This is a genomic window from Aquimarina sp. 433 (genome assembly GCF_054054605.1).
The window spans coordinates 634,385-682,394 of sequence record NZ_JBSWZK010000001.1 but is presented as its reverse complement, the minus strand read 5'-3'; the positions used below and the strand labels follow the sequence as shown (position 1 = coordinate 682,394).

At 34.3% G+C, this 48,010-nt stretch carries 24 protein-coding genes (1 of these 24 only partly in view); 15 read left to right on the top strand and 9 right to left on the bottom strand.

The window, feature by feature from the left end; genetic code table 11:
• The 3 genes from ACWNT5_RS02860 to ACWNT5_RS02850 form a co-directional block, all read left to right on the top strand.
• On the top strand, positions 1-970 hold a 970-nt coding region (locus ACWNT5_RS02860), incomplete at its 5' end, for a gliding motility-associated C-terminal domain-containing protein (RefSeq protein ID WP_456516556.1).
• 5 nt (positions 971-975) lie between these two features.
• Complete coding sequence (locus tag ACWNT5_RS02855; RefSeq protein WP_456516555.1) at positions 976-1,887, top strand: PorP/SprF family type IX secretion system membrane protein; 912 nt, start codon at positions 976-978, stop codon at positions 1,885-1,887.
• Between the two features lie 258 nt (positions 1,888-2,145).
• On the top strand, positions 2,146-3,417 hold the full coding sequence (locus tag ACWNT5_RS02850) for an IPT/TIG domain-containing protein (RefSeq protein ID WP_456516554.1): 1,272 nt from the start codon (positions 2,146-2,148) through the stop codon (positions 3,415-3,417).
• 351 nt (positions 3,418-3,768) lie between these two features.
• On the opposite strand, the gene ACWNT5_RS02845 is transcribed toward ACWNT5_RS02850, so the two are convergent.
• Positions 3,769-4,002, bottom strand: coding sequence for a hypothetical protein (locus ACWNT5_RS02845; protein ID WP_456516553.1), 234 nt, complete (start codon positions 4,000-4,002; stop codon positions 3,769-3,771).
• A 13-nt stretch (positions 4,003-4,015) separates the two neighbouring features.
• Here ACWNT5_RS02845 and ACWNT5_RS02840 point away from each other — a divergent pair, with 13 nt between their 5' ends.
• From ACWNT5_RS02840 to ACWNT5_RS02785, 12 genes are all read left to right on the top strand, one after another.
• A complete protein-coding gene (locus ACWNT5_RS02840) occupies positions 4,016-7,345 on the top strand; it encodes a cellulase family glycosylhydrolase (RefSeq protein ID WP_456516552.1) in 3,330 nt (1,109 codons plus the stop codon).
• An 80-nt stretch (positions 7,346-7,425) separates the two neighbouring features.
• The gene (locus tag ACWNT5_RS02835) at positions 7,426-9,309 is read left to right on the top strand and encodes a polysaccharide lyase (protein WP_456516551.1); all 1,884 of its coding nucleotides are present in this window, start codon (positions 7,426-7,428) and stop codon (positions 9,307-9,309) included.
• A gap of 40 nt (positions 9,310-9,349) precedes the next feature.
• Positions 9,350-11,626, top strand: a complete 2,277-nt coding sequence (locus tag ACWNT5_RS02830; RefSeq protein ID WP_456516550.1) for a polysaccharide lyase — start codon at positions 9,350-9,352, stop codon at positions 11,624-11,626.
• A gap of 223 nt (positions 11,627-11,849) precedes the next feature.
• On the top strand, positions 11,850-17,261 hold the full coding sequence (locus tag ACWNT5_RS02825; RefSeq protein WP_456516549.1) for an Ig-like domain-containing protein: 5,412 nt from the start codon (positions 11,850-11,852) through the stop codon (positions 17,259-17,261).
• An 85-nt stretch (positions 17,262-17,346) separates the two neighbouring features.
• A complete protein-coding gene (locus ACWNT5_RS02820; protein ID WP_456516548.1) occupies positions 17,347-19,575 on the top strand; it encodes an Ig-like domain-containing protein in 2,229 nt (742 codons plus the stop codon).
• Between the two features lie 704 nt (positions 19,576-20,279).
• A complete protein-coding gene (locus ACWNT5_RS02815) occupies positions 20,280-22,718 on the top strand; it encodes a BNR-4 repeat-containing protein (RefSeq protein ID WP_456516547.1) in 2,439 nt (812 codons plus the stop codon).
• 524 nt (positions 22,719-23,242) lie between these two features.
• Positions 23,243-25,348 (top strand): T9SS type A sorting domain-containing protein, encoded by a 2,106-nt coding sequence (locus tag ACWNT5_RS02810; RefSeq protein ID WP_456516546.1) that lies wholly within the window; start codon positions 23,243-23,245, stop codon positions 25,346-25,348.
• A 95-nt stretch (positions 25,349-25,443) separates the two neighbouring features.
• Complete coding sequence (locus ACWNT5_RS02805) at positions 25,444-26,931, top strand: polysaccharide lyase (protein ID WP_456516545.1); 1,488 nt, start codon at positions 25,444-25,446, stop codon at positions 26,929-26,931.
• Between the two features lie 68 nt (positions 26,932-26,999).
• Positions 27,000-28,415, top strand: a complete 1,416-nt coding sequence (locus ACWNT5_RS02800; RefSeq protein ID WP_456516544.1) for a T9SS type A sorting domain-containing protein — start codon at positions 27,000-27,002, stop codon at positions 28,413-28,415.
• Between the two features lie 97 nt (positions 28,416-28,512).
• Positions 28,513-30,414, top strand: a complete 1,902-nt coding sequence (locus ACWNT5_RS02795; protein ID WP_456516543.1) for a BNR-4 repeat-containing protein — start codon at positions 28,513-28,515, stop codon at positions 30,412-30,414.
• A gap of 715 nt (positions 30,415-31,129) precedes the next feature.
• Positions 31,130-35,953, top strand: coding sequence for a carbohydrate-binding protein (locus ACWNT5_RS02790; RefSeq protein ID WP_456516542.1), 4,824 nt, complete (start codon positions 31,130-31,132; stop codon positions 35,951-35,953).
• Between the two features lie 659 nt (positions 35,954-36,612).
• On the top strand, positions 36,613-41,289 hold the full coding sequence (locus tag ACWNT5_RS02785) for an Ig-like domain-containing protein (protein WP_456516541.1): 4,677 nt from the start codon (positions 36,613-36,615) through the stop codon (positions 41,287-41,289).
• A gap of 156 nt (positions 41,290-41,445) precedes the next feature.
• On the opposite strand, the gene ACWNT5_RS02780 is transcribed toward ACWNT5_RS02785, so the two are convergent.
• The 8 genes from ACWNT5_RS02780 to kduI form a co-directional block, all read right to left on the bottom strand.
• Positions 41,446-42,741 (bottom strand): TRAP transporter large permease, encoded by a 1,296-nt coding sequence (locus ACWNT5_RS02780; RefSeq protein WP_456516540.1) that lies wholly within the window; start codon positions 42,739-42,741, stop codon positions 41,446-41,448.
• 3 nt (positions 42,742-42,744) lie between these two features.
• Positions 42,745-43,212 (bottom strand): TRAP transporter small permease, encoded by a 468-nt coding sequence (locus ACWNT5_RS02775; protein WP_456516539.1) that lies wholly within the window; start codon positions 43,210-43,212, stop codon positions 42,745-42,747.
• Positions 43,209-44,183 (bottom strand): TRAP transporter substrate-binding protein, encoded by a 975-nt coding sequence (locus ACWNT5_RS02770; RefSeq protein ID WP_456516538.1) that lies wholly within the window; start codon positions 44,181-44,183, stop codon positions 43,209-43,211. The genes ACWNT5_RS02775 and ACWNT5_RS02770 overlap by 4 nt, the downstream gene beginning before the upstream one ends.
• A complete protein-coding gene (locus ACWNT5_RS02765) occupies positions 44,180-44,857 on the bottom strand; it encodes a bifunctional 4-hydroxy-2-oxoglutarate aldolase/2-dehydro-3-deoxy-phosphogluconate aldolase (RefSeq protein WP_456516537.1) in 678 nt (225 codons plus the stop codon). The genes ACWNT5_RS02770 and ACWNT5_RS02765 overlap by 4 nt, the downstream gene beginning before the upstream one ends.
• Positions 44,858-45,853 (bottom strand): PfkB family carbohydrate kinase, encoded by a 996-nt coding sequence (locus ACWNT5_RS02760; RefSeq protein ID WP_456516536.1) that lies wholly within the window; start codon positions 45,851-45,853, stop codon positions 44,858-44,860. It abuts the gene before it with no gap.
• A 1-nt stretch (position 45,854) separates the two neighbouring features.
• Positions 45,855-47,093, bottom strand: a complete 1,239-nt coding sequence (locus ACWNT5_RS02755; RefSeq protein WP_456516535.1) for a DUF4861 domain-containing protein — start codon at positions 47,091-47,093, stop codon at positions 45,855-45,857.
• A gap of 87 nt (positions 47,094-47,180) precedes the next feature.
• The gene (locus ACWNT5_RS02750) at positions 47,181-47,975 is read right to left on the bottom strand and encodes a gluconate 5-dehydrogenase (RefSeq protein WP_456516534.1); all 795 of its coding nucleotides are present in this window, start codon (positions 47,973-47,975) and stop codon (positions 47,181-47,183) included.
• A 7-nt stretch (positions 47,976-47,982) separates the two neighbouring features.
• Positions 47,983-48,010, bottom strand: partial view of a 5-dehydro-4-deoxy-D-glucuronate isomerase gene (kduI, locus tag ACWNT5_RS02745; protein ID WP_456516533.1) — the 3' end only. Its footprint extends 812 nt past the window's final position; the window shows 28 of its 840 coding nt (coding positions 813-840); the start codon falls outside the window, past its right edge — the gene reads right to left on this strand; the stop codon is at positions 47,983-47,985.

Here is a 48,010-nt window from a genome sequence, read left to right as displayed (position 1 = left end):
CATTCCTTATAATGCTGTGGGAGATGCTACGGGCTGTACCGAAGAGAATTTTACTACCGAAACTTTAGCAACTATTCCAGGTTGTACCAGTTTATCTTCTCCATTAAATGGAGCTACTGATGTTTTTATTACTACAGACTTAAGTTGGAATGCTGTTCCAGATGCTACAGGTTATAGATTAGTTGTTGGAACTACATCGAATGGAAGTGATATTGTAAATAATTTGGATGTTGGTAATGTAACAACATATGATGCTCCAACTGATTTGCCCGAAAACACCCAGATATTTGTAACTATCATTCCTTATAATGCTGTGGGAGATGCTACGGGCTGTACCGAAGAGAATTTTACTACCGAAACTTTAGCAACTATTCCAGGTTGTACCAGTTTATCTTCTCCATTAAATGGAGCTACTGATGTTTCCATTGCTACAGACCTAAGTTGGAATACCGCGACTGATGCAACAGGGTATCTTATTTCTGTTGGAACTACTTCTGGAGGAGCTGATATTATAAATAATGAAGACGTTGGTAATGCAACAACATATGAATTGCCAGAAGATTTGCCAGAGGCTACAGAAATATTCGTAACCATCATTCCTTACAATACTGTAGGTGATGCTATAGGCTGTGCCGAGCAGAGTTTTATTACTGAGACACTCGTAGTAGCTATTGAAGACGATACTAAATATGGATTTTCGCCAGACGGTGATGGTATTAATGAGTTTTGGGAAATAGACGGGATAGAAAATTATCCTGAAAATGTTGTTTCTATATACAACCGTTGGGGAGATATGGTATTTGAAATTTCAGGATATAATAATACTTCAAGGGTTTTTAGAGGGACAGCAAACAGGTTAACAAATCTTGGAGGTGGCGAACTACCAGAAGGAACATATTTTTTCAACATTCGTATTGCTAACCCTAATTCACTTAAAAAACTAAAAGGATTTTTAGTTTTAAAACGATAGACTTTATGAGAAAATATATATACCTACTAATGGCGGTAATGCTATCGTCATACTATAATAACACGAGAGCTCAACAGACACCAGTTTTCTCCGATTATTACTACAATCAAGTTTTAATAAACCCCGCTCATTCAGGTTATTATTCAGATACAGAGGTAAGTTTGAGTAATTTTGGGTACCTGAGTGGGTTTGAGGGGAATCCTAGAACTTTTTCTGGAATTGTAAGTACCAACGCCTTTGAAAATAGTGTTGGAATTAGTGGAGGTTTTATAAGTGATCAGATAGGAGTAACCACAGCCACAACGATTTTCGCTTCATATGCCTATAAAATATTCTTTGATCATAATTATAACAGAGCTCGTTGGTGGAATTATAATCCAAATGTACTTTCCTTTGGGTTAACCACTGGTGTGCTTTTTTTTAATGAAGATTTATCAAGATTAAATATTCAAGGTGATCCGAACTTCCAAAACGATGTAAATGTGACAGTACCAACTTTTGGATTTGGAATATTATATAATCATAATAAACTGTACATTGGATTTTCTGCGCAGAATCTATTTTCTAATAGTATTGCTTCCGATCAAAATGTGAATATTCAAACACCATATTATTTATATGGTGGATATAGATTATACTTAAGTCGATTTGAAGAAATAAGAATACAACCAAGTGCATTAATAAAGTTTGAAGCAGATGCACCGGCACAATTTGATTTTAATGTTTCCGTTAATTATAAAAATAAAATTGAAATTGGAGCTGGGTATCGCAGTAGTTCATCCTTAAATGCGCTTGCAGGATTTTACTTCTTAAAGAATTGGCGTTTTGCGTATAGTTATACTGCATTTAATAGAGATACTCCCTTTAATAATACCAATGGATTTATCTTAACATACCGATCTGGAGAAGGGTTTTAGCGGCACCAAAAAATCACATAAGAATTCAAAAATTATAGAACTTTTTAAGAAAGATATTTTTGAATTTAGCAATCTTCATTAATATTTCATGATGGAATTCCAATAATAAAAGTAAGTTGTTTTCTGGTTTTTAAGTTTTTTAAAGGCGTTTTAAAAAATTGATTTTCAAGTATTTGTATTTATGTATCCCTAAATGTGAATTATTAAAGTCATATGAAGTAGTAATATTACCATGGCTTAATTTTAACTCTTTAAAAAATGATTCACGCAAACGATATAGTATGTAGATCTTCATCTATCGTCTTATGTATTCTAAGCGTTATTACACTTTGTGTGAGTTGTAGTAATGATGATTCCGCTAATGAAGGAATTAGAATTCCAGCCATTCTTGGTTTTTCTCCGGAATCTGGAGAACCTGGTGATGAAATAACAATAATTGGTACCGATTTGCTAAATGCGACGGAAGTTTCTTTTAATGGAGTTACATCAACCATAAGTGAAAATAAATTAAGATCACTTACGACAATAGTCCCAGAAGGAGGTACAACAGGGAAGCTCTCTGTTATTACCGAAGGAGGGATAGCGATTAGTGTAGAAAGTTTTGAAGTTGCAGTTATTGGTGCTGCTCAGGTAACAGATATTACACCAAAGTCTGCTCAGGTTGGACAAGAGATTACCTTAACAGGAACAGCTATGGCTACAGTAAATAAGGTTACTGTTGGAGGAATAGACGGAACCATTATAAGTACAACAGAAACAGAGGTAGTTTTTACCTTAGGTGCATCTCCGGTTGGTCTTAGTGCAATTGAATTAACTAGTGAAGGAGGTGTTTCTTCTACAGATGTTAATTCAAATGAATTCTATGTTGTCGAAGTTATGACTCCATATTTTGAAACTTTTGATGAAGCAACCGTTCTTTTTAGTTCTGGTGGCGATGCAGAGATTTCATATCTTGGTGTTAGTGATATGTTGCCATCAGATGCTACGTTGGTTCCTAACCCTATAGATAATAATTTTTATTACATCGGAGGAACTAGTGATACTGGAGATTCAGGATCCTACACAGGACAAATAGGCCATTCTAGAGAATCCTCTGGATTCTTCGCAGATTTTTTTAATGAAGATAGTAGAGAATTAACACAACTATATTTTAATATTCAAATTAATTTTCAAGGTATTCCAAATGATTATAGTGGTCCATTAGCTGGTTTTAGGTTACGATTCGATGAAGGTTACGATGCGGATGGTGATGGATCTACGACAGATGAATACGTAGAATTTAGACCAAGTTTACAAAACCTGGAAGATTTAGATTATATACCTAATGATGATGGCTGGTATACTTTATCGATAAGTTTTGATCAGTTTGTTAATTCTGGACCATCAGGAGGAACAGGAACTTGGTCGGTATATGCAGTCGAAACCTTAACAAGATTTGCAATTGCTTCAAGAAGAGAGCATGATGGCGAATACTCACTGAGTATTGATAATATCTACATTACTAAAGGAGGTCCTTTACATGTAAGATAGGTAATAATAAACGAATAAATATGCTGTTTTTTTCAATGAAAAAGACGCTAAAAGCATACTAAAAACAAGTAAAATGAGTTATAAAACCGTCGAGAACAATGTCTTAGACGGGAAACAAAAAACATTATTTAAGTTGTTCTTTAAAATTAGACAAACTTAAATAGAAGTATTTAAAATCAGAAATAAGTATATAATTGAGACTGTGGGTTTATTAGATCAGTAAGCTTAGGTTATAATTATTCCAGATCTTACGAATATTTCTGAATTAAATATGATTGCAAGTAAGTTCGATATCTAAATTCTATCTACCACCCTTCCGGAGTTTAGACATATCATTTTTTAATTATTGGATCATACCAGAAGAGTATCTGGCATGGTATAATGAATACTGTTGTATAATACAGTTAAGGTATGCGTTGTTTTAGTTCTTTCAATTTCTAAAACAAAATCATGCTTGCTGATATTTTCGAGAGTAGCATCAATACCTGTCGATTTCTTTTCAAGGTAATTACGATACGCTACAAAACATTTGATACTGTTTTGTGTAACTAAGTGTATCTGATCACTTATAACTATAAATAACACAAACAATGTAATTATGAGAATGCATTACACACACAAGAAACACTTTTTAGTAAAAAGATTGCTATGGCTGGCAATATTCTTATTTGTCACAGTAGGAGCATTTGCTCAAACTATTGTCCAGAAACATGGAAGGTTAAAGGTACAAGGAAATCAAATAGTTGACAAGAATAATAATCCAGTGAGTTTAGCAGGAAATAGCCTGTTTTGGAGTAACGCTACCGACACATCAGATTTTTATGATGCAGAAACTGTTGAACATTTGGTGAGCAATTGGAACAGCTCAATAGTTAGAGCAGCTATGGGAGTAAAAGAATCTTGGGATGGAGGAACTGGTTATATAGATAGCCCTAATTTTCAGAAAAATAAGGTTCGAAAAATAATTGATGCTGCAATAGCTCAGGGAGTGTATGTAATTATTGATTGGCATACTCATGAAGCAGAACAGTATACATCTGAGGCTGCAGATTTCTTTAGAGAAATGGCATCTTTATACGGTAACCAGCCCAATGTAATTTATGAAGTTTATAATGAGCCTATAAATCAATCTTGGTCACAAGTAAAAAGCTATGCAGAAACTGTGATCGCGGCTATCCGATCTGAGGATCCAGATAATTTGATTATTGTTGGGTCTCCTACTTGGTCACAAGATGTAGATATCGCATCAAATAATCCTATTAACGACTCAAATACAGCATATACACTGCATTTTTATTCAGGAACACACACGCAGTTTTTAAGAAATAAAGCACAGACTGCAATGAACAATGGAGTAGCATTATTTGTAACAGAGTGGGGAGCTGTAAATGCTAATGGAGATGGAAATGCAGATGTTCAGGAGACAGAAAGATGGATGGAATTCTTTAGAGATAACAATATTAGCCATGTAAATTGGGCGGTTAGTGATAAATCTGAAGGATCATCTATAGTGAAGCCAGGCCAAGGAATAAATGGCTTAAAAAACAATCAACTTACTGATACAGGAGTATATATTAAAAATCTTATAGAGAATTGGACTGAAAATTCTGATGGTGGTGGAGACGGAGATAATGGAGAGCCAGGAATAATCAATTGTAATACAGTAGATTGTATTAGAAATGCGATGCAAAATGCACAACCAGGAGACGAAATTGTTATAGCTTCTGGTACGTATGAAGCTCCAGACAAGATTAATATTGGAGGAAGAGCAACAAGATATGCTTCAGACAAAAATGGAACGCAGTCTAATCCAATTATCATGAGAGCCCAAAATCCATCAAACCCACCAATACTAAAAGGTGAAAATGGTAAATATGATGGTTATGTTTTACATATGCTTGGAGATTATTGGGAAATAAAGAATATCATTTTTGAAGAAGGTTCTAAAGGGATTGTATTTGACAATGCCAATCACGGTCTTTTAGAGAATGTAACAGTAAGAGAATTGGGAGAAGAAGGGATTCACCTTAGAGACGGATCTAGTTTTAACCTAGTAAAAGACTGTAGAGTATACAATGTAGGAATTAAAAAGCCAGGAATCGGTGAAGGATTGTATGTGGGATCAGACAAAGGACAGCATGACCAATATGAAAGAGAATGTAACAATAATACCATTGATGGTTGTATCGTAGGACCTAATGTAACTGCAGAAGGTGTAGATGTAAAAGAAGGTACTAAAAATACGATTATCCGTAATTGTACTTTCTCTGCACAAGGTCTTTCTGGAGAAAATAGTGCGGATGCATTCATAGATCTTAAAGGAGCATATGGTTTTGTATATAATAATACCTTCAACATCGATGGATCTAATATTCTTAATGCAGGAGTGGATTTCTTAGATAGAGGAACTGGATTTAATACAGGTTATAGAAATGCCATTTTTAATAATACATTTAATTTAGGAAGTAGAGCAAACGAAATACAAACAGCTCGAAAAAAACAAGGAGATCCTTCCGAAATTCATGTATGGAATAATACGCGTAATCCAAATTCTCCTGATTTCCCAGTGAGCGATGGAACCATAAATTTTGTAACAGAATCATGTCCTAGTTGGAATATCGTGCCTTGTAATGGAGGCGGTCCTAATCAAGCACCTAACGTATCATTTGCTTCTCCTTCAAGTAATTTTTCATTAGAAGAGGGATATACTAGCTTGGAAGTAGTTGTAAACGCGTCTGATGCTGATGGTTCCGTAAGCAATGTGAAATTATATGTGGATAATGATCTAATTCGTCAGGAGAATTCAGCACCTTATGAATGGGGACAAGGAAGTAATGCAGCCGAATTAGTAGGGTTATCTGTGGGAACACATACATTTAAAGCTGAAGCTACTGATAATGATGGAGCCAAAAGTTCTACAACAATTACGTTAACGGTAACTAGTGGTGATCAAGGCCCTTCAATTTCATTTGCTTCTCCATCCTCTAATCTAACTGTTGATGAAGGATATACGAGTCTTTATGTAAAGGTAAATGCAAGTGATAGTGATGGATCAATAGACAATGTAAAATTATATATTAATAATAATTTTGTGAGACAAGAAAGATTTGATCCGTATGAATGGGGACATAGCACTTCTCCAAACCCAGCAGAAACCACTAATTTACCTACGGGGAATCATACGTTCAAAGCAGTTGCTACAGACAATGAAGGAAACACAGCAGAAACATCGTTTGTATTAACGGTGAATGGTGGAGACGGTGATGGAAGTGGAGATAGTTGTGCTTTTGGAGCTCCTTTAAATAGTGCATTACCAGCATTTGATAATATTTCCTATACCGAAGCACATGTACTTGGAAATGGAGGACCATCCTTAAGTAACTTTAGAAAATTTAGTATTAATTGGAATCCGCAATACAATGGATTGTATCAATTTGCAATGAATACGAATAATGGTAATCCAAATTGGTACGTGGACCTTAGACCTTTTAGCAATGCTAATTTTAATGGAAGTAATCCAGAGGTTACTATTAGCAATTCTGGAATAAGCGGTTTTGATGGATCTTATTGGGTAACAAAAGATGGAGCTAATTTTGTAATGGTTTCCAAGAATGGAGGTTATACAATTTACTTTAGTAATTCAAGCTCAGCACCTAATTGTGACAATAAATCACCTATTGAAGAAGACAAGATATCTGATATCAAATTATTCCCAAATCCTGTAAGTGATAATATCTTGAATGTAAGAGGTATTTCTCAAGAAAAATCTACTTTAGAAATAGCAGATATGCAAGGTAAAATTGTACTACAAAAACATATAGAAGGAACCGATACAGGATTAGATGTATCGAATCTAAAATCAGGAATGTATGTCCTTATTATCAAAGGACTAAAATTCAGAAAATCTATACTATTTACTAAGCAATAAATTGTCTTAGCCAAGTTAATCATCAGGTAGTTGTGAGTACTACCTGATGATTATTCTCATGATTTTAAAATAAACGTCCCATGAAATCAATATACTATTTATTAACATGTTTATTGATACTATTATCTAGTGTTGCCATAGCTCAACAAGATTTAGTATATCAATACGATTTTGATCATTTACCTTCAGGTCAATATAATAGAGACATGATACGAGATGCTCTGGATGTCTCTTTTTGTAAAGGAGCTGATGAAGGAAGAGTTTTTATAGAAGATTTCCCAAATCAAGGAAAAGTTCTAAAAGTTAAATATCCCAAAGGAAAAGTAAAAACCAATGATAGTGGAATGCATACTAAGGTGTATTGGGAGGATACAGGAGAAAACCTAGATGAATTATACATCAGTTATATGGTATATTTTCCTAATGATTTTGAATTTAGAGCAGGTGGAAAATTACCTGGATTATCCTATCAAACCTCAGAAAGAAATATGTCACTTCGACTCATGTGGAGATATGATGGTCTTGCAGAGTTTTATGTGCATTACAATACAGAACCTAGTTGGGAAGGATGGCACGCCTCTATTAACTGGAGTTTGATAGATCCCTACGAGGAACCTAATGGAAATCCACAACCAGATCAGGTAAAATTTAAAAAAGGACAATGGAATAAGATAGAATTGTATAATAAATTAAATACTCCTGGTCAAAATAATGGTATTATGAGAGCTTGGCTTAATGGTCAATTAGCCATAGATATTACCGATAATGGTGACTATCGCCAGGCTGATGAAGGAGATATTCATTTAAATTCCATCTATTTATCTACTTTTTTTGGTGGTAGTGATGAGACTTTCCAACCAACCAAAGATATATATGCATATTTTGATGAGTTTAAAGTATCAAAAAACAGAATTGACGATTCTGGCGATAATGGTGGTGATGGGGACAATGGCGGTGATACAAATCAGAACCCTTCAATTTCTTTTAATACTCCATCAAGCAATAATCTTGAGGTTGAGGAAGGATATAGTCTATATGCAAATGTAAATGCTTCGGATAATGACGGTAGCATCAATAATGTGAAATTATATGTAGATGGTAATTTTATAAGACAAGAAAATGTAGCTCCTTACGAATGGGGGCATGCGAATTCTCCAAATCCCAATGAAATAAATAATTTACCTGTAGGGACACATATAATAAAAGCGATTGCTACTGATAATGAAGGTGCAACCGCCGAAACCACTTTTACGCTTACTGTTACCAATGAAGATGGAGACGGTGATGGTGATACCGGAGGTGATGGAAATTGCTCTTTTGGTGCACCTATAAGTAATAGTATTCCTAGTATTGATAAAACATCTTTTTCTAATGTATACATTTTAGGTGATAATGGGCCCACGCTAAGTAATTTTAGAAAGATGACAATCAATTGGAATGAAGCTAATAATGGGTTATATCAATTTGCTTTTAATACGAATAATGGTGTGCCTGCTTATTATGTAGATCTAAAAAATAAACTTACCCATACATTAGGACAGTCAAACCCTTCTATAACTATAGATAATTCTGGAATATCAGGATTAGATGGTTCTTACTGGATTACAACAAATGAGGAGGATTTTGTAATGGTATCTAAAAACAAAGGATTCACTTTATATTTTAGTAATACTAACCAAAGTCCTACTTGTGATAATAAGCAAAATCCAGACTTAGAAAATATATCAGAATTCTCTTATTATCCCAATCCGGTAAAGAATTCACTTCTTTTAAAAGGTCTTGATACTGATATTCAGGAAATCGTCATATATAATATTAATGGACAAAGAATTAAAGCTCTTAAAACCAGAACTAAAGAAACCTCTATGTCTATTGATGTTACCTCACTAAACAACGGTATTTATTTTATGGAACTCAAATCTTTTAAAGGCAAATCTAAAAGATACAAGCTAGTAAAAATCTAAACACAAACTGAACTTATTAACTAACAAAAATTTTATGATTATGAAAGAAAGTATAATCTATAAACCGAATAAAAATAGAAATGTTTTTGTGATGTCATTTCTAATGATATGCCTTGCATTTCTTTTTAATAACGAACAAGCTTTTGCACAATGTAATACCATTATTGATGTTGATTTTAATAATTGGAATAATAGGAGATATTCTATTTCAGATATAAAAAGTGATTTTAATAATAAGGTAAAACCTTGGACAGCATCTACATATAGAGGTGTGGAAGGTCCTGGAGCAGCAAGTAATTTGATAGAAAACACTCCTCAAGAGACAAGAATTGTCAACGGAACACTACGAGCTCAATATCTAAAGAACGATGCATCTGGTAGATCAGGTGGGTTTTTATTTGATCCTTATTTTGATGCAGTGGATGAAGCCTATCTCGAATACAAAGTAAAATTTGATGATAATTTCTTCTGGGCTACTGGTGGTAAATTACCAGGTCTTGGAGGTTCAACAAATGGTATTAATAGTGAAACCTCAGGTAGAGGTTCTATCCCATCTGGTTGTAGATATAATACAGATGGATGGTCTGCACGTTTGATGTGGCGAAGAAATAGAGCACAAACAGACCAACCTTATTTTATTTTGTATAGTTATTTCGCTGATAAAACAAATGGACAACCACGACAAGATGGAGATTGTGGAGATGCAAAAAGAATTTATTCTAACCTGAAGGATAATAAATGGTATACCATTCGCCAGTATATCAAAATGAACACGCCAGGACAGAGAAATGGTAAAGTGATCATGTGGATCGATGGTGTAGAAACATATCGTGATAACAACGCTAAAATTCGTAACTCAGGAAAAAGTAATTTAAAAATCAATGCATTGATAATGAATACATATCGAGGAGGAAGTAGAACTGATCCTGTTTGGCATTCACCTAGAACAGAGTATACTTTTTTCGATGATTTTAAGGTATGGACAGGTTGCGGTAACCCACCTGATGGAGGAGAGAATACACCACCAAACGTCTCTTTTGCAACTCCTTCTGGAAATACAAGTGTACAAGAAGGGTATAATGATTTTCAGGTTACTGTAAATGCTTCAGATAATGATGGTTCCATTAGTAATGTGAAATTGTATGTAGATGGAGATTTAATTCGCCAAGAAAGTGTGGCTCCATATACTTGGGGACAAGGAAATAATACTAATGAACTTCTTGGATTGTCAGTAGGACAACATACATTTAGAGCAGAAGCCACTGATAATGACGGAGCAAAAACTAGTAAAACTTTTGTGCTTACTGTTAATGGCACAAGTAATAATCAAGCACCAAATGTTTCTTTTGGCTCACCATCGGGCAACATAACAGTACAGGAAGGATATGATCTTACAGTGGTAGCGAATGCTAACGATCCTGATGGAAGCATATCTAATGTAAAATTATATATCAATAATAGTTTAGTACGTCAGGAAAATGTACCTCCTTACGAATGGGGTCATAATAATTCTCCAAATCCAAATGAAGTAAATGGACTTTCGGCAGGAACGTACACCATAAAAGCAGTTGCTACGGATAACGATGGTGAAACCGGTCAGGCAACATTTACCTTAACTGTGCAAGGAGATAATGATAATGGAGGCGGAGATGGAAATGGTAATGACAACTGTTCATTTAATACACCTGCAAACAGTGGTTTATCTGCAATGGATAAAGTAACGTATTCTGATGTTCATGTTATTGGTAATGATGGACCTAAACTTGGTAATTTTAGAAAGTTTACTATCAACTGGGTACCTCAGAATAATGGATTATATCAATTTGCTATTAACACCAATAATGGATCTCCGGATTGGTATGTAGATTTTAAGAGTACAATGACATTCCAGCTCGCGAATGCAAATCCAGAAGTAACGCTGAATAATACAGGATTTGCTGGATTAGATGGATCTTACTGGGTAACCATGGATGGAGCAAACTTTGTATTGGTATCTAAAAACAAAGACTTTACTATATACTTTAGTAATTCATCTTCAGAACCAAATTGTAATAGATCTTCAGATTTAGAAGATATTGAAGAAAAAATGTTGGTATATCCTAATCCAGTAGATGGAAATATCATAAATGTTGTGGGGTTATCAGCAAAAACTAAAGTACTACAGATCGTAGATCTTCAAGGAAGAGTAATCCGAGAATTAGACTCTAAAAACATATCAGAAACACTGGTACTGGATGTTTCAGCGTTGCCAAAAGGGCCTTATTTGCTGATAAGCAGAGGTAAGAACTCTAAACAATCTACTTTATTTATTAAGTAAAATAATTCAAGACATACCCGCCAAACAAATCACAAATACATAGGTTGGTTCCATAGGATGACCAACCTATGTATACTAGTATGCTGTTCTCTTATATGAAGAGTTAATACTAGAGGAAATTTTTGTTCATGTTCTTGTTATTCAGTCAAATATCTTAAAACCAAATATCTGATTCTTCGGAATCACAATCTAATTTATTAACCTCAAAATATATTACACAATCATGATTGAACGTAGTAAAATTTCAAAAAAAATTTCATCGTTTTTTTTGTACGGCTTGTTACTCTTTTTTGCCACAGATCCTGTGATAGGACAAGTAAGTTTAGTTGATGAGATCAAAATCTCTAATCAAGCTTTATTTTTTGATGGATCAAAAGTACCAGAGGAAGAGCGTTTAAACTACCCTAATAGATCAAAATATGACTATGCTTTTGGTAGCAGGATTACTCCACATGGAGATTGCATTTATACCTACAAGGAATACGTTTTTATGACTTGGTATAAAGGTGGAGAATCTAATAGACATGTAATGTTAACCCGGTATAATATGAATACCAAAACTCAAGTAACTATTCAATTTCCACACAAGCATACCGGATTTCAAAACAGGCCTCATATTGGCGAATCTCATAACACGATAGCGGTTGGTATCGCTCCGGTTGATGGAACAGTACATTTGTTATATGATATGCACGCATATTCCAAAAATCGACCATCAAATGGTAGTCTTAGTAATGATTACTTCAGGTATAGCTATTCTAGGGATAATGTTGCAACATTGCCAGACGAAGAATTTACATTAGATAAATTTTTTCCTAAACGCTTATTTCTTAAAAATGGAGACAACTATGAAGGCCTAACTTATCCTACTTTTTTCAATAATGAGGCGGGAGAACTCTTTGTTTCTATGAGAGAAGGAGGTAATAATAATGGGAAATACATGACAGCCAAATACAATGGTAATTCTTGGAGTAGTTTTAAAGATTTTAATGTGCTAAATGCTAAAAATAGAGGAATCAACTATAATTGGGGTTTGTATGGCGATTTTAAGTTTATCAATGGTAAAATGCATATCGGTTTTCATACAAGAAAAAATATTAGCAATGATAAGTTTTCTCTTAATAATGGATTCTATTATGCTTATGCAGAAAATTCCAATAACCTTACTAATTGGAAAGATCATAAGGGTAGAAGTGTAAGTACTCCTCTTATAGATCCTGAAAAAATATTTATATCAGAACCTGGTAATACAGTGTCTGGGTCAACAAGAAATTCTGTTAAGATATCCAGTGGCGCGGATTGGACCATTACAGAAAATGGCAGTATTCACTTTAGAACTAGAGTAATAGGCGCATCTGAAACTAAAAACGTGCATACTTATAAAAAAGCAGGGGATGATAATTTTAGAACATCTACGAATTTTCCTGGTGGGGACTTTCATTCTATCGGAAATGATGTATACCTCATAGGATTGGAGTCGGGTAGACCTGTTATTTATAAAGCTAAAGGAGGAACAAACTCATGGGACAAAATTTATAATGCTTCATCAGGAAAAAGTTTTAGACATGGTGTAGTACATATCAAAGATGGAATATTGTATTACTATCTAATGGAAAGAGGATCCGGAAGTGGACAGCCAATATATCTTCAAGTTATAGACTTAGGTTTGGACGCAGTCGCTAATACTGCTCCTAATGTTCAAATTACAGGCTTAAATAATTCATATAATGTAGGAGAAGATGTAAGCATAACTATTAATGCAAGTGATTCTGACGGTAATATAGCCAAACATGAAGTTTTTGTTAACGGAAACCTAGTAGATACGGATGGAGGCAATTACACTCCTCATCAAATTATGAATGTACAAGCGGGAAGTTATATTGTAAGAGTGGTAGTAACTGATAATGATGGAGCAACAGATGAAGATACGGATAGTTTTACAGTATCAGGATCTTCAGGTGGAGGAGATACTTGTGATACTTATGAAGAAGAAAACGGATTAGTAGTAATCGAAACGGAAAATCTATCTGCTTCTGGAAACTGGAGTGAGAGAAGTGCTATTTCAGGATTTACTGGAGGAGGATATTTAGAATGGACAGGTCCTGATCACTTTAATGATCCTGGTAATGGAGTTATTACTACAAAAATTAAAATTAATTCTCCAGGAAGATATAAATTTCAATGGAGATCTAAAGTTGGTGAAGGGAATAGTCCTACAGAAGCTAATGACACTTGGTTGAAGTTCCCTGACGCAAGTGATTTTTATGCACAAAAAGGAAATGAAATAGTATATCCGAAGGGGTCAGGAAAGACTCCAAATCCAGAAGGTTCTGGAGGAGAAGGATACTTTAAAGTATATTCTACAGGAACTACCAATTGGACTTGGACAACCAAAGTAAGTGATAATGATCCCCATGATGTGTTTGTAGAGTTTGATGCTCCTGGCACCTATACCATGTTAATTTCTGGTCGTTCTAAGCATCATATTATCGATAGAGTGACATTAAATAAATCTAGTGTCAATGCTACTGATACTTCATTACAAGAAACTACCTGTGATGGTAATGATGGAGGTGGAAGTGATGGTGATGGAAGCGTTGTTATTAGTGGAGAACGTAAAAAATGGCATAAGGTCACCTTAACTTTTGATGGACCGAATACTTCAGAAACTGCTGGTGACAATCCATTTTTAAATTATAGACTAAATGTAACGTTCACGCATCAGAGTGGTTCTCCATCCTACGTAGTCCCTGGTTATTATGCCGCTGATGGAAATGCTGCACAAACATCAGCAAATAGTGGTAACAAATGGATAGTACATTTTGCACCAGATAAAACAGGTCAGTGGAATTATAACGTCTCTTTTAGAAAAGGAAATAATGTGGCTGTTAATGATGGAGCAACTGCAGGAACAGTTGCAGGTTTCATGAATGGAAAAACAGGATCTTTTTCAATTGATGCTTCTGATAAAACAGGAAGAGATTTTAGAGGAAAAGGTCGTTTGCAATATGTAGGAGAGCATTACCTGAAATTTGCAGAAACAGGAGAATATATGATAAAGCAAGGACCTGATTCTCCAGAAAATCTATTTGCGTATGATGATTTTGATAATACTCCCAATGAGGGGAATCGCCGAAAGGATTATCAACCCCATATAAACGATTGGGATAATGGAGATCCTACCTGGAAAAATGGAAAAGGAAAAGGATTGATCGGAGCTGTAAACTATATCGCTAGTGAAGGTCTAAATTCTATGTCATTTTTGACGATGAATATCAATGGGGATGATAAGAATGTGTATCCATACATAGCAAGCAATCAGAGAACTCGCATGGATGTTTCTAAATTGGCTCAATGGGCAATTGTAATTGAGCATATGCAAGAAAATGGAATTTTTGCACATTTTAAGACTCAAGAAACAGAAAATGAAACCCTTCTAGATAATGGAAATACTGGTAATCAACGTAAATTATATTATCGCGAACTTATTGCAAGATTTGGATATAATTTAGCCCTTAATTGGAATTTAGGAGAAGAAAATGGTGGAGGACCACAATCTGTTGATCAATCACCAGCGCAAGAAAGGGCGATGGCAGAGTACTTTTATAAGCATGATCCATATCGCCATCATGTGGTAATACATAAACATCCGAATGACTTTCCTGATTACTTAACTGGAAATCAATCTAGACTAACAGGTTTTTCATTACAAACGAATAAATCTGATTTTACCAATGTTTTTAGTAGAGTAAAAGAAGGAATTGACAAATCCAGAAATTCAGGTAAAAAATGGGCAATTGCCTGTGATGAACCTGGTGATGCGCAACATGCTATACGACCAGATAATAATGCTGCAAACTCACATACAGACGGACGTAAAAATGCTCTTTGGGCAACATTACTTGCAGGTGGATGGGGTAATGAGTGGTATTTTGGATATCAAAATGCACATTCTGATCTTACACTTCAGGATTTTAGAAGCCGAGATAAGTGGTGGGATTATGGACGTCATGCGATCCGATTCTTTAATATTACCGATCTTCCGTTAACGGAAATGCGTAATAATAACGGTTTATCTTCTAACAACAATGATTACTGCTACGCAAAACAAGGAGAGGCTTATGTGGTTTATTTAAAAAATGGAGGGTCTACAAATCTTAATTTAAATGGACAAAGTGGTCAGTTTACCGTAAAATGGTACAACCCCAGAAATGGTGGTAATCTAGTCAATGGTTCGGTTACTTCAGTGAGTGGTGGAGGTAATAGATCACTTGGGAATGCTCCTAATAGTACTGGTAGTGATTGGATAATACTAATTACCAAAAATGGATCTAATCCAGGAGAAAATGAACCTCCATCTGTATCCTTTGCTACTCCATCTGGTAATACTTCTGTACAAGAAGGATATAGTAGTTTTGAAGTTACCGTGAATGCTTCAGACAGTGATGGAACTATTGATAATGTAAAGTTGTATGTGGACGGAAACTTAATTCGTCAAGAATTGTTAGCTCCTTACACTTGGGGTCAAGGGAATAATACAGATGAGCTTTTAGGACTTTCTGTTGGCCAACATATAATCAAGGCAGAAGCTACGGATGATGATGGTGCTACAACCAGTAAAACATTTACACTAACAGTTACTGGAACTGGTGGTAATCAAGGGCCAAATGTTTCCTTTGCTTCTCCTTCTAATGATATTACGGTACAAGAAGGATATGACCTTGTTGTAATTGTGAACGCATCTGATCCAGATGGAAGTGTTTCTAATATAAAATTATATATTAACGATAATTTGGTTCGCCAGGAAAATATAGCTCCATATGAGTGGGGACACGATGGATCCCCTAATCCACAAGAGGTAAATGGACTTGGAATAGGAACTCATTCCTTCAAAGCTGTTGCTACTGATAATGATGGAAACACGTCGGAAACTACGTTTATATTAACAGTACAATCTGATGACAATGGAGGTGGCGATAACAATAATAGTTGTTCATTCGAAACTCCTGCCAATAGCGGTCTTGCTGCTATGGATAAAGTTACATATTCCAATGTTCATGTATTAGGAAATAACGGTCCCAAGTTTAGCAATTTCAGGAAGTTTACCATCAATTGGGCACCTCAAAACAACGGATTATACCAGTTTGCAATCAATACAAATAATGGATCACCAGATTGGTATGTAGACTTTAAGAATACAATGACTTTTCAATTACAAAATGCTCAGCCTGAGGTAACGCTTAATAATACTGGTTTTGATGGGTTAGATGGTGCTTATTGGGTAGCTAGAGATGGTGAAAATCTTGCATTGGTTTCTAAGTCTGGGAACTATACGATTTATTTCACTAATTCGGCAACTGCTCCGAATTGTGATAGATTAAACCCAGAAACAGATCTTATAAAGATTAAAGCATTTCCTAATCCAGTTTTGGATTCCTATTTATCAGTTACAGGGATGATGTCTGAAGAATTGAAAACACTTCAAATAATAAGTGTAGATGGAAGAGTTGTAAAAGAAATTAATACTAAAAATGAGACAGAAACAATAGATGTTTCTGAATTACCATCAGGTTCTTATTTCTTGTCAATCAAAGCTGTACGATTTAAAGAATCACTCTTATTTGTAAAAAAATAAGGATCTACTATTAGTACTAGGATGTTTTGTTTAACAGAATGTCCTAGTCCTAATCGATATATAAAAACAACAACAACTAATCACAATGAAAAATTTTAAAACAAGATTTAATCAAGATTTATTTTGGTTGCGAGAATATCTCGCTACTAATAAGAAGCAATTAAATGTAAATATTAGAAGACAAAAATTGTTTTCTGATCTACTTATCAATAGGTCTGGTGTATTCCTTTGGTGTATCTTATTTGCCAATATACCCTTGCTTCAATCTCAAACTACTTCTTCTGCTACTTCCAGTTCAGGTAGTGGGTATTCTGTTATAAAAAATGATGGATTTGGCATAGAAGATCCAGATTGTAAGCACAAGGGTTTTGGACCTCATATTACCCAAAGATTTGATAATGAATTAGACAAGAATGTGTTTGTTTTTCATAGTCATATCGATGACGATGATGATCGATGTAAAAATGATGATCGCGTGCGTATAGAAATAAAAGGAGGACCAGGTGCTAGTTCAAATACTTTGCGTCACCCCAGAAATTCTACGAGCTACTACAGATGGAAGTTTCGCTTAGCGAGTAATTATAAAGCTAGTAATAGATTCTGTCACTTCTTTCAATTAAAGGCTAAAGGCGGAAGTAATGATAAGCCTCCCATATTAACGTTATCAGCTCAAAAAGATAAATTTGAGTTGGTGCATAATAGAAAAAATCCGAATTCTGTTTATGTTGATTTAAAACAGGAACCACTATCTAGATTTAAAGGAGAATGGATCGAAGGCTATGTAAAAATAAAACATGGAGATAATGGTACGCTCAATGTGATACTGAAAAAAGTATCTAATGGACAGACTGTTTTTTCATATTCTAATTCGAATATAGATTTATGGAGAAGTGGAGCAGATTATAATAGACCTAAATGGGGTATTTATAGAGGAAAAACGAGTGGATTAAATGATGAGCAAGTACGATTTGCAGATTGGTGTGTTTCGGAGTCTTCTGAGAGTCAGTGTCCTTCTTCAATTGGTAATGGGGGATCCAATCAAAAACCAAACATTTCTTTTGCTTCACCATCAGGAAATATTAGTTTGCCAGAAGGTTACGATGAACTCGAAGTTACTGTAAATGCATCTGATAATGATGGTTCTGTTAGTAATGTAAAGTTATATGTGGATGGCAATTTTATTCGTCAGGAAGTTAATGCACCTTATACTTGGGGACAAGGAAATTTTACAGATGAACTTTTAGGATTACCAGTAGGACAACATACAATCAAAGCTGATGCAACTGATAATGATGGTGCTAAATCGAGTAAGTCAATAACCGTAACCGTAACGGGTACTTCAAATAATCAAAAACCAAATGTATCTTTTGCATTACCTGATGGTAATACTACAGTTGATGAAGGCTATGATCTTACTGCAGTTGTGAATGCATCAGATTCAGATGGTACTATAGCCAATGTAAAGTTGTATATAAATAATGATTTTGTACGACAAGAAGTTAATGCTCCATACGAATGGGGTCATGATACTTCTCCAAACCCTCAAGAGCTAAATGGCTTAAATGAAGGTTCTTATAAATTTAAAGCGATTGCTACGGATAACGATGGAGCAACTAATCAAGCAACATTTATACTAACTGTAAGAGGAACAGATTCAGGTGGCGGAGATACATGTTCATTCGGAGCACCTATGAGTAGTGCTTTAAGTGCTATGGATAAGGTGTCATATTCCAATGTTCATGTGTTAGGAGACAACGGACCTAAATTAGGGAACTTCAGAAAGTTTACGATTAACTGGGTCCCAGATAGTAATGGTTTATATCAGTTTGCTATTAACACCAATAATGGATCTCCAGATTGGTACGTAGATTTTAAAGATTCTATGAGCTTTCAATTGCAGAATTCAAATCCTGAAGTTACTTTAAGCAATACAGGATTTGATGGATTAGATGGTTCTTATTGGGTAGCTAGAGATGGTGCTAATTTTGTACTAGTTTCCAAAACTGAAGGATATACGATATATTTCAGTAACTCAGCATCCACTCCAAATTGTAATAGATCAAATCCAGCAATGGATGTTTCACAGATTAAAGCTTTTCCTAATCCTTTGTTGGATTCTTTTTTAACCGTTTCAGGAATGTCAGAAGACTTAAAAACACTTCAAATAGTGAGTGTAGAAGGTAGAATAGTTAAGGAATTTACCACAGGAAAAGAAACCGAAACTATTGATATTTCAGAACTACCAACAGGATCCTATTTCTTAGTTGTTAAATCAGTAAGATTTAAAGAATCAATATTAGTAGTAAAAAAATAAAATTAAAGTTTATCTAGGATGCTTCGAACCAACAGAAGCATCCTACTTTTTTAAATTTTAAAAAGTATTTTATGAAATCTTTATTTATAAAAATACAAAGGTCTAAGGGTAATTGATCCAAAACAATGAATCATTAAAATAGGAATTATTCTTAATCTTAATAGATAAAGTATGTTGTTTTTGCGCAAATTATCTATAAAAGGCATTGAAAAAATAAGGATAAAAAAATGTTAATCAGCCGTATGTATGTTTTTTACCCCTATTCTGTACTCATGTAAACGGGTATTTTGCTAATTTTATTTTGAATGCAAAATGATTGAAGTTCCAGACCTTCAATCAATCATTCGATATCAGATTTAAACGGTTATATCCGTTTGAATACTTTTTAATTTACCTCCCTTAGTCTTTTAATATCTAAAAGAAGATGTTACGTTTTGCATTGGACAATATAAATTCCTTTTAGAATTTCGTGTTTAAGGAAAAAGAGATAATTAATCAAAATAGATAAAAAGCCCTATAGATGAATAACTTTTGCCCAATCCATTTCTTATTATTAAGTATTATTTTTTTATGTTCTCCTGGTATAATTTCCCATTCTCTTCTTTATAGCTTTTAAAATTGATAACACGGCTTAACTGGTATTTAGCAATAAATAATTTAAGATACTATTTAAAATTTTAATCACTCACTTTAACCAACTAATTATGAAAAAAAATTCAATGTCAACAAATGTAAAATGTAAAAATAAATTGACAAGATTACTATTTCTGATCTTTTTAATTCTGATATACTCTCAAAGTTATGGACAGATTAAGCTAGAGAAGGAAGTGAAAATCACAGATCAAGCACTTCATTTTAATGGTAAAAAAGTTAGTCGGAATTCTCCGAATAATGGACCTGCTTACGACTATTTTTTTGGGTCCCGAATTTCAGCTCACGGGGATTGTATAAAAAAATTCAAAAATTTCATTTTTACAACATGGTATAAAGGGGGGAAACATAACAGAAGAGTTATGTTATCAAGATATAATACAAAAACAGGGAAGATAAAAACTATAGAATTTCCTCATAGGCACACTGGTCTTAATGGTAATTGGTGGATAGGTGAATCGCATAACACTATTGCGGTTGGTATTAGCCCTAAAGACGGTACGATTCATATGTTATACGACATGCATTCTTACAGTAATGGTGGAGCTTTTAAAAATGATTATTTTAGATATGCGTATTCAAAGAAAAATGCAGCTACAGTTTCTGATGCTAATTTTAAGCTAAATCTTTTTGTTAAAGACGGAGCAAATGATTATACCCATGTTAGTCTTAACGGATCTCCAGACCCTCAGCAATTCCAAGATCTTACTTATCCCAAATTTTTTCTGAATGATAATGGAGATTTACTAATGCATATGAGACGTGGAGGTAATGATAATGGAGCTTATGTTTTTTCAAAATATACGGCGTCAACATCAAAATGGAGTAAATTACAACAATTCAATAAACTTAACGCTAAAAAGCATGGTCAACCATATAACTGGGGTCTTTATGGAAGTATGAAGTATGTAAATGGTAAACTACGTGTTGGTTTCCAGAGAAGAAGTGAGAATAAAAATGATAAATACGAATATCAAAACGGATTTTATTATGGTTATTCTGATGATCAAACAGGAAAAAGCAAGTGGAAAGATCATAAAGGAAAATCAGTGAATATTCCTTTTGCCAATGCAGATTTATTAAAAGTATCAGAACCTGGCAATCTTGTTTCAGCGACAGGGAAAAATGAAGTTAGTATTGTTCAAGGTTTTGACTGGACGGTTACGGATCGTGGCGATGTTCATATAATTGGGAAAGTAAAGGACAAAAAAAATAATGTAATTAAAAATGTTCATACATATAAACCTGTTGGTAAGCCGAATTTTATTACTTCGACTGATTTTTCTGGAGCAGATCAATTATATACTTACAAGAATGACATTTATATCATAGGTCTTGAAAAGGATAGAATATATGTGGAAAAAGCTACAGGTGGTAAAAATAATTTCAAGAGAGTTTATTCGCCAAAAACTGGTAAAAAATTTAGACATGGAGTACCTTATATAGTAGATGGTAAATTATATTATTATATGATGGAAAAGAAAAGCGGTGATAAACAACCACTTTATTTACAGATTATTGATTTAGATTTACAAGAAGGGGATGAGGATAATAGACCTATTGTGTCAATTACAAATCCATCGCGAAATAATCAAGAATTTACATTAGGAAAAACTATTACTTTAAAGGCAAATGCCACCGATCCTGACAGTAATCTTGATTATGTAAATTTTAAAATAAATGGTACTTTTTTTAAGCAAGATAGAAACCGGCCATTTGCCGTAAGTTGGAAACCTTCGAAACCAGGTGTATACACTATAGGAGTAAGAGCTTTTGATAAAAAAGGATTGTATAGGGAAGTTTCGAGAAAAGTAATTATAACAGGAAGAGGTGATATAAATTCAACCTGTTCCTTTAAAATGTCTATAGACAAGGGATTAGGAGCAATGGATAAGGTAACATATTCCAATGTTCATGTGTTAGGAGACAACGGACCTAAATTAGGGAACTTCAGAAAATTTACGATCAATTGGGTACCAGATAGTAATGGTTTATATCAATTTGCTATTAATACGAATAATGGATCTCCGGATTGGTATGTAGATTTTAAAGATTCTATGAGCTTTCAATTGCAGAATTCAAATCCTGAAGTTACCTTAAGGAATACAGGTTTTGATGGGTTAGACGGTGCTTATTGGGTAGCTAGAGATGGTGAAAATCTTGCATTGGTTTCTAAGTCTGGGAACTATACGATTTATTTCAGTAATTCGGCAACTGCTCCGAATTGTGATAGATTAAACCCAGAAACAGATTTTATAAAGATTAAAGCATTTCCTAATCCAGTTTTGGATTCCTATTTATCAGTTACAGGGATGATGTCTGAAGAATTGAAAACACTTCAAATAATAAGTGTAGATGGTAGAGTTGTAAAAGAAATTACTACTAAAAATGAGGCAGAAACTATTGATGTTTCAGAACTACCAACAGGATCCTATTTCTTAGTTGTTAAATCAGTCAGATTTAAAGAATCAATATTAGTAGTGAAAAAATAAAATTAAAGTTTATCTAGGATGCTTCGAACCAACGGAAGCATCCTAGTTTTTTAAATTTTAAAAAGTATTTTATGAAATCTTTATTTATAAAAATACAAAGGTCTAAGGTTAATTGATCCAAAACAATGAATCATTGGATAGGAATTATTCTTAATCTTAATAGATAAAGTATGTTGTTTTTGCGTAAATTATCTATAAAAGGTATTGAAAAAATTAGAATAAAAAACTGGTAATCAGTTGACTGTATATTTTTTACCCCTATTCTGTACTCATGTAAACAGCTATTTTTACTAATTTTACATCGGTTGCAAAATGATTGAAGTTCCAGACCTTCAATCAATCATTCGATATCAGATTTAAACGGTTATATTCGTTTGAATACTTTTTAATTTACCTCCCTTAGTCTTTTAATATCTAAAAGAAGACGATGCGTTTTGCATTGGACAAAATAAATTCTTTTTAGAATTTACTGTTCAAGAAAAATAGAGATAATTGATATTAAAATAACTACTAAGTCCCAAAAAATGAAAACCTACACAAATTCGTTAACATCACGAATAATTACATTATTATTTACGTTTCTATCGCTCATAGAGTTTGCCCAAGCACAGGTGCATCAAGCCAAGCTGAATAGTATTAATTGTAATACTCTCGATTGTATTTTGGAAGCAATGACAAATGCTGCTCCTGGAGATGAGATTATTATAGCTTCTGGAACCTACGTTGCTCCTGATAAATTTAATAATCAAGGAAAGGCTTCTAGATTTGCTTCTTCTAATGATGGTACTTCATCAAACCCAATAATATTAAGAGGAGAAAACCCTGCTAATCCACCAATTCTAAAAGGTCCTGATGGAATTTATGATGGATATGCACTTCATATATTAGGTGATTATTGGCAGATTAAAGACATTATTTTTGAAGAAGGTTCTAAGGGAATTGTCTTTGATAATGCCAATTATGGTGTTATTGAAAATGTAACAGTGCGAGAACTAGGAGAAGAAGGAATTCATTTAAGAGACGGATCTAGTTTTAACCTAGTTAAAAATTGTAAAGTCTACAATGTCGGTATTAAAAAACCGGGTATTGGAGAGGGATTGTATGTAGGATCTGATAAAAATCAACATGCAGGACCTGATGATGAAAATGACAATAGTAAGTATGATCCGGATTGTAATAATAATACGATCGAAGGTTGTATCGTAGGGCCGAATGTAACTGCAGAAGGCGTAGATGTAAAAGAAGGAACAAAAAACACGATCATACGAGATTGTGTGTTTTCTGCAGAAGGAATCTCTGGTGAGAATAGTGCAGATGCATTTATAGACCTTAAGGGAGCTTATGGTTTTGTGTATAATAACACGTTCAATCTAGACGGATCTACTATTATTAATGCAGGAATTGATTTTTTAGATCGCGGTACTAATTATAACACGGGATTTAGAAATGCAATATTTAATAATACATTTAATCTAGAAAGTAGAGGAGATGAAATCCCAACAGCTAGGAAAAAGCAAGGCGACCCTTCAGAAATTCATGTATGGGATAATGTTAGAAATCCAAATACTCCAGATTTTCCAATTAGCGATGGCAGTTTAAACCATATCACACAATCTTGCCCTAGCTGGAATATAGAACCATGTGATGGAACACAGAACCAAGCTCCGGTAGTTTCATTTGTGAATCCAACCACAAATTTAACCGTTTTACTGGGCTATGATGCGCTAACTGTAGAGGTCAACGCAACGGATCCAGATGGTAGTATTTCTGATGTAAAACTTTATATAGATAATGCATTAGTAAGACAAATAAACCAACCTCCGTACCAATGGGGGATTGGTGAGAATGCAAACGAATTAGTAGGACTTTCTTTAGGAATTTATACAATAAAAGCTGAGGCTACAGATAATGAAGGGAAAATTAGTGATGTAGAATTTACAGTAACAGTTCGAGATGAGAATACTGGTGGCGATGGAGATTGTTCGTTTGGAACACCAATAGCTACTGGCTTACCAACCTTCGATAATGCCTCTTTTGATCATGCTCACGTTTTAGGGCAAGGACCTGATGTAAGTAATATTAGTCGACTAAGAATTTCTTGGAATTTGGAAGAAAATAAATTAGATAGATTTGATATGAATACTTCAGATGGAGTACCAGAATTTTATATGAATCTTAAAGATGTTGTTAGTTATGAGTTTAATACATCGCAGCCAGAACTTACCATAAGTAACTCGAATCTTGCTGGATGGGATGGTTCATATTGGGTTACAAAAGATGGAGACAATTTTGTTATGGTTTCTAAAAGTAACGGATTTACAATCTATTTCAATAATGCTGTGGAAAGTCCAGAGTGCGAATCAACCTTATCGAATCCTGATTTTTCAGAAAGAGAATTACAAGTCACGATCTACCCTAATCCAGTTAATCAAAAATACTTGCATATAGTAGCCGTTTCGAAGGAGGAAAAAACTGTTGAAGTAATAGATCTTCTTGGGAAAAGAATTATATCTCAAAAGTTGGATACTAATGATCTTAAAGTAGATGTTTCTAGCTTGCATCAAGGAACTTATATTCTTTTAATCAAATCAGACAACAATAAAGAATCTTTATTTTTTGTAAAGAAATAGTAGCTCATTTTAGAAGTAACCAATCTAAAACCACAGAAACGTAATTTCATTACATAGTAATTACAAAAGATCTTAAAACCAACTAAAAACTTATTATGAAAACACCGAACCTACACAAAATTTGGAAGTATAAGATCATCATTATTTTCCTTCTAATATGCACTGGAATTAGAGCTCAAGACTGTAATAATTCACAATTAGTCCTAGATCAGGATTTTAGCCAATACAATGGAGAAAACCAATTATATACCAGAAGTATGGCTGACAATGATTTTCCAAACTTAGGAGGAAGAACCTCAGGAGGAAACGTTAGAGGTCTTAGTAATGATTTTCCACAAAGAAATCGAGTAATTAATGGTGAGTTACGTGCGGAGTTTACGAAGGATGATGCTAGTGGTAGAACTGGAGGTTTTGTATTCGATAGTAGTTTTGATGGTGTCGAAGAAGCAGTATTGCAATATCGTGTAAAATTTGCATATGACTTTGTTTGGGCTACAGGAGGAAAACTTCCAGGTTTAGGAGGAGCTTCTACTCCGAATGGGTCTCAACCTGCCGGTTGTACACAAAATCAAAACACCATTGAGAACGCATTTTCTTGTCGACTAATGTGGCGTTCCAATACGGCGCATACACAACCACCTTATCTTATTGTGTACGATTATTTGCCTAATAGGGAAACAAGATGTGGAGGAAATACACGTCTTGGAGATTTAAAACTAGAACGAAATACCTGGTACACCATAAAGCAATATCTAAAATTGAATACACCTGGTCAGGAAAATGGTGTTTTGAAGATGTATATCGATGGAGAATTATTAGTGGATTTAGATGATGTTATGTTTCGATTATCAGGAAAAGGAAGTGTTAAAATTAATTCAGTTGTAATGCATACCTATAGAGGTGGAAATCGTTCAGATGATTGGTGGCAATCGCCTCAGGATGATTATGTATACTTTGATGATTTTAAAGTATGGACTAACTGTTCTGATGCTACAGATAATGGAGAGAACCAGTTACCAGTGATATCTTTTAATGAACCAACTTCTCAGACAGTTACTTTAGAAGAAGGGAATAATCTTATGGTAAATGTAGCAGCGAGTGATCCCGATGGAACTATTGAGAACGTAAAGTTATATATGGATAACGTAGAAATACGAGAAGAGGTAAATCCTCCTTACGAATGGGGACATCGAGATGATCTAGATGAGCAATTAAAAAACTTAGCTGCTGGCACATACCAAATGAAAGCCGTAGCTACCGATAATCGAGGAGGTACAAGTGAGATTTCTTTTGAGCTAGTGGTAGAAGAAAATGTGTTGTCAGTAGACGAGTTTGATGCATCTGATTTAAAGATTAAAATATATCCAAATCCTGCTGATAATATAATCTTTATAGAGAATGAAGGAAATACTACACAAGCTATTCAGATTAAAATAAATGATGTAAGCGGAAGAACGGTTAAAACGATTACTTCTAATAGTTCTGTAATAGAAATAAATACAAGTGCATTAAGTTCTGGAATGTTTTTGATGACGGTAAAAAGTGGAAAATTGAGTACATCCAAACTTTTGGTAAAAAAATAATTTGAGATAAGAAACTTATGGTACAGATAAAATCAAGGAGCACTTCTGAATTTTTATGTCTAAAGATCATGGTCATAAACGTTGTATTTTTACTTTCAATCAATAGTTTAAAAGCGCAGGTTTTATGGTATGGAGATCCTGACAAGAGTGTTAATTCTAGCTTTAGAAGGTTTGATTCAGGAAATGCTGGTGATGATTGCAGTAATCAATCTAATAATAATTCTTCGGCATCTACAGTAAATGATTCTGAATATGGAAAGGTCTGGAGGATACAGAAACCCACTGGTCAAAAAAGAGGTGAATTTGCCAGAACTACTGGTACTGCAAATAATTATGAACCCGAAGAAGGGGATTTTGTCTATTACGGGTGGCGATGGAAAATAGAGTCTACACCCAATATTACAAGTGGTATAGCCGTTTGGCAATGGAAAACAGATGCAGGAGACCAGAACAATACACAGAATTACCCTTTAAACATGGGATATGGAAATGGTACGTTGACTTTTAGTGCTTGGGGTCCATGTTTTCCTAGTTGGAATTCCTGTAGTGGATCGATCAGCAAACGGAAAACTACACTATGGAGCAAATCTATTCCAGAAAACACGTGGGTAAGTTTTGTAGTTGGTATAAAAATGTCTAGAAATGATGACATAGGTTACGTAGAGCTATGGTATAATGGACAAAAACAAACACTTTCAAATTCTGATTTTCAAGATTATCAAGTGGATATTTCCTCCGATGGTAAGCGAGCATTTCATAAGACATTTGATGGTAAAGTGGTATATCCAAAATGGGGATCGTATAATTCAAATGCCTGTAATTTTAACACGACTACTTATTATGATGAAATGAGAATCACTACTACTTTAGAATCAGCAATGCCATCTGGATCGGATTCTGGAGAGAATCAATTACCAGTAGTATCATTTAGTACACCAACTTCCCCAACAATAACAGTAGATGAAGGTCATAATCTAATAGTAAATGTAGATGCTAGTGATCCCGATGGAACTATTCAGAATGTAAAGTTATATATGGATAATGTGGAAATACGAGAAGAAGTAAATCCACCTTACGAATGGGGACATCGAGATGATCTGGACGAGCAACTGAAAAACTTAGCTGCTGGCACATACCAAATAAAAGCAGTAGCTATCGATAATCGTGGAGGTACAAGTGAAACTACTTTTGAGTTGGTGGTAGAAGAAAATGTATTATCTACTCCTGATTTTTCAATAGAAAAACCAATGACTGTGTATCCTATTCCAGTTGTTGATCTTTTAACTATAGAAATCCCAAAAGCAGAAATTTCTAATGTTACCATATATGATTTACAGGGAAAAGAGTTATTTCAATCAGTTTTAGATAAAGAATCTAAAGAAAATTTTTCTTTAGATTTTTCTAAGTTTTCTAAAGGGGTTTATTTTCTAAGAGCACAACATGAAGGTAAAAACATACAGACTATTAAAGTACTTAAAAAGTAGATTGTTCACTTCGCACTGATGGGGATTAAGAAGTGTAAAATAATCAGAGGGTTTCTTTGTAAAAGGTTTGTAGATTTTTAATAAAATATCGTTCACTATGAATCACTTAAAACCAATTATTATAGTGTTTTCTGTTTTACTTATTTGTACTAATAATTTCCTAATAGCACAAGTAAGCTTAGAAAAACATGAAGATCTGAATCAAAACGCTTTGAAGTTTTGGTATGCGGATCCTGATCAACCAGCAGCACGTTTCAACAGAAATATTTCACCTAAAGGGGATTGTTTGCAATTCGTAAATGGGTATCTGTTTTTGACCTGGTATAAAGGAGGAATGCAAAACAGAAATTTAATGTTATCCAGACTTCATTTAGAATCTAATACATGGGCTACCATACAATTTCCTGATAAGGTTAGTCTGTATAGTTCTGGTGAAGGAAATTCTCACCGAGTTGCATCATTAGGAGTTTCTCCAATTGATGGAACGATTCATCTAATGTATGATATGCATGCTAGTGAATTAAAATATAGATTCTCAGAAAAGAATATCGCTTTTGCGCCAGATTCGGACTTTACATTAGATAAGTTTTCATCCAGAAGAAATTATTTTAAACCAGGAAATGTAATATCCAGATTTACGTATCCCAATACGGAAGTAAATCAGAATGGTGAATTAATTGTAGAGTACCGTTTAGGAACATCTAGACAAGGAGATAAGTATATTATCCTGTACGATGGAAATTCTTGGTCGGATACCCAATTAGTAATGAGAGGAAACAACGAAAATCCTGAATTTAATCAATATGGAGGATTTAGATATTTTTTTGATCAATTGTATTTAGGATGTTCTGTTCGTATAAAAGGAGACGATGTCGAGTTTAATAAAGGATTTTACTATGCGGCGATTGGAAATAATGGATTGGGAGATACTTGGGAAAATCTCAATGGGCAAAACATTTCTACACCAATTGAAGGACTTACAGAGATGAATAAATTTAAAATTGCAGACCCTTTACCAAATGGAAGCAATGGCATGACTAGTGCTCCCAATTTTGTGGTTTCTAAGAATAAAGCAATTCATTTTACAAATAGAATACCTGGACAAGGAACCGTTCACTACTATACAAAACCGAATTCTAATGAAGTGATCAAAGCTTCAGGAGGTTCTCCACCTGTTAATTTTCCTGGGGATGATGGAAGAGTATATAGCATAGAGGTAAAGACTAATGGAAAAATTCAACTAAGAAGTACCAAAGAAGGTGAAAGTAATTGGCGAACTGATTATACATGGTCCGGAAATGAAGAATTTGATCAAATGGTATATGAGTATGCAAATGGGTATTTACATATTATTGCATCTGAAGAAAGAAATAGTGATCAGTTACCACTGCATTATTTAAAATTGAAACTGGAATCGGTAGATATTCCCAATGAATTACCTATGCTTTCTTTTGTAACACCTACGGAAGATATCGTGTTACAAGAAGGGTATGCTAGTTTTGAAGTAACGGTTGATGCATCTGATACAGATGGAAGTATAAGTGATGTTCAATTATATATTGACAATGATTTTATAAGACAGGAAGTAAATCCACCATATACTTGGGGACAAGGAAATCTCACTGATGAATTATTAGGGTTGTCAGTAGGAGAGCATACTATAAAAGCAATTGCTACTGATAATGATGGTGGAGTATCAGAAATTTCATTCATATTCATTGTAGAACAGCAGATACTTTCTATTGATGAGTTTGAAGAAGTAGAACAAAATGTCAAGATTTATCCAAACCCTGTTAAAGAAAATAAATTAAATATTATCGGTCTTTCGCAAAAGAATATGGTGTTAGAAGTGTATGATGTATTTGGAAAAAAAGTATTCACTCGATCCACCTCTGAAGAAAGTACAATATTAGATCTTTCTGAATTGAGTGCTGGTTTGTATGTCCTTCATATTTCAAGTAATGTAGAGCAAATCAATAAAGTGTTTGTAAAAAAATAAATGCCAAAAAATGTCTGATAATTTCGATTATGATCGATTAACACAAACAACTAAATTATTACGTTTAATAATGATAAAAAAATCTTTAAAGTATATTGAAATTTAAATATTAAATAATTGTTTATCAGTATTTTGTGGTTTTTTAAAGAAAGATTCAATAAAGATAATAGACAATATATTTATTAGTTTAGCTTTATACTTATTAGAGAAGTTCCAGACCTTTTCTAGAATAAAAAAGAGAGTAATTATTAAGAAAAAGTTCATAGAAAAAAGAACTTTCATAGAAGGCTCAAGTTTTCTTTTTTTGATATAACTCTAAATAGATAAACGAATGTAGTTCGTTTAATATTTAAATATTTTCTTCCCTTAGATCTTTAAATATTTATTCGTTTTAGCGCATCAGTATTTGTACTGAAAATCCTGTGTATAACAAGGATTAAAAAAGATATGTCATCGATTCATTTGTAATTGAAGACATTAAAAGAATGTAAAGAAGAATAGTATGAAAGTATTTCTATGATCAAAAGTAAATGTACATCATTACTCAGTTTTTTCGAGTGATGAGGTATATCTATAGGATATAAGTCTAATAATAAAGCTCTCAATTAACCGAAATACTCTTATTAAAGAACCTTTTAAATTAACCTAACACAAACTCACAATGAAAAATCGTAAACGCACAACAAGGTATAAGCACCTGTACACCTTGTTTATAATGATGTTATTATGTATGGGAATAAGTAATGGTTTTGCTAATACACCAACGAATACTAAACCCAAAAAAGTATCTTCTTCTTATGATTGTGTTCCACCAACAACTAGCTTAGCAACTATTAGCCCTGTACAATCAGGTTTCTGGAATCAAGGATCTACGTGGCCTAATGGTATTGCTCCCACATCAAATGATGATGTTGTAGTGCCTCCAGGTATAGATTTAGTTATGGTAGGAACTTGTAGAGCAAGAAACATTAATGTACAAGGGAAATTAAGTGCTGTTAATTGGCAAGCTGGAGGAGCGTGGATCGATCTAGAAGCGCGAAGCATTATGGTTGCCAATGGCGGTTATATGGAAGTTGGAACTGAAGCACAACCTTATCATGCTAGTAGAAATGCTAATGGAATTAGTTGTCAGATCACACTTACGGGTACCAAAGTAGTCAATGCAGCTGCATCTTATAAAGCCATTATGGTTATGGGTGGTGGTCGTCTAGAATTACATGGAAAGAAAAGAATGAGTTGGACAAATATTGCAACTACAGCTAATCAAGGAGCGCAGCAAATTACACTTAAAGAAGCTGTAGACTGGGAAGTAGGAGATCAAATTGCATTAACTGCTACAGGATTAGCAAGCTCTCAGTCGAAAGCTTGGAATAATGTTGACGAAGCACGGATTACTGCCATTAGCGGAAATAGAAGAACACTTACATTAGCATCCCCACTACAATTTACACATATCGGTGGATCTAGGACATACACAAGAGCGCGAGATGGTAAGACCTGGGATGTTAATATTCAGGCTGAAGTTGGTTTGCTTACACATTATATCAAGATTCAAGGTAAAATGGATGCTAACAATGAGCAAACTGGATTTGGAGGACATATTATGCTAATGAAGAATTCTATCGCTCATGCAGAAAACGTTGAATTGTATAAAATGGGTCAAAAAGGAGTTTTAGGAAGATACCCGTTTCATTGGCATTTAAATGAAGATAAGGCACAAGGAAGTTATTTTAGAAATAGTAGTGTACATAAATCTTTCAACAGAGCTGTAACCATTCATGGTACCGATTATGTAACTGTAGACGGAATATTTGCCTATGATCAAATAGGGCACGGAATCTTTTTAGAAGATGGTGCAGAACGTTTTAACACCATTAAGAATAATGTAGTTTTTGTAACAAGAAGGCCAAAACCAGGAGAACAATTAACACCTTCAGATAATGAAGCAAACGAACCCCAAAATAGAACTCCAGCTTCTTATTGGATTACGAATCCGAATAATTACTTCGAGAATAATATAGCTGCAGGTACAGAAGGGACAGGATTTTGGTTTGCTTTTCCAGAAAGGCCGATGTTTGATTCTGGAAACTTAGCCTATTATCAGGGTTTAAATCCTTCAAAAGAACCTTTAGGAAGTTTTGATGGTTTCGTAGCGCATACTTGTATGACCGGTTGGGACGTTTTTGACAGATTAAACCCTAATCATTCTTTAAAAAAGAATTTTGGATGGGATGTAAACACCAGACAATTAATTAAAGATGGTCTGATGTACGGAAATGATCAGGCATTATACAGTGGATTGGGAGTAGGAGGTACTAATGAGAATACAGTTTTTTATAATTGTGCTTTTAGTGATAATAAAACAGTTTCTATGCTTGCTGGAGATCTAACTATAGAAAATAGTTTGTTTAATGTAGATACAGATCTTGGAGTATTCAATGGAGTACGAGAATTCTTTAGGTTTTATGATGGGCCAGGAAGGCATATCGATTGTCATTTTGAAGGATGGAATCGATCTAATGCAGAAATGATTAAGCAAATTACAGGAGGAGGAGCCACAGAGAATTTTAACCCTACGTTCCGTGGAACTACAAAAGGGTTTTCAGAACCATTCCCATTTAGATTTTTTCCTTTACCAAATACAGATAATACTCGCGCCAGAAAAGTGGGACAGTTCTTCAAAGACTATGATGGAGGATTCACAGGAAAAGCAAATACAACGCTTATTAGAGATATAGCCTTCCTCAGAGATGGACACGAATACAGACATCCTTCTTGGAGAAATGCTGCGAGATCTGATTATTTCTTCGCTGGATTATGGCTTGCAGGGATTAATTCCAGTGGAACACGAATATCAGTAGTCCGTTCGAAACCTGGAACAGAAAATGTTTGTTTCTATGAATCTGGAAATGCATCTTCAGGAACGTATAAGTTTCCAACTATTGTTAATGAAGGCTTTAGGTATACCTATTATCTAGATAGAGCACCATCAAATAAAAGCATTCATCTCATTTGGAATAGAGGAGATGCTGGAGATTTAGGATTTGTAGTTTTTAAGGGACTTGGAAAACTAGGTAATTTTAGAGTAAGAGGACATAATTTTAATTTACCACGTCTAAATTCTATATCAGCAGTAGAAAATGCTACAGATAATGCTTATTTCATTGAGGGTAATGGGGATGTATATCTTAAACTTAGAAATTTAGGAGGTGATGATAGATCTAATATTTTCTTCAATTGGGATAATAATGGAAGTTTTCAACCAGCAGCCCTACCTTGTACCACGAATGATCTAGATGGAGTAACTGCAATGGATAGTGATGGTGATGGAAGGCCAGATATTGTAGAAACAGATACTTGTGGGAACCCAAATAATGCCTCCGATTTAAATTTTGAGTTTAGCAATACGGATGAGAGTTTTCAACGATTTAATACAGCTGCGGCAAATACAAGTAGTGATCAATTTTGGTTAATTAGAGCAGATAACTCCAATGATCCTTATATCGTAAGGAATGGCTTAAAATTTAGTGGGAATCAAGTGCCACAATTAAAAATCAGAACAAAATCAGAAGCTGCGGGTACTTTCCAATTATTCTGGGCAACTACGGATCAACCTAATTTCGTTGCTGCTAGATCAGTAACCGTTGCTCCTCAAGCAACAAATGTATTCGAAGAACTTGTCTTTGATATGAGTAATCTTAATACATGGATGGGAAAAACAATTACCAAAATTCGTTTGGATTTTCCACCAGATGCTTCTGCGCCTAGACATACTTGGATAGATTATATACATGGACCCGATGCCTCCAATGCTCCATGTAATAATACTCCAGAGATAACTTTCACGAGTCCATCAAATGACCAGTTTATAGCAGGAGATGATATTGGTGTTGTAGTTGGGGTTACCAATGGAAATATTGCTAACATCAGACTTTATCTAAATGATATTTTGGTACGACAAGAAAATGCAGCTCCGTACGAATGGGGAAGTGCGAATCCAGGTGCTAATGATACTGCCTTATTAAATTTAGTAGCTGGAACCTATGAGTTAAAAGCAGTAGCGACAGCTACAAACGGTACAAGTACTACGGAAATTAAGACGATTACTGTAATTGATCTAACATGTGATATTATACCATATGTAAATATCAATAATACGGGTTGGGAATCTGTAGATATGGCTAGTGCTAATGTAGGTGATACGGTTTGGTTTGGTCCTCAATCTGAAGAATTTGGACCCACATCAAACGGTTGGTCCTGGATAGGTCCAAATAATTTTAGTCATAATGATAGAGGATTGTTATTGTCGAATGTTCAGTTAGATCAAGCAGGTACATATATCGTAACGAATATTGATGTGAATGGTTGTACGGCCTCAAAAAGTTTCACGCTTAATGTTGAGGAAGATGTAAGTGTGATTGCTATTCCTGGAAATTTCGAAGCTGAAGCTTACACTAATATATCTGGAAGTGTAAGAATAGAAAATACACCAGGTGGAGGAGAGAATCTTGGGTTCATTCTTAATGGGAACTATACTGAATATGAGATTGATGTAGCCGATTCTGGAATGTATGAAATTACTGCTTTTGCTTCTAGCGCTACAGAAGGAGGTAGTATCCAAATTTATACTAATAATACATTGAAAGGAACAATTCAAATTCCAAGTAATGCAAATTGGCATTCATATCAAGCCTACACCAGTTCTATAGCGATGTCTAGCGGGATTCAAACATTACGATTATCATATACTGGAGGAGGCAATTACTTATTTAATGTAGATAGAGTTGAAGTTACAAAACCAACTCAGATAGAAACTACTACCACATTATCAGTAATACATGATGCTTATCTAGATAATGGTATCCGTTTTAATAATAACATGGTGAGACTAGAAAATGGAAGACGTACCGGATATTTAATGTTTGATACATCTGGAATTAATGGAGAGATAGTAAGTGCCGAATTAGAATTTGAAGTATTTGGAGATGCTGGTAATGGAGGAGTTATTATTCAGGAAGGTACACATAGTAATTGGACAGAGGCAAATCTTTCCAATCAGAATAAACCAACTAAGAAATCACAGACAATAGGATCGAGAACAGGTACTTATACCATTGGCTCTACGATCACGGTGCCACTAGAACTTTCTAAGACTAATAGTAATAGAGTAAGTCTAATACTAGAAATGAATGGAGGAAATGATTTTGCTTTTGGATCTAAAGAAAATGGAACAACTGGAGCTCCAAAATTGGTAATTACGTATTTAGATAATAAAAACCCTGAAGGAACACAACAAGGCACACCTGTGTTATATCCGAATCCAGTGAGAAACATTCTAAGTATGTCTCAAGCAAATTTTACTAAAATCGTAAAAGTATATGATATGCTTGGAGCAGAAAAAATGAATGTTTCTTTGGGGGAAAACGAGAATGAACTTGATTTAGGTCGATTATCCAAAGGAATATATATGGTACGAATTATTGATCTAAATAATCGTAGAGCAGAACCCATGTTATATAAAGTTGTTAAGTCGGATTAGTAAAAGTGAATGTAGCCTTTGGACTATAATTCTATTAAAAAACCAAATCGCATATAAAGCGGTTTGGTTTTCTATACAAGGAATGTTATATCAATACGTTTAAATAGACCAATAAAATGTGAAAGTTTATAATGTAAGATCCATTAAATATCTCTTGGACTTAAACCAACCATTATTTACTAACTTATTAGAGGTAATATTATATGATAATTGTATCTCTATTATCTTTTGTCGAATAATATCTACTAAAACAAGAAAAAATAGTTTCAAGCATAGAAGAAATTCCAGACGTTTCTTCTTTAAACATGAATTTACATTGTATCACTTTATAGAATTTATTTAATACAGATCTTATTTGCAAGTCTTTCAATTGTATTAAGATCCTGATTAATTTTCTTTATCGTGAAGAAAACAGCTCAATTGTATTTGTTTTAATGTTCCTTCTCCTCTAGGATCTTTAACACTTTATTTTAAACATTAGATGTTTTCATTTTTTCAGGCTTCAATTAGTTGTCTGCAATATGATTGCATAGGATTTAATTGTCTATGACTTATTAATGTAAACAAAATATAAAATGCAAATATGGTCTCATATGCATATATGAAGATTATCAAATAAAACAATATAATTCTTTTAACCACTAAAATTAAACTAACTAATGAAAAAGCGTAAATACATACCAAAAAAACAACGTTTTTGTACGTTTGTTATAATGATGTTTTTGTTCGTGGGAATTGGCAATCTTTTTGCTCATACTCCTAGAAAGAATACCATTAAAAAGGTGACATCTTCTTATGATTGTCTACCTCCTTTAAATTTAGCTACCATACAACCAATACAATCTGGAGCATGGAATCAAGATAGTACCTGGCAAAATGGTATACGACCAACTTCAGGTGATGATGTGGTAGTACCTGAAGGAATGACACTAACACTAATTGGAAATTGTAATGCCAGAAGTATTAGAGTAAACGGAACTTTAAGAGCTTATAACCATCAAACTCAGGGAACCTGGTTTAACTTAACGACTAAGTATATCATGGTAATGGGGCAAAATGCATTAATGGAAATTGGCACAAAGGATCAACCCTATATCAGTACAGAAGGTGGTGTTATTACCTTAACTGGAACCAATAGAAATGAATTAATTCCAGGAACTTCTGTTAACTCTAAGGCTATTATGGTAATGGGTGGTGCTACTATGAATTTACATGGTAATCCAAAAAAGTCTTGGGTAAAAATAGGTACCCAAACACCTGTTGGTTCTACGTCAATTACGCTGGCAGAAGTGGTTGATTGGGAAGTAGGTGATACAGTAGTTATCACGTCTAACAGATTAAATCCTGAGGAAGCAGAAGAAAGAACTATAACTGGGGTCTCTGCTAATGGAAGAACAATTTCATTTGCACAAGGGTTACAATACCCTAGAATGGGAGAGTTACAAATGTATTCTAATGGATCCAGAAGTTGGACAATGGATACAAGAGTTGAAGTAGGGTTGTTAAGTAGAAATATTACCATACAAGGTGGTAATGATACTACAGACGCCAATCGATATGGTGCGCATGTTATGATTATGAATGGATCTGTTGGAAACGCTGATAATGTTGAATTCTTCAGAATGGGACAAGGAGGAACCTTAGCTAGATATCCTTGGCACTGGCACTTATTAGGGGAGTCTGGTACAGGACAGTATATCAGCAACTGTAGTATTCGAAAAAGTTACAACAGAGCAATTACAGTTCATGGTACTTGGGGTACTTTAGTGAATAATAATGTTGCGTATGACCATAGAGGGCATGGAATCTTTTTGGAAGATGGCTCAGAGATTAATAATGTGTTTTCAAATAATCTGGTCTTGCTATCGAGAAAACCGCTTGCTCAGGATAAATTATTAGATTCTGATTTTGATTTTTCTCAGAACCAAAATGCTTCTCCTTCTGCTTTTTGGATTACCAATCCCGACAACACCTTTATTAATAATATCGTTGCAGGTACAGAGGGTACGGCCTATTGGTTCGCTTTTCCTGATAAACCCACAGGCTTATCTGAAAGTTTACCTTCTCTTGCAAATCTAAGACCACGTCAAACCGAATTTGGTGAATTTTCTGGAAATACTGTCCATAGTACGTTTTCAGGATTTGATATTAATGATGCACTTACAAATAATCATAGCCTAAGAACTAATGTTGGGTTCAGCATCAATAATCCATTTATTGTAAGAGATTTTACGGCCTTTAGTAATAACTTAAATATATATGCTGGTATTGGTAGTGTTTTAGAAGATATCATTTTTGAAAATGCGACCTTATCTGATGCACGATTTCATACGATGGTAGCTACCAGATTAACGGTTCAAAATTCATTACTTATATCTGATACAGGTAATGGCATCTTCTCCTCAAACCAGCAAAAATCCCTAAACCTTTTGTATGATGGTGCGATCAGAATGTATGATTCCCATTTGGTAAATTGGAATAGATCTGACAGCTCTATATTTGATAATAACGGAGCAGGATCTAAATTCTCTAATCACTTATTGCGCGGTATCACCTATAATCACCAAGGAACTGCAAACGTGAACATTGCTCATCAACATAGGCCTCCTACAACAAATTCTGCTAATTGTATGCAAACTTGGAGTAATGTTATTAGAGATTTGGACGGCTCTGTAACACGTACAGGTGTACCAAGTACATTACTTAGTCAAAACGGTTTTATGTTACTTGATGGTTCCTACCAGCCTTATAACTGGAATGGACTTCATAGTACTCCAGAATCTTTTGTGACGATGAGGGTAGGTAACGATGTAAACAGCACCATTACTAGAAAGAAGGAGGGATGTGGTATCTCTAAATCTATTCAAATGAACCCTTGTGCAGTAGGTCCTAATTCGAATTTTCACTTGACAGTTGATGATGCTCAAAACAAATACGAGCAATCTATATACTACAATAGTCTTGTTGGCAATAATATGGAAATAAAAATGTATAATGATCAGTTAGCCGGTAGAGAAGTAACCGTTCGTTTTAAAGGTTTTGGAAACCTGAATGGAATAAGAATGGATGGAATAACTCAGAGTGGTAACCTTGCTGCTGTGAGAAATTCTAACACTACAGCTTATACAAGAAATAACGGTGATTTATATATAAAGTTTGTACTAAGTAACGAACTGAGATATACTCAGTACATGGTTAGATGGAATTCAGGTAATTTACCTAATTTTAATATCTATAATTCGGAACCTGATTTGATGAATGCCTACGTTACCACATCTAATCAATCAGGTTGTAATGCAAGAGCTACTTTTCATATTGCTAACAATCCCAATCGTACGAACCTAGAAATAAGTTTAGACGGAGGAAAAACTTATTCCCAAACGATTAATGATAATGTAGGTAATAGAAGTTTTAATAACGTTCCAGTCGGTACTTTGATTTATGCAAGATGGGCTGGACAATCCTGTGGTATACCTGTTGGTATGGTAAGGAATAATAATAAAAATGCTGATTGTGACAGCAATATTCCGGTAGAAAACAATCCACCATCTGTAAGTTTTCAAAGTCCAAGTAGTGATCAGTTTGATGAAGGAGCGGATTTAGGCGTAGTAGTTAATGCATCAGATAATGATGGTGCTATAACTAATGTTATATTATATATCAATGACGTTTTAGTACGACAAGAAAATGGAGCTCCTTATGAGTGGGGAACTGCAAATGCAGGTAATGAAGATCCTTTATTACTCAACTTGTCTGCTGGTAATTATACCTTAAGAGCAGTAGCAACTGATAATAGTGGTGCAAGCACTACCATTACGAAAACTATTTACGTTTCAGGAGAAAATCAATCCCCAGTAGTAACTTTTACAAGTCCTGTGAATACATCATTTGACGTGGGAGAAAATCTTGGTGTAGTGATTGATGCGTCTGATAGTGATGGTTCTATTGCTAATGTTAGATTATATATCAATGATGAATTTGTGCGTCAGGAAAATGTAGTTCCTTACGAATGGGGTATAGCAAATGCAGGTAACGAAGATCCTTTATTACTGAACTTGGCGGTTGGAAGCTATACGTTAAGAGCGGTAGCTACAGATAACAGTGGAACTACAGCAACTGCTATAAAGAGCATTACCATAGTGGATTCAAATACCGATCCCGATCCTGATACAGGTTGTGTGGTATCAAGTCTTAAATTCGATTTTAACGGAACTGATGAAGGTTTTATAAGACAAAATATTGCCGCGCACAATACCTCAAATGATATGTATTGGTTATTACGATCGGATTATTCTAACGATCCATACATTATCAAAAATGGGTTAAGTTTTCAAGGAAATCAAGTACCCAAATTCCGTGTTAGAGCTAAATCAGAAGCAAGTGGTATGTTTCAATTATTTTGGACTACAATAGATCAACCTAATTTTGCACAAGCACGTTCAGTGATAGTAGCACCACAAACTACCAATGTGTATGAGGAACTGATCTTTGACATGAGTGGTTTCAACACATGGATGGGAAAAACAATAACAGCGATACGTTTGGATTTTCCTCCTGATGTAGCTGCTCCTAGACATACATTTATTGATTATATCCATGGAGCATCATACGAACCATGTGATGACAGTGATAATCCTACTGAGGGAAATACAATCGTTCATATACGTAAGCGCAATGCTATCAATTTCGCCCTGGACGGTGGGAATGGTGGTGCTCCTAATAATAACGTGTTTTTATATGCTGCCAATCCAAATAATGTAAACCAGCAATGGATAGAAATTGATCGTGGGAATGGCTATTATTCATACCAAAAAGTAAATACTGACTTATGTATGGATGGAGGAAATAACGGAGCATTACGTCAAAACATAATTCTATGGAACTGTCAAAATAACAATCAGAATCAGCATTGGAGAAAGGTGAAGATCTCTGGGGATATGTATCGTTTGGAAAAACGAAACTCTAGTGGATTCTCAATAGATGGAGATTTTGGAGGAGCTAATGGAAGGGCTACCTATCTATGGGCTAACAGTAATAGTAATCAAAATCAACATTGGATTTTTGAGGTGTTAGATGAGGATAAAACCCCAATAGAAGATGAGGAGTTGAGACTTTACCCTAATCCAGTTCAGAACACCTTATTTATCTCTGGAAATACAGCTGGGAAAGTAGTTACAGTATATGACGTATTAGGAGCTGTTAAAATTAAAAAGGAGTTAACAGAAGGAGAAAATATTATTTCTATGGAACCTTTTTCTGCTGGGCTATATTTAGTTAAAATAATAGATTTTGATAATAGTTCAAATACTAAAACTTTTAAAGTTGCTAAAAAATAGGTTGTTTCTCTTAAATAAATAATAGATGATTAGAATTATTGATCTAAAGAATTCCAATGCTACAATAAAGTGGTAAAACAGATGAATAGAATGATAACGGACCTCTTTGTAATTTGCAAAGAGGTCCATTACTTTATAAAAAGTGTACAATTAGGTTTAAAGATCGAATGCTTGTGGTAACCATAGACTTAATTCTGGTATATAGGTGATCATTACCAGAACAAGTATCATAATAAGAAATAGGGGCATTAAAGGCCTAATTACTTTCTGAATACTTAATTCTGCAACACTACATCCTACAAAAAGAACAGAGCCAACGGGAGGCGTACATAGCCCAATACATAGATTTAGTATCATGACAATGCCAAAATGAATAGGATTCATTCCTAAATCGGTTACAATAGGTAAAAATATTGGTGTAAAAATTAGTACTGCTGGAGTCATATCCATAAATACTCCAACAAACAATAAAATAAGATTGATAAGGATTAATATAACAATCGGATTATCACTAAAAGAAAGCAATGTATTACTAATTTCCTGTGGAATATTTTCATAAGACATTACCCAAGACATAGCAATGGAAGTAGCAATTAATAATAATACAATTGATGAGGTTTTAATCGTTTCTAGTAATATCAATGGAATACTTTTAAATGTAATTTCCTTGTAAACCAATGCTAAAATAAACGTATAGATCACTGCAATTGCAGATGCTTCGGTAGCTGTAAAAATCCCAGCAACAATACCTCCAATAACTACTACTAATAATAAAAGGCTGGGTAATGCATCTAAAAATCTCTTGAAAAAAGTAGAAATACTGACTAATTTTTCAGTGGGATATTTTTTGATAATCGAATAAATTCCTGCCACTAACATTAGGGCAAAGCCAATTAGTAATCCAGGGATATATCCAGCTACAAATAAAGCAGCTATAGAAACTCCACCGCTGGCAAGTGAATATATGATTAATACATTACTTGGTGGAATTAATAAACCTGTCGTAGAACTTGTGATATTCACTGCAGCACTAAAAGATTTGTCATATCCTTCTTTTTCCATCATTGGATTCATAAACCCTCCAATAGCAGAAGCTGCTGCTACCGCAGAACCAGAAATGGCACCAAAAAGCATACATGCAAATATATTTACAAAGGCTAATCCACCAGGTAAAGGTCCTACAATCGCTTTTGCAAAATTAATAAGCCTTACCGCAATACCTCCTCTGTTCATAATTTGTCCAGCTAATATAAAGAACGGGATGGCAGAGAGAGTAAAACTATCTAACGATGTTGCCATGCGCTGTGCTAATGTAGTAACCGATGGCATAAAAGGCATTGCAACAATTAAGGTAAATAATCCAGAAAGCCCAATGGCATATGCTACAGGCACGCGAATAGATAGTAGCACCAGAAAACTTAGTGTTAGGATTAAAACTTCAGTATAATTCATAAATTATTTTTTAAGAGCTCTTTTTTGTAGCAAAATTTCCAAAGAATAATAACAAACTAATAAACCACTAAGTGGAATAACCAGATAAATAATCCCTAAAGGAATCTCTAGCGTAGCTGATTTTTGTTCAAATACAAAAGTTAACCAACACAGTCTTGCACCACCAATTACCATTACCAGAAAACCGAAGACAAATACTGCTATTTGTATAATCCCGTCGTAGAATAGTTGTTTTTTAGCAATGATGCGAGATGGAATTAAATCTATAGCTAAGTGCAGCCGTTTCCCTGTAGCATATGCAGCTCCTAACAATCCTAACCAGATCAGTGAAAAACTAGAAATTTCATCAGTGGTCGTACTTGGTGATTGTAATAAAAACCTTGAAAAAACCTGCCAGATGACACTAAATAGCATTACCAAGAATAATAAAACCAATGCTTTTTCTAAAACCGTATCTATTATCTTTTTCATTGATTTGTGTTTTTGATATTGTGTATAAGAGATACTATTTCAGGGTGATCACTAAACATAGCTTGAATACTTTTAGTGTTTTCTTGAAACGGGACTTTATCAGGTGTAATAATTTCTACACCAGATTTAGTAATAACATCTAAAGATTCTTTCTCTGAAGCGGCCCATAATTTTCGTTGTTCTATAGTGGATTCTCTGGCAGCTTCTTTTAGCCATTTTTGTTCCTGTTCAGATAATCGTTCCCAAGTATCTAAACCAATCAATAGCACATCCGGAACCGAAGTATGCTGATCCAAGCTAAAGTATTTACATATTTCATAATGCTTAGAGGTATAAAAGCTAGGAAGATTATTTTCTGCACCATCGACAACACCTTGTTGTAATGCGGTATATAATTCTCCCCAAGAAATTGGAGTTGGAGATCCGCCTAACGAATTCACCATAGCGATTGCCATATTACTTTTCTGGACTCTTATTTTAAGCCCTTCAAGATCTGAAGGCGTGTTAATGGGTTTTTCTTTAGTATAAAAACTTCTGCTACCAGCATCATAAAATGTGAGTCCTCTTAGCCTAAATTTATCACCTTTGGTGAGCATCTCATCACCAATAGCACCATCAAAAACATCAAAAGCATGTTGTCTGTCTCTAAATAAATAAGGAATACTAAATACTTTATATTCTGTTATAAAATTTTCTAAAACAGCGGCAGAAACCTTGGTGATGTCTAAACTACCTATTTGTAATAGTTCTAGACATTCTCTTTCAGCACCAAGTTGACCACTTGGATATAACTTAACTTGTAGGGCTCCATTGGACTTTTTTTCAAGTTTCTCTCCCAAAATAACCATGGCTCTATGTACTGGATGTTTTGTGTCCAAAGTATGAGCTAGCCTGAGGACTTTGGTCTCTTTTTCCGTAGAACATGATATTAACAAAACCAAACCAGTAAAAAATAAAATTAATTTCTTCATTTCCATAGACTTTGATTTTTTATTGATTGTATATGCTGTATCACTTGTTTGATATCACCAGTAAGTTTTGTGAAGTTTTGTTTTTTGATATCATTTTTATCAAAAAGTTGAGATCCAATACCTACGCAGCTCACTCCAGAACCAAACCATAGTTTCAAATTTTCTAATGTAGGCTGCACGCCTCCTGTAGGCATTATTTTTACCTCTGGCAAAACAGATTTTACTGCTTTAATAAAATCAGGTCCTAAAACATTACCAGGAAAAGCTTTGATAAGTTTGGCACCAGATTGATATGCAGTATATACTTCAGTAATGGTCGCACATCCAGGAATAGATAATAAGCCTTCGTCATTGCAAAAATTAATAACCTCAGGAATCAAAGCCGGAGAGACTATAAAATCTGTTTTGGCATCTATAAATTGCCGCGCTTGAGCTTTACTAAATATGGTTCCAATACCTAAAAGTAAATCTTCATATTTAGTTGCGTATTGCTTTAATTCGGTAAATACATTAAGAGCTTCGGCATCTCTATTCGTAAATTCGAATACCCTAATACCAGCATCATACGAAGCGTCCAATACTTTTTTTGAGATTTCGATATCAGAATGATTAAAAACAGGAATGACGCCCACTTTTTCCATTATAGAAACCATATGTTCTTTAGTATACTTCATTTATCGTAATAATTGCCCAATGTTGTTACCATTTACTAATTGTTCAACTTCCTCTATGGAAACCAAATTAGCATCACCAGTAATCCCATGTTTTAATACCGATGATGCTAATGCAAACTCTAAAGCTTCTGTATTTTCTTTGTGTATTAACCCATAAATTAGTCCAGCCATAAATGCATCTCCACCACCAATTCTATCTACAATGCTTTGCATATCGTAGGTTTGAGAAGTGTATAGTGTATTGTTGTTCCAAAGCACAGCTGATAATTTATTATGAGTAGCAGAAATGATTTCTCTGCGTGTATTGGATATCGTGTGAATGTTGGGATATTGTTTCTGTATTTTTTTACAAGCATCCTCAAAGTCATCTGCTATAATATTTAGACAGTTTTTGAAATCAGTTATACCTCCAACAATCACATTACTTTTACTTATTAGAGCTGGCATAATGTCTAAAGGTGATTTTCCATATTGCCAAAGATTTCTACGATAATTAATATCACTACTAATAGTAATTCCTAGTTTTTGCGCTGTGGTAATAGCATTTAAACATATTTGTGCAGCAGAAGCAGAAATTGCAGCAGTAATTCCCGTCCAATGAAACCAATCTGCATCTTTAAGAATTTCGTTCCAGTTAAACAGTGAAGGATCTAATTGAGAAAATGAAGAATGAAATCGATCATAGATAATTTTTGAAGATCGCTGCATGACGCCATGTTCAAGGAAGTATAAACCCATACGACCTTCAGTGAATTGTATATAATCTGTATGAATTCCAGATTTTTTTAAATGTGCATAAGCTGCTTTTCCAATAGCATTATTAGGAAATCCAGTAATATGGTAAGTAGATATATCCCATCTGGCTAAAGATACGGCAACATTAGCTTCTGTACCACCAAAATGAATATTGTACGAGTTCGATTGTTCGAATCGTTCATGAGATGCAGTAGTAAGACGCATCAGTACTTCTCCAAATGTTACTACACGTTTGCTCATACTAATTTATTACTATAGGATTCGATAGTTTATGACTCGTTTCGAGAATCATTTTTTCAAACCCCTCGTGGTTTTTAAATTGCGTATCTGATGCTTCCCATCCTGATAAGAAATAGAAAGTAGTTGGTTTTTGATCAGAAGCTTTCATGACTATATAATAGGTGTTTACAATATCTGTTTCTCCATCATCGACCTTTTCCTGAGTAATAAAATCAGCTTTAGAAACTAATATGGCCATACCTAGTAAATCCTTATTTTCCGATTGCTTACCAAAGGTTTCTAAAACATTGTATTTGTTGTATACTTTGGTGTTCATTTCATTAGGTTTTAGATTTACAATTCCACTTACTAGTTTCATTTGATCTGTTAGACCTTTTAAAAAGACATTACTCACATAACCCCATTGTCCTTTCCAAATAGTAATTCGGTGAATCACATCTATATGTTGATCTCCGATCTTTGAGTTTTGATATTTCATTTCAAAAATTGACCGGATAGGACCTTCAGTAATCACTTCGAATTTAGTATGATCTACTCCAGTAATTCGATATAAAGAATCCTTGTATTTGATTGCTAGTGCTCCTGCACCCAATGATTGCCCAACTTTAAGTATATCCATACCCCAATCAGCTAATTCATGGTAGTTACCATCTCCAAGTCCAACATTGTCTAGAACAGGTGCCGAAGTTGTTTTACCAAAAATGTCGATGCCGTTTCTAGGATCAAAGTAGAACCTAAAACCTACTTTATCATTCTCCCAAGCTGGTCCTTCCATTTGATAAAAAATACTATCATTACTTCTAGGATCTCCCTTTCTTTTTTGAGCTAGAACTTCTTTTACATTTGATTTGTTGGTTCCTATGCCGAAACGAATATTTGTTTTTGGTTTAAAGGAAGGAATGCTTTCTGAAGCGATAGTTGTCAATTCTAATTTTATAGTTTGGTTCGGTTTAAAATCTAAAACTAAACTCATCTCATCCCAAATACCATCGTTTTCTAAATCATCGAGTTGAAATGGGACCACTTTTCCTGTAGAATCCTTCATTACTGGAACATTGTTCGTTGGAATACTATCTAAAACTGTAACTATTCTATCTTTAGAAATAACAATGCTTTCATCTATTCGATCAATATCAGCGGTGTTTGTAAAATTAAGATACTTTGCGGGTAATTCAGGTGTGGAATTATCTTTGCAACTTATAACGATAAAGAGCAAAGAAATAATAAAGAGATGTTTCATCTGTCTATTTTTATGGTTTTAATTTTTAGATGGAATGTACCTTGAAGTATAACCGTTATTGATAACCTAATAATAGGTTTCATTCCATTATTGCTCGTTTGAAGGCTTACCAATTGTGGCAAGAATTCCTCCATCTACATAGAGTATATGTCCGTTGATAAAATCACTTGCTTTTGAAGCTAGAAAAATTGCTGAACCAGCAAGATCATTTGGGTCTCCCCATTTTGCAGCTGGAGTTCTGTTTACAATAAAATCGTTAAATGGATGCCCATCTATTCGGATTGGCGCAGTTTGTTCTGTTGCGAAATATCCAGGACCAATTCCATTAACTTGTATATTGTGTTTTGCCCACTCCGTTGCCATATTTTGAGTTAACATCTTTAGGCCGCCTTTAGCAGCTGCATATGCACCAACAGTATTACGACCTAATTCGCTCATCATCGAACAGATATTAATAATCTTTCCAGATTTTCGTTGTATCATTCCTCTGACTACATGTTTGGAGACAATAAAAGGGCTCACTAGATCTACATTCACTACTTCTTTAAAGTCATCAACTTCCATATTCTCCAAAGGGATTCGTTTGATAATTCCAGCATTATTGATAAGAATATGAATGGGTCCTATTTCGCTTTCAATTTTCGTAATCGAATCTTGTACTTCTTTCTCATTGGTAACATCGAACTTATAGCCTTTAGTTTTGATGCCTAGATTGGTATACATTGCAACAGCTTTGTCAATTTTTTCTTGTGATGAGTTTCCATTTACAATGATAGTTGCACCAGCAAGTCCAAGACCTTTTGCCATGGCCATCCCCAAACCGTGGGTAGCTCCGGTTATTAAGGCATTTTTACCTTTGATGTCGAATAGTGATAATGACATAGGTTATTTATTTAAGATCCGTTATTTTACAAGTA

Coding starts and splice junctions, on each gene's coding strand:
- ACWNT5_RS02850 (WP_456516554.1), top strand. CDS start 2,146: ATGATTCACGCAAACGATATAGTATGTAGATCTTCATCTATCGTCTTA.
- ACWNT5_RS02835 (WP_456516551.1), top strand. CDS start 7,426: ATGAAATCAATATACTATTTATTAACATGTTTATTGATACTATTATCT.
- ACWNT5_RS02750 (WP_456516534.1), bottom strand. CDS start 47,975: ATGTCATTATCACTATTCGACATCAAAGGTAAAAATGCCTTAATAACC.
- ACWNT5_RS02820 (WP_456516548.1), top strand. CDS start 17,347: ATGAAAAATTTTAAAACAAGATTTAATCAAGATTTATTTTGGTTGCGA.
- ACWNT5_RS02770 (WP_456516538.1), bottom strand. CDS start 44,183: ATGAAGAAATTAATTTTATTTTTTACTGGTTTGGTTTTGTTAATATCA.
- ACWNT5_RS02810 (WP_456516546.1), top strand. CDS start 23,243: ATGAAAACCTACACAAATTCGTTAACATCACGAATAATTACATTATTA.
- ACWNT5_RS02800 (WP_456516544.1), top strand. CDS start 27,000: ATGGTCATAAACGTTGTATTTTTACTTTCAATCAATAGTTTAAAAGCG.
- ACWNT5_RS02780 (WP_456516540.1), bottom strand. CDS start 42,741: ATGAATTATACTGAAGTTTTAATCCTAACACTAAGTTTTCTGGTGCTA.
- ACWNT5_RS02830 (WP_456516550.1), top strand. CDS start 9,350: ATGAAAGAAAGTATAATCTATAAACCGAATAAAAATAGAAATGTTTTT.
- ACWNT5_RS02755 (WP_456516535.1), bottom strand. CDS start 47,093: ATGAAACATCTCTTTATTATTTCTTTGCTCTTTATCGTTATAAGTTGC.
- ACWNT5_RS02840 (WP_456516552.1), top strand. CDS start 4,016: ATGAGAATGCATTACACACACAAGAAACACTTTTTAGTAAAAAGATTG.
- ACWNT5_RS02795 (WP_456516543.1), top strand. CDS start 28,513: ATGAATCACTTAAAACCAATTATTATAGTGTTTTCTGTTTTACTTATT.
- ACWNT5_RS02785 (WP_456516541.1), top strand. CDS start 36,613: ATGAAAAAGCGTAAATACATACCAAAAAAACAACGTTTTTGTACGTTT.
- ACWNT5_RS02855 (WP_456516555.1), top strand. CDS start 976: ATGAGAAAATATATATACCTACTAATGGCGGTAATGCTATCGTCATAC.
- ACWNT5_RS02805 (WP_456516545.1), top strand. CDS start 25,444: ATGAAAACACCGAACCTACACAAAATTTGGAAGTATAAGATCATCATT.
- ACWNT5_RS02775 (WP_456516539.1), bottom strand. CDS start 43,212: ATGAAAAAGATAATAGATACGGTTTTAGAAAAAGCATTGGTTTTATTA.
- ACWNT5_RS02760 (WP_456516536.1), bottom strand. CDS start 45,853: ATGAGCAAACGTGTAGTAACATTTGGAGAAGTACTGATGCGTCTTACT.
- ACWNT5_RS02825 (WP_456516549.1), top strand. CDS start 11,850: ATGATTGAACGTAGTAAAATTTCAAAAAAAATTTCATCGTTTTTTTTG.
- ACWNT5_RS02790 (WP_456516542.1), top strand. CDS start 31,130: ATGATGTTATTATGTATGGGAATAAGTAATGGTTTTGCTAATACACCA.
- ACWNT5_RS02765 (WP_456516537.1), bottom strand. CDS start 44,857: ATGAAGTATACTAAAGAACATATGGTTTCTATAATGGAAAAAGTGGGC.
- ACWNT5_RS02815 (WP_456516547.1), top strand. CDS start 20,280: ATGAAAAAAAATTCAATGTCAACAAATGTAAAATGTAAAAATAAATTG.